Consider the following 56,141-nt stretch of genomic DNA (forward strand, 5'->3'; position numbering starts at 1 on the left):
CAGCTCGTCCCGCAGCCGGACCGTCGCGTCCAACTGGCACAGCACTCCGATGGTGGAGAGCGTCACCCGGTGTATCAGCAGATACGCGGGCGGCAGGTTCAGCTGCTTGCCCAACTGGTGCGCGGGGGAGCGCGGGTCGGCGATCCGGGCGGCCTGCCCGCGCATCCAGGCCCGGGTGAAGGTGAACTCGTCCGCCTGGGCGGGCTCGATGATCGGCAGCAGATAATCCAGGACCGCGTCCGGGTCGAGGTCTATGGACTCCTTCACGAAGCCCTCCTCGCACAGCAGCGCGTAGACCGCCTCGGCGTCGCCTTCGAGCGTCATCCGCAGTGAGTCGCCGATCGTCCGGGGCAGGCCGCCCGGCAGCCGGTCCACCGTCCCGAAGTCCAGCACGCCCAGCCGCCGCGCGCCGCCTTCCTTCTCCGGTGGCAGCAGCCGGAAGTTGCCCGGATGCGGGTCCGCGTGCAGCAGTCCGGTGCGGGCCGGGCCGGAGAAGAGGAACCTCGCGAGGAGCTGGCCCGCCCGGTCGCGCTCCTCCTCCGTGCCGTCGGCGATCACTTCGGACAGCGGGGTCCCGTCGATCCACTCGGTCACCAGGACCTGGTCGCGCTGGTGCACCACATCAGGGACCACCACGTCCGGATCGTCCGCGAACTCCGCCGCGTGCTGCCGCTGGGCAGATGCCTCCAGCTCGTAGTCCAGTTCCTCCGAGACCCGGTCGCGCAGCTCCGAGATGAGCGGTTTGATGTCCATGCCCGGGATCAGCGGCCCAAGCAGCCGGGCGAACCGGCTCAGCTGGGTCAGGTCGGAGAGCAGCGCCTCCCCGGCGCCCGGGTACTGCACCTTGACCGCGACTTCGCGCCCGTCGTGCCAGACCGCCCGGTGCACCTGCCCGATCGAGGCGGCCGCGGCGGGCTTCTCGTCGAACTCCAGGAAGAGGTCGCGCCACTGGTCGCCGAGCCGCTCCGCGAGCACCGCGTGGACGGTACGGGTCGGCATGGGCGGTGCCGCTTCCTGCAACTTGGTCAGTGCGGCCCGGTAGGGACCGGCGACCTCCTCGGGCAGCGCCGACTCGAAGACGGACATGGCCTGCCCGAACTTCATCGCTCCGCCCTTGAGTTCGCCCAGGACCTTGAAGAGCTGCTCGGCGGTGCGCTGCTGGAGCTCGCGGCCGACTATCTCCGCGGACTTGCCTCCGATCCGCTTGCCCAGGCCCCACGTGGCACGCCCGGCGAAGCCCAGGGGCAGCGCGGCCAACTTGGCGGTCCGGGTGACCGCCTTCCGGGGAAGATCAGACATGCGCCCCTCCAATTCCCAGCCGGCGGTGCCGCGCGCCTCGCGGCAGTGCGTCGTTGACAGCGGTTACCGGGGCCATTGTGTCCTGAGGCCGTACGTCCCCCGAGGTGTCCTCCCCTTCACTGTTCCCACCAGCGCCGCAGGGACAGTCGAGCCGGGCGCCGAGGCGCCGCGGCCGCCAGCCGAGCAGGGGCAGCGAGGCCTCCCACCGTGTGCCCGTGCTCGCCGGGAGGTCGCCGTCCAGGAAGGCCAGGGCGTGGGCCGCGGCCAGCCCCGCCACGGCGGTGGCGAGCGCGAGATCACAGGCCGGTACGGCGCCCTGGCGGCGGCCCGAGCGCCACTGCGCCAGCATCCGGGGCCAGCCGGGGTCGCGCTCTGCCCGCTCCAGCGCCAGACAGCCCGCGCACCCGGTGCCCCCGGGCAGGACCAGTGGCCCCACGAGCCCGGTCGTCTCCACGACTCCCGCGTAGAGGTGGGGGATGCCGGCCGCCACCCACTCGCCGCCGGTGACCGGATCCGGTGCGTACACATCGAGGCCGTCCCTGGGGGCCACCACGATCAGTGCCAGCCCGGCCTGCCCGTCGCTCTCGCCGGACCGCGGCGGACGGCTCGGCGCCGCGCCCCGCACGAGCTGCTGGGCGGCCGGGACCCGGCGCTCGCCGACTGTGTGCTCGGGCAGTCCGCCGGGCGCCACGTCCCACGGCTGCACCGTCCCGCCGTCCAGCACCTCCACGCGTCCCACTCCCGACGCGGCCAGGACCGAGGCGATCGTCGCCCCCACCCGCCCCGCGCCCCGCACCTGTACCCGCAGGGACCGGCGGGCCGCCAACCGGCGCGCCCCGCCGCCCGGTTCGGGATCGACCAGGGAGAGCGAGGCCAGGTCGGATCTGGTCCGGTCGAACGCCTCGGTCCGCCCGCGCGTCGCCTGCGTCGCCGGGCCGCCGGCCGTCGGGTCGTCGACCACCCCGGCCGCGGTCAACCGCTCCACCAGCGCGTCGACTTGGCCGGGCGACAGGTCCAGGGCCCTGGCCTCCTCGTACAGCAGCGGCAGGCCGCGGGTGCCGTCCAGGAGCTCCAGGAAGCTCCCGGTCGCCGTGTCCACCGGCGAGAGCACCACCGCCCGTGCCGGTGTCACCCCGAACTGCACGGTCTGCCGGTCCCGCCATGCCCGGCGCAGTGCCGGTTTCAGCATCGGATGCATTTCCACCCCCGTTGTGCGATCCCGTTGTCAGAATGCCGGGTGCGGCGAAGTCGTGCGGAAAGTTGTCCACAGGCGGCGGCATTAGTCGTTCAAATGGTGCACGGCCTGAATGGATCATGGGTGAACCGTCCCGGAGGCGGGACTTCCCCCACTGACAGCGGGTAACGTCGGGGCGTGCCCGCCGACCCACTGCAGAGTGCCGGAAGCCCGCCCCGCAGTCCGACAAGTCCGCCGCCCCGCGGTCATGCGACGAGCGCGGTCGAGGTGCGCAGGAGCGCCCGGCGCAGCAGGACGGTCTCCGCGTACCGCGAGGGCGACCGCACCATCGTGCTGATCCCGGCCCGGATGTCCGAGGCCGAGGAGCAGCGCTGGGTGAACGTGATGCTCGACAAGCTCGCCGCCCAGGAGAGCAAGCGGATGCTGGGCGACGCGGAACTGACCGAGCGCGCGGAGCGGTTGTCCGACCTGTATTTCGAGGGTCGTGCGCGTCCCGCCTCGGTGCGCTGGGTGACCAACCAGAACACCCGCTGGGGCTCGTGCACCCCCGCCGAGGGCAGCATCCGCCTCTCGCACCGGCTCCAGGGCATGCCCGAGTACGTCGTCGACTATGTGCTCGTCCACGAGCTGGCCCACCTTCTGGTGCCGGGCCACGGGCCGCGCTTCTGGCGGCTGCTCGAGGCCTACCCCCGTACGGAACGCGCGCGTGGATACCTCGAAGGGGTGGTGGCGGCCGACCGGCTGCCCCATCTGCCCGCCGCACGCGGAGAGTGATCTCGGCGATCGTGTACCGAATGCGTACCGGCTTGGCCGATTGTCGTGGCCAGCCGTTAGCCTGGCGCGACCAATCACACTCGGGATGGGGGACGGTCGTTACGCATGGCCAGGGAATTCCAGCGCGGCCACAAGGCCAAGATCAGTGACCTGACAGCGGGGACCGATCTGTATGTAGGCGTGCAGATCGGCGCCCCCGGGCTGTCCTTCGACATCAGCTGCTTCGGTCTCGACGCGAATGAGCAGCTGTCCGACGACCGGTATTTCATCTTCTTCAACCAGCCCAAGTCGCCCGAGGAGTCGATTCAGCTCCTGGGTGCCCAGGCCGGTGACACCGAGTCGTTCCGGGTCACCCTGGACCGCCTCCCGGCCCACGTCCACAAGCTGTCGTTCACCGCGGCGCTCGACGGCGCCGGCCAGATGTCGCAGATCGGCCCCGGCTACATCAGAGTCGTGGCCGGCGGCGAAGAGGTCGTCAGATACGCGTTCACGGGCGCCGAGTTCAGCACCGAGCGCGCGGTGATGCTGGGCGACTTCTACCTCAAGGACGTCTGGCGCTTCGCGGCCGTCGGCCAGGGCTTCGACGGCGGCCTGGAGGCGCTGCTGAAGAACTTCGGCGGCGAGGTCGCCGAGGAGGAGCCCGCGGCGCCGCAGCAGCCGCAGGGCGCCGCCCCGGGCTTCGCACCGCCCGCCCAGACCGGCCCCGCGCCCCAGTTCGGCGCCCCGGCCGCGCCGCAGCAGCCCCAGCCCCCGCAGCCGGCCCCGCAGTTCGGCACGCCCGCGCCCGCCCCGGCTCCCGCGCAGCACTACGCACCGCCGCCGCCGGGATCCACGCCGCCCCCGGCTCCCGCGCCCAGCCCGCAGATCCACGCGGCGCCCACCATCGCCGCGCCCATGACCCTGCCGCCGGGCACCGTCCCGCCCCCGGCCGCTCCGGCCCCGTACGGACAGCCGCCGCAGCAGCCCTCGTACGGCCAGGTCCCTGGCCAGTACCCCGGCCAGGCCCCGCCGCCCGGCGCGCCCGCCCCGTACGGGCAGCCCGCGCCCTACGGTCAGCCGGCTCCTTACGGACAGCCCGCCCCGTACGGTCAGCAGCCCGGTGTCCCGCAAGGGATGCCGCAGCCCGGCGGCGGCCTCGCGGGTGCCATCCAGCAGTACAAGGAGCTGCCCACCGGACAGCGCTGGACACCGCAGAACAAGCAGCTCGTCCGGGTCGACCTCGGCGCCGGGGGCTCCCCGGTGCTGGCCCGCCAGGGCAGCATGGTGATGTACCAGGGCAAGGTCGACTTCGGCTACAAGGGCGCCGGATTCGCCGGGCGGATCGTCGGCAACGCCACCGGCCAGGAGATGCAGCTGATGCGCTGCAGCGGCCGCGGCCAGGTCTTCCTCGCCGAGAACAGCGCCCATCTGCACCCCATCGAGCTCCAGGGCGACGGCATCTGCGTCTCCGCCGAGCACGTCCTGGCGTTCGACGAGTCCCTCCAGTACGAGGTCCGCCGCATCGAGGGCCACGGGATCCCCGGCGGGGCGCTGTTCACCATGCAGTTCCAGGGCACCGGCACGCTCGTGGTGATGACCCACGGCACCCCGGTGGTCCTGCCGGTCACCCCGACCACGTTCGCCGACAGCGACGCGATCGTGGCCTGGTCGGCCGCCTCGCAGGTGATCGTCTCCAGCCAGGTCCGGCTGCGCCGCAACGCCTACCCCGGCCACAGCGGCGAGTCCGTCAACCTGCAGTTCCGCGGCGCGCCCGGGAACTTCATCGTCGTCCAGCCGTACGAGGTCTGAGGGAGCCCGGACAATGAACCAGCAGCTCGCGGGCTATGCCCCCACCCCCGTCGCGGCCCGGATGGAGAACCACGGCAGCGCCATGCTCAAGGTGGCCATGACCACCGGACAGGACCTCTTCGCGCGCGTGGGCTCGATGGTCGCCTACGAAGGCTTCATCCAGTACGAGCCGAACCCGCCGGCCGTGCGCCAGATCGCCCGTGACTGGATCACCGGTGAGGGCGCCCCGCTGATGAAGTGCACCGGCGACGGACTGCTCTACCTCGCCGACTACGGCGCCAATGTGGTCGTCGTCCAGCTCAACAACGACGCGCTGTCCGTCAACGGCACCAATGTGCTGGCCTTCGACGCGAGCCTCCAGTGGGGCGTCGAGCGGGTCAAGGGCCTCGCCAAGTTCGCGGGCCAGGGCCTGTTCAACGTGAAGATCTCCGGCACCGGCTGGGTCGCCCTGACCTCGCGCGGCACCCCGGTCGTCGTCGACTGCGGAAGCGGCGAGGACGAGACGTACGTCGACCCGGACGCCCTGGTGGCCTGGTCCCCGAACCTCAAGGTGAAGGGCAAGCGCAGCTTCAAGGCGTCCTCGCTGATCGGCCGGGGCAGCGGAGAGGCCTACCAGATGGCCTTCTCGGGCCAGGGGATCGTCGTCGTACAGCCGAGTGAGGACAGCACCGACCGCCTGCGGGCCCGGGGCTGAGGGGAGCGAGAACACCATGCAGAGCCCGCTTTTCAGCTACACCGAGCAGCAGTCCCAGGAGCGCTACAGCGCGCAGAACTCCCAGATGCTGCGGGTGGTGCTCACCGGCCACGACGACATCCTCGCCCGCAAGGGCTCGATGGTCGCCTACCAGGGGCTGATGGAGTTCGACGGCGAGTACCAGTCGAACGGCCACCAGCGCGCCCGCGCCCACACCGGCGAGGGCCTGGACCTGATGCGCGTCTCCGGCCAGGGCACCGTCTACCTCGCCAACCTCGCGCAGTACGTCCACGTAGTGGACGTGGACCGGGACGGCCTGACCGTGGACAGCGGCTATGTGCTGGCCATGGACTCCTCGCTGCACTACGAGGTCATCGCCGTGGACAGCCAGTACGGCATCTCCGGCACCGGCAAGTTCCAGCTCAACATCACCGGCACCGGCAAGGTCGTCCTCATGACCTCCGGCCAGCCGCTGATGCTCCAGGTCACCCCGGACAAGTACGTCAACGCCGACGCCGACGCGATCGTGGCCTGGTCCACCTCGCTCAGGGTGCAGATGCAGGCGCAGACGCACTCCACGGGCGTGTGGCGGCGCCGCGGCAACACGGGCGAGGGCTGGGAGCTCAGCTTCCTCGGACAGGGCTTCGCGCTCGTCCAGCCCAGCGAGGTGCTGCCGCCGCAGAGCGCGGTGATCGGCCAGGGCCTGCGGGCCCAGTACGGCATGGGCCAGCAGGGCGCCCACGCCCAGAACCAGGGCAACGCCTGGAGCTGACCGGGCGTCGGTGAGCGGTCATCGGTAAGGGGCGGTCGCCATTGGCGACCGCCCCTTACCCGTCGGCCTGTTACGGCCCGTCAGTCCGTCGGCCCGTCACAGACGGGCCCGCGCGGCCTCCATCAGCCGCACCACCGAGTCGTCGGCGACCTCGGCCACCTCGTCGTAGCCGAACCAGCGCAGGTCCAGCGACTCGTCGCTGATCGCCTCGACCGCTCCGGCCGGGGCCAGCGCCGCGTACTGGACGTCCAGGTGCCAGTTGCAGGGCGAGGGGATCGGGTGCCGGTCGAGCCGGACGGGCCCGCCCGGCAGCAGGGTGAGACCGGACACACCGGACTCCTCGGTGGCCTCGCGCAGGGCGGCGGCCGTCAGCGAGACGTCCTGGGGCTCGCAGTGGCCGCCCATCTGCAGCCACATGTTCAGCTTGCGGTGCAGCGTCAGCAGCACCTGGCCGCGCCCCGGGGCGATGACCAGCGCGCTCGCCGTGAGATGGCCGGCCTGGCAGGCCTTCCACATCCCGTCCGGGTGCGCCGACAGATGGTCGAGGTAGGTCCGGCGCAGCTCGGGCTGGTCCTCGTACGCCTTCAGGACGAGGACCGCGTCTTCGTACAGGCTCACTTGCTGTCGTCGTCCTTGTCGTCGCCGCTGTTCTGGGGCTTGTCCTTGGGCTCGTCCTTGCCGGAAGCCGCCTCGCCGAGCATCTTGTCGAGCTCCGAGAAGTCCAGCTGCTCGTGGTGGACAAAGCCGTCCGGGTCGTCGAGGTCGGAGGCGGTCGGCAGCATGTCCGGGTGCTCCCACAGGCCGTCGCGGCCGTCGACCCCGCGCGCGTCCGTGAGCGAGGCCCACAGGCGCGAGGCGTCCCGCAGCCGGCGCGGACGCAGCTGGAGACCGATCAGGGTGGCGAAGGTCTGCTCGGCGGGACCACCGCTCGCCCGGCGCCTGCGCAGCGTCTCACGCAGCGCGTCGGCCGAGGTGAGGCGCGGCTTGGCGGCCTCGTGGACCACCGCGTCCACCCAGCCCTCGACCAGCGCCAGGGCCGTCTCCAGACGGGCCAGCGCGGCCTTCTGCTCCGGGGTGTCCTCCGGCTGGAACATGCCCTGCTGAAGGGCTTCCTGAAGCTGCTCGGGGTTGGACACGTCGAGCTGGCCGACCGCGTCCTCCAGCTTCGCCGTGTCGACCTTGATCCCGCGCGCGTAGCCCTCGACCGCACCGAACAGGTGCGAGCGCAGCCACGGCACATGGGCGAAGAGGCGCTGGTGGGCCGCCTCGCGCAGGGCCAGGTAGAGCCTCACCTCGTCCTTCGGGACGCCCAGGTCCTTGCCGAGTGCCTCGATGTTCAGCGGCAGCAGCGCGGCCTTGCCGGCCGGGCCGAGCGGCAGGCCGATGTCGGTCGAGCCGACGACCTCACCCGCGAGGACGCCCACCGCCTGCCCGATCTGCTGGCCGAACATGGCGCCCCCCATCGAGCGCATCATGCCGATCAGCGGGCCCGCCATGGCCTGCATCTCCTCGGGCAGCACGCCGCCCATGGCCGCGCCGACCCGCTCGGCGACCGGGTCGACGAGCTCCTTCCAGGCCGGCTGGGTCGCCTCGACCCACTCCGCGCGGCTCCACGCCACGGCCGTCGACGCGCCCGAGGGCAGCGACGTCACCCCGTCCAGCCACAGGTCGGCCAGGCGGACGGCCTCCTCGACGGCGGCGCGCTCGGCCGGGCCGACGCTCTCGTCCTTGGTGCCGTCGGCGGTGCCCTGGGCCACCGTCTGGCGCGCGATCTGCTTGGCCATGTCCCAGTTCACGGGACCGCCCTCGTAGCTGAGCATCTGGCCGAGCTGCTGGAAGGCCGCTCCCAGGTCGTTCGGGTTCAGCGAACCGAACATCGCCGCGAACGGATTGTCCGCGCCACCGGCCCCGCCGCCGAACCCGAACGGATTCGCCGGGCCGCCCTGGTTGCCCTTGCCCTTCTCCTTGCCCTCGTCGCCGTTCTCCGGCTCCTCCGGCGGAAGGCCGAATCCGAATGGGTTGTCACTCACGGGTTTCCTCGGTCCCTAGGGCCGCCGGCTCCTGCCGACGGCGACTGCGCACCAACACCACCAGCGTAGACATCCGGGCCGGATAAGGGCTCGGTGCTCCGTCGACTCCTGGCCTGCGGCAGGATGGACGTCACCTGGTCCGTACGCGTCATTCGTGTACGTACTGAAGACAACCGCTGGAGACGCCCGGTGAGTTCCCCAGATCCGCAGGTTCGCGCAGCGCGAAACCCTTCCCCCTCAGCCGCGCGGGGGCCCGTCGTCGCGGTCACCGGTGCCGCGGCCGGAATCGGCGCGCTGCTCACCGCGCGGCTCGCCGCATCCGAAGAGATCAAACAGGTCATCGCCATCGACGAGCGCCGGGGCGAGGTGTCCGAGGCCACCTGGCACATCCTGGACGTACGCGACCCGGCGATCGCCGAGAAGCTGCGCGGCGCCGACGTCGTCGTCCACCTGGCGCTCGACCTCGACCTGGAGACGGACGCGGCCGCCCGTACGGCGTACAACGTACGCGGTACGCAGACCGTGCTGACCGCGGCCGCGGCGGCCGGGGTCCACCGGGTCGTGCTGTGCACCTCGGCCATGGTCTACGGCGCGCTGCCCGACAACGACATCCCGCTCTCCGAGGACGCCGAGCTGCGGGCCACGGCCGAGGCGACCGGCGTCGGCGACCTCCTGGAGATCGAGCGCCTGGGCCGGCGCGCCCCGCGCGCCCACCCTGGCCTCAACGTCACGGTGGTAAGGCCCGCCGTCCTGGTCGGCGGTACTGACACCGCGCTCACCCGGTACTTCGAGTCGCCGCGCCTCCTGGTGGTCGCCGGATCCCGTCCGACCTGGCAGTTCTGCCACGTCGACGACCTGTGCAGCGCGCTGGAGTACGCGGCTCTGGAGAAGGTCGACGGCGAGTTCGCGGTCGGCTGCGACGGGTGGCTCGAACAGGAGGAGGTCGAGGAGCTCAGCGGCATCCGCCGGATGGAGCTGCCCTCGGCGGTCGCGCTGGGCGCGGCGGCCCGGCTGCACCGGATCGGGCTCACCCCCTCCCCGGCGGGCGACCTGGCGTACACGATGCACCCCTGGGTGGTCAGCGTCGGGCGGCTGCACGACGCGGGCTGGCGGCCGCAGTGGACCAACGAGGAGGTCCTCGCGGAGCTCCTGGAGGAGGCCGCGGGACGACACACCGTGGCGGGGCGCCGGCTGGGCCGCAAGGACGCCACCGCCGCCGGTGCCGCCGGAGCGACGGTCGCCCTGTTGGGCGCGGCCGCGGTGGTCCGCAGGGCCCGCAAGCGCCGGGGCCTGTAGGACCCTCCTACGGAGGGTGCCGGCGACCGGGTGAAAGAGCTATACCGCGATGTCAGTGCGGTACGGCACGATGGGGCCATGGCACAGACGCACCCCGGCCACCCCGGCGAGCAGGCGGCGGACGACCCGATCCGGCTGCTGGAGATCCGTGACACCCCGCTCTCCCTGGACGAGGTGTTCCGCGCCGTGGGAGACCCCTCGGCGGGCGGCACCGCGCTCTTCGTCGGCACCGTGCGCGATCACGACGGCGGCGCCGACGTGGCCGCGCTCGGGTACTCGTGCCATCCGACGGCCGAGGCGGAGATGCGCCGAGTGGCCGACAAGGTCGTCGCCGAGTTCCCGGTCCGCGCGCTGGCGGCCGTCCACCGGGTGGGCGAACTGGCCGTGGGCGATCTGGCGGTCGTCGTGGCGGTCTCCTGCGCGCACCGCGGCGAGGCGTTCGCGGCGTGCCGCAAGCTGATCGACGACCTGAAACACGAGGTCCCGATCTGGAAGCACCAGCGGTTCTCGGACGGTACGGACGAGTGGGTCGGCGCCTGCTGATCCTCCCGGGTGCCTCCAACGGGTGAACGGGCCGCCCCGCCAGGGTGTCTGAAACCCTGTCGGGGGGATCCGCCCCGATTTGCGTAACCGCACCCCTGCCCCGAGCGTTGATCTAGCAGATGGTTAATCTGCTGATCTGTCAGTGGTGGTCGCTCATTTGGGGACGGGAGGACGGAATGGCTGCACTCACGTGGCTGCTGATTCCGCTTTTCGCTGCTGTCGGCGCGGCGATATGGGCGAGCTGGGCCGCCCGCAATCGCACGACCGGCGACGTCGCGGAGCTCGCCGGCTACAGCCGGTTCCGAGAGGCGATGGAGAAGTCCCAAGCCGGAACCGAGCCCGCCTGACCCCCTCCGGCGCGCTCCTCGCGCCCCTTCTCGTACGCGGCCGGCGACCCTCCCCGTACGGACCGGCCCCGGCGGTGCACTGACAGGCACGTCCCGTACTGTCGTTCCATGCCACGCCGCACCGCGACGATGCTCGCCTCCACCTTGATCCTGATCGCGCTGCTCTGCGCAGGCGTCCTCATCAAAGTGCCGTACTCGGAGATGTCGCCCGGCCCCACGGTGAACACCCTCGGCGAGGCGCGTGGCGAGCCCGTGCTGCAGATCTCCGGGCACAAGACCTACCCGACGACCGGTCACCTCAACATGACGACGGTCAGGGTCACCGGTGCGGACTACAACATGAACCTGGTCGAGGCCGTCTACGGCTGGCTGGCTCATGACAACAAGGTCGTGCCGCACGACACGCTCTACCCGGACGGCAAGACCGAGGAGCAGTCCTCGCAGGAGAACGCCGAGGAGTTCAGCCAGTCCCAGGAGAGCGCCAAGGTCGCCGCGCTCAACGAGCTGAAGATCCCGGTGAAGTCCCGGGTCGTCGTGGCGTCCGTGGTCAAGGGCAGCCCGGCCGAGAACAAGCTGCACGCGGGCGATGTGATCAAGTCCGTCGACGGCTCGCCCGTCAAGGAGCCGGGCGACGTGGCGAAGCTGGTCACCAAGCACCGCCCGGGCCAGAACGTGGTCTTCGCCGTCGTCCCCGCCAAGGAGGCGGCCGCCGCGGAGAAGGCGGGCAAGGAGCCCGAGGGCGGCGAGAACGTCACGATCACCACGGAGAAGGCCAAGGACGGCGACCGGGCGATCGTGGGGATCCAGGCCGGGACCGACCACACCTTCCCGTTCTCCATCGACATCAAGCTCGCCGACGTCGGCGGCCCGAGCGCGGGGCTGATGTTCGCCCTCGGCATCGTCGACAAGCTCACCCCCGGCGATCTGACCGGCGGCAAGTTCATCGCCGGTACGGGGACGATCGACGACGCGGGCAAGGTCGGCCCGATCGGCGGCATCGAGATGAAGCTGATCGGCGCGCGCGGCGCGGGCGCCCGCTACTTCCTGACGCCCGCCGAGAACTGCGCGGCGGCCGCCTCGGACACGCCCGGCGGGCTGACCCTGGTGAAGGTCTCCACCATCGACGACGCGACCAAGGCGCTGGAGAAGATCCGCAAGGGCGACACGGCAGGTCTGCCGAGCTGCTCGGCGAAGTAACGGGCCGGCCGCGCCACGCGCGCGTGAACGTGTCCCACCTCACGCGCGCGCAGGCGCACCCGACCCGTGGCGCCGGTGACGCGCGTTACTCGGCGAACGTCGCGGCCAGCGCCTCGGCGAGGCCCGGGACCAGGCCGGCGCCGGTGAGCACCTCGGTCGGCGAGTCCTTCTCGCGCAGCCGTACCGCCGACTCGCGGGCGCCGTCGCGCAGCACCGCCACGGTCATCCGGACCTCCTGGCGGTCCGGGTGCTTGGCCACCCACTTCGCCAGCTGCTTGTCGTTCAGGCCCTCGGGCACGGACGTCTCGGCCGACGGCGGAAGCATCAGGCGCTCCACGGTCAGCGCGCAGCCGACCACCGCGTCGGGCCAGGCGATGGTGCCCAGGAACTGGTCGAGGGCCTGGCCGGCCGGGATCTCGTCCTGCTCGATGGGGGTCAGCGGGGCGGCCGCGTCGCCCTGGTCGAGGCCGAGCTGGGCGGCGAGCCCTGGCTCCTGGCTGCGGAGCTTGGCGGTGTCGACGAGGGCGAACAGGCGGGCCGGCTGGTCCCAGCCGAGGCCGGACGCGTACTCGTCGATTTCCAGCACTGCGCGGGTGAGGGGGCTCGCGGCCATCGGGGGCCGGAGGGGGAAACGTTGGACATGAACAACATCCTGCCCTCTTTCACCCCGGGATCGGGAACTGAGTAAAGCCTCAGTAAGTTGCATGAGTGGGCCCTACGATCGCGGGGCCTGCTCAATCGACAGCGAACTTCGAGGTGCGCACCTTGGCTTTCCAGATGCCGGACCGCGGCGGAGGCCCGTCCGGGCCACGGATCAGAGTCGGCCGGCCGTCCCGCCGGGTCCGGACCCTGCTCATGACACTGGGCATCCTGGCCGTGCTGGCCATGGTGTTCGTCATGTTCGCCGGGTTCTGGACGGACTGGCTCTGGTACCGCTCGGTGCACTATTCGTCCGTCTTCACCACCACCCTGTGGACCAAGATCGGTTTGTTCTCGGTCTTCGGTCTCCTGATGGCCGTGGCCGTCGGCCTGAACATCTGGCTGGCGCACCGCCTGCGGCCGCCGCTCAGCGCGATGTCGCTGGAGCAGCAGAGCCTGGACCGCTACCGGATGGGCATCGCCCCGTTCAAGAAGTGGCTGCTCCTGGGCATCACCGCGCTCGTCGGCCTGATCGCCGGCGCCTCCGCCTCCGGGCAGTGGCGCACCTGGCTGCTGTGGGTCAACGGCGTGCCGTTCGGGCAGAAGGACCCCCAGTTCCACCTGGACGTGTCCTTCTACGCCTTCGACCTGCCCTGGTACCGGTTCCTGGTCGGCTTCGGCTTCGCGGCCACCGTGCTGTCCCTGATCGCCGCCGCCCTGACGCACTACCTGTACGGCGGGCTGCGGATCACCAGCCCCGGCGCGCGCGCCACCGGCGCGGCCACCGGCCATCTGTCGGTGCTGCTCGGCGTCTTCGTCGCCCTGAAGGCCGTGGCGTACTGGCTGGACCGGTACGGGCTGGCGGTGAAGTCCAGCGACTTCAAGGCCAGCAGCAACTGGACCGGCCTGCGGTACGTGGACGCCAACGCCTATCTGCCGGCGAAGACGATCCTCTTCTGCATCGCCGTCATCTGCGCGGTGCTCTTCTTCGCGACGCTGTGGCGCCGCACCTGGCAGCTCCCGGTGATCGGCTTCGGCCTGATGGTCCTGTCGGCGATCCTGATCGGCGGGCTCTACCCGGCGATCGTCCAGAAGTTCCAGGTCCAGCCGAACGAGCAGGCCAAGGAAGCGCCGTACATCCAGAAGAACATCGACGCCACACGCAAGGCGTACGGCATCGACGCCACCGAGGTGAAGGACTACAAGGGGACGACCGCGGCGGAGGACAACGCCAAGCTGCGCGCGGACGCCGACACGGCGGCCAGCTACCGGCTGATCGACCCCAACGTCGTCACCCCCGCCTTCCAGCAGCTCCAGCAGGAGCGCAAGTACTACCAGTTCGCCGTACCGCTGGACGTGGACCGCTACACGGACAAGGACGGCAAGGAGCAGGACACGGTCGTCGGTCTGCGTGAGCTGAACCTCAACGGCATCGACAAGCGCAACTGGATCAACGACCACTTCACCTACACCCACGGCTACGGAGTGATCGCGGCCAAGGGCACCAGCGTGGACTCCACCGGCTCCCCGGACTTCACCGAGTCCGGTCTGCCGACCAAGGGCCAGCTCGGTGAGTACGAGCAGCGGATCTACTACGGCGAGAAGACCGAGCAGTACTCGATCGTCGGCGGTCCGCAGAAGGAGCTCGACTACGAGGCCGAGGGCAAGGGCCAGGAGACGACGAGCTTCAAGGGCAAGGGCGGCGTCAGCCTCTCCAACCCCTTCAACCGCGCCGCGTACGCGGTGGCCTTCAGCGAGCCGCAGATCCTGTACTCGGGGGCGATCGGCGAGGGCTCGAAGATCCTCTACAACCGCACCCCGAAGCAGCGCGTGGAGGCGGTCGCCCCGTGGCTGACCATCGACGGCGACCCGTACCCGGCCAAGATCGGCAAGCGGATCCAGTGGGTCGTCGACGCGTACACCACGACCAACGGCTATCCCTACGCTTCGCGTACGACGCTCGGTGAGACGACGGCGGACTCGCTGACCACCCGCCAGCGCGCGGTGGTGGCCCAGCAGAACCAGGTCAACTACATCCGCAACTCGGTGAAGGCCACCGTCGACGCGTACGACGGCACGGTCACGCTGTACCAGTGGGACACCAAGGACCCGGTCCTGAAGACCTGGATGAAGGCGTTCCCGGGCACGGTGAAGCCGAAGACCGACATCTCCCCGGAGCTGATGGCCCACCTGCGGTACCCGCAGGACATGTTCAAGGTCCAGCGCGAGCTGCTCACCCGCTACCACGTCACCAACCCCGCGCAGTTCTACAGCGGCAGCGACGCCTGGCAGGTGCCGGACGACCCGACCAACAAGGACGGGGTGGCGGTTCCGCCGTACTACCTGTCGATGAAGATGCCGGGCGCCGAGGACCAGGGGAAGAAGTTCTCCCTGACCACGACGTTCACGCCGAACGGACGGCCCAACCTCGGCGGGTTCATGGCGATCGACGCGGACGCGGCCAGCAAGGACTTCGGCAAGATCAGACTGCTCAGGGTCACGGACAACGTCCAGGGCCCGCAACAGGTGCAGAGCAAGCTGAACGGTCTGCCCGAGGTCGCCGAGTTCGTACGGAACCTGCGCGGCAGCGACTCCGAGATCGACTACGGCAATCTGCTGACCGTGCCGCTGGGCGGCGGGTTCCTGTACATCGAGCCGGTGTACGCGCGCGGTGGCTCCGCCAACTACCCGCTCCTGAAGAAGGTCGGCGTCTCCTACGGGGACAAGACCGTCTTCAAGGACACCCTGGCCCAGGCGCTGAACGCGGTGTTCGGGGTGGACGGCTCCGAGCCGCCGCCCGCGACCAAACCGCCGACGGACACCACCAAGCCGCCGTCCACCGGGACGAACGCCACGGTGGAACAGGCCATCAAGGACGCCCAGAAGGCCTGGGACGACGGCCAGAAGGCGCTGCAGAAGGGCGACTTCGCGGCGTACGGCAAGGCCCAGCAGGAGCTCCAGGCGGCGCTCCAGCGGGCCGCCGACGCCGAGGCCAAGGCCAAGGGGTCGACCGGGGGGTCGGGCAGCGGCGGGTAAACCGGTCAAGGCTCCGTTCCGCGTCGTGATACGTTGTATTCACCGACGCGGGGTGGAGCAGCTCGGTAGCTCGCTGGGCTCATAACCCAGAGGTCGCAGGTTCAAATCCTGTCCCCGCTACTCACGGACGAGGGCCCGGATCCATCAGGATCCGGGCCCTCGTCGATTTGCGTGTCCGGATGTGCCTCTGCTGCGTTTGGCTTATCTCTCTGTGGGCATGTCGACAAAACGCTGTAGTGACCTCACAGGCTGCGGTATACCAGGTGTACGGCGGTTGCGGGTGGTGCGACGATGGTATTTATGGGGGACAGGGCAACTCTGTTGGAGACAGGGCGGTTTGCGCGGATGCGCTCCGATGACGCCGCCGATGCCGAGACCGAGGCACGGCACCGGCGTGCTGCCGACAGCGGCGACGCCGCGTCCATGAGCGTTCTCGGATCCCTGCTGCTGCGCCGCGGCGACCTCGACAGCGCCGAGCCCTATCTGCGCGGCGCCACCGCCGAGGGCGACCGTGCCGCGGCCAACAACCTGGGCGTGCTGCTGCACCAGCGCGGATACGCGGACGAGGCGGCCGGGTGGTGGCGCATCGCCGCCGTCGCGGGCTCCGCCGCCGCGGCGCACGCGCTGGGCCGCCACTACCGCGAGCGCGGCGACGAGCCGGCGGCCGAGTACTGGCTGCGCCAGTCCGCCGAGCAGGGCCACGCGCTGGGGGCGTACGCCCTGGCGGACCTGCTGGAACACCGCAGCGACGTGGGCGCCGAGCGCTGGCTGCGCGCCGCCGCCGAGCAAGGCCACCGGGAGGCCGCGTACCGCCTCGCCCGGCTGATCGACCAGCGCGCCGAGCGGGACAGCGGGGATCCTGACATCGCTGTCGAGGCCGAGGCGGACGCCGAGGCCGGCGGCGTCGAGGCCGAGCAGTGGTACCGCCAGGCCGCCGCGCGCGGCCACCGGCGGGCCGCGCTGCACCTCGGCGCGATCCTGGAGAAGCGCGGCGAGCTGAAGGAGGCCGGGCGCTGGTATCTGACCTCGGCCAAGGACGGCGAGGCCAAGGCGGCCTGCGCGCTCGGGTTCCTGCTGCGGGACGCGGGCGACGAGGAGAGCGCGGCCGTGTGGTGGCTGCGGGCCGCCCAGGACGGCGACGGCAACGCCGCCAACGCGCTGGGCGCGCTGCACGCCGCCCGGGGCGAGCCGCAGACCGCCGAGCGCTGGTACCGGGCGGCGATGGACGCCGGGGACGACAACGGGGCGTACAACCTGGCGCTGCTCTGCGCCGCCCAGGAGCGGACCGCGCAGGCCGAGCAGTGGTACCGGCGCGCCGCGTACGCGGGGCACCGCGAGGCGGCCAACGCGCTCGCCGTCCTGCTGCTCCAGGCCGGCGACGCGACCGGCGCCGAGCCGTGGTTCTCCAAGGCGGCCGAGGCGGGCAGCGTCGACGCCGCCTTCAACCTGGGCATCCTCTTCGCCAGCCGCGACGACGACCGCGCCGCCCTGAAGTGGTACGAGCGGGCGGCGGCGGCCGGGCACACCGAGGCGGCCCTCCAGGTCGGCATGGCGCTGCTCAGGGACGGCGAGGAGGCGGCCGCCGAGCGGCATCTGCGGTGCGCGGCGGGCGGCGGCAGCGCGGAGGCGGCGTTCCGGCTCGCCACCGTGCTCGACGCGCGCCAGCCGCCGCCGGGCGCGCCGGTGCTCGGCGAGCCGGTGGCCGAGAAGACGGAGTGCGAGGAGTGGTACGAGCGGGCGGCCGGGCAGGGGCACCGGCGCGCCCAGGTCCGCGTCGGCATGCTCGCGGCGGCCCGGGGCGACCAGGAGGGCGCCGCGCGCTGGTACCGGGAGGCGGCCGAGGCGGGCAGCCGCAACGGCGCCTTCAACCTCGGGCTGCTGCTCGCCCGCGAGGGGCGGGAGCGGGAGGCCGCGCTGTGGTGGACCCGGGCCGCCAACGCGGGGCACGGGCGCGCGGCGCTGCGGCTCGCGCTGCTGGCCGCGCGGTGCGGGGAGCTGGCGGAGGGGCAGCGCTGGTGCGCCCGGGCCGTGGAGCTGGGGCCGGCGGAGGTGGCGGAGCGGGCGGCCCGGCTGCGAGAGGCTCTGCACCAGGAGCTGACGGCCTAGGACGCCGGGCCCTAGCGGCGTGCGCTCCGGCGTGCACGCGGGGTGGGCCGATCGGGTTTGCGCTGGTCCGTGCGGTGACGTACTGTTGGGTTCACCGACGCGGGGTGGAGCAGCTCGGTAGCTCGCTGGGCTCATAACCCAGAGGTCGCAGGTTCAAATCCTGTCCCCGCTACCAAGTATTCAGGGCCCGGATCCAATGGATCCGGGCCCTGTTTCGTATGCGCGTGCGGCCCGGTGGGCGGTTCGTGCCCACCCGTTCCGCCCTTTGCGGAACGCATGCCCACGAACCATGCGGGACGGAAGGCGCGGTCAGCGTGACCGCCGCCCGTCTCAGGCTTTCGCGCAGTCCGGGCAGACGCCCCGGTACGTGACCTCCACGTCGGACACGGTGAAGCCGAAACGCTCCGCCGCGGGGAGGTCCGCCAGCGGGTTCCCGTTGGGGTGCACGTCCCGGATCGCGCCGCACAGCGCGCAGACCAGGTGCTGGTGCGGCCGGTGCGCGTTCGGGTCGTAGCGCTTGGCGCGGCGGTCCGTGGAGACCTCGATGACCTCACCCAGCGTCACCATCTCGCCCAGCGTGTTGTAGACGGTCGCGCGGGAGATCTCGGGCAGCTTGGCCACCGCACGCGCGTGGACCTCGTCCGCCGTCAGATGCATGTGGTCCCCGTCGAGGACCTCGGCCACGACACGCCGCTGGGCGGTCATGCGCCAGCCGCGTCCGCGAAGTCGTTCCAGCAGGTCACTCATAAGGGCCAGCCTAACAGCCGGGGGAGCGTATCCCGAACGGGTGTGACTTTGGATGGTCACTTGACTTAGACAATGTCCATTGTAGGATCGGAAACGGCTCAGGCCAAGGGACAGGACTCGCAGCAGATGAGGGCGCGGCAACAGCCGCTCCAGTGGAGCCGGTGCTTGCACCGGGGCAGGAGGCGCACGTGACGCAGGGACCGCTCACCACGGAGGCCGGGGCGCCGGTAGGCGACAACCAGAACAGCGAGACCGCCGGCGTCGGCGGTCCGGTGCTCGTCCAGGACCAGCTGCTCCTGGAGAAGCTCGCGCACTTCAACCGGGAGCGCATCCCGGAGCGCATCGTCCACGCGCGCGGTGCGGGCGCGTACGGCACGTTCACGGTGACCCGCGACGTCACGCAGTGGACGCGCGCGAAGTTCCTCTCCGAGGTCGGCAAGCAGACCGAGACGTTCCTGCGCTTCTCCACCGTGGCCGGCAGCCTCGGCTCGGCCGACGCCGTGCGCGACCCGCGCGGCTTCGCGCTGAAGTTCTACACGGAGGAGGGGAACTACGACCTGGTCGGGAACAACACGCCCGTCTTCTTCATCAGGGACGCCATCAAGTTCCCCGACTTCATCCACACCCAGAAGCGCGACCCGTACACGGGCTCCCAGGAGGCCGACAACGTCTGGGACTTCTGGGGTCTGAGCCCCGAGTCGACGCACCAGGTGACCTGGCTCTTCGGCGACCGCGGCATCCCGGCCACGCTGCGCCACATGAACGGGTACGGCTCGCACACGTACCAGTGGAACAACGAGGCGGGCGAGGTCTTCTGGGTCAAGTACCACTTCAAGACCGACCAGGGCATCAAGAACCTCACCCAGGCCGAGGCCAACAAGCTCGCCGGTGAGGACCCCGACAGCCACCAGCGCGACCTGCGCGAGGCCATCGAGCGCGGCGAGTTCCCGAGCTGGACGGTCCAGGTGCAGATCATGCCCGCGGCCGACGCGGCGACGTACCGCTTCAACCCGTTCGACCTCACCAAGGTGTGGCCGCACGAGGACTACCCGCCGATCGAGATCGGCAAGCTGGAGCTCAACCGCAACCCGGAGAACATCTTCGCCGAGGTCGAGCAGTCGATCTTCAGCCCGGCGCACTTCGTGCCCGGTATCGGCCCCTCGCCGGACAAGATGCTCCAGGGCCGCCTGTTCGCGTACGGCGACGCGCACCGCTACCGCGTCGGCATCAACGCCGACCACCTGCCGGTGAACCGCCCGCACGCCACCGAGGCGCGCACCCACTCCCGCGACGGCTACCTGTACGACGGCCGCCACAAGGGCGCGAAGAACTACGAGCCGAACAGCTTCGGCGGCCCGCACCAGACGGACCGTCCGCTGTGGCAGCCGGTTCCGGTCGCCGACGCGACGGGCAACCACGCGGCCCCCCTGCACGCCGAGGACGACGACTTCGTCCAGGCGGGGAACCTGTACCGGATGTTCTCCGAGGACGAGAAGGCCCGTCTGATCGAGAACCTCTCCGGGTTCATCGCCAAGGTCTCGCGCGACGACATCGCCGAGCGCGCCATCGAGAACTTCCGCAAGGCGGACGGAGACTTCGGCAAGCGGCTGGAGGCCGCGGTCCAGGCCCTGCGCGGCTGAACAGCACTGGATCGCTTGTCGTAGGCAGTCAGAGGGCCGGATCCCCGCGGGGGCCGGCCCTCTGCGCGTGCCCGGGTGCCGGACGGTTCAGCCGACCAGTTCGGCCGGGTGGCGCCGGGTCGGGGCCCAGCAGCGGATGATGTCCCGGACCGAGACCACGCCGACCGGGCCGTCCCCGTCGAGGACGATCAGGTGCCGGAAGCCGCCGTGCGACATCGCGTCGGCGGCCTCGTCCAGGGTCCAGCCCGGCGCCGCGAACACGACGTCGGTGGTGGTGTGCGTGCTCGCGGTCTCGCGGTCCGGGTCCTGGCCCTGGCCCACGGAGTTGAGGATGTCGCGCTCGGTGAGGATGCCGAGCCCGCTGGTGTCGGGGTCGAGGACGACGGCCGCTCCGACGCGGCGCGCGGCCATCAGCCGGGCCGCCTGGCGGAGGGTGTGAGTGGGTCCGATGGTGAGGACCACCGTGCTCATGGCGTCACGGACGAGCATGGATGGAGCCACCTCCTTGGTGAACCCCCGTGGCCCGTACGGAAGTACGGGAACGAGAACGGATTCACAAGTTCACAAGTGGGGGGACTCCTAGAGTCGCATCAGGGATGCGCGTCAACAAGAGGGTGGTAGAGGTCAGTTGAGGGGCGCGTAAAAGTACGACCCACGCCCCTCTCGCGCCCCAGCGGCGCGACCGCGCCGGGGCCGCGCCGCGGTGAGCCCGGCCCGGCGCCTCAGTCCGCCGTGCCCACGTAGTTCAGCAGCTCGTCGTGGAGCAGGCCGTTGGAGGCCGCCGCGTTGCCGCTGTGCGGGCCCTCCTGGCCGTCCAGACCGGTGAAGACGCCGCCCGCCTCCTGCACCACGATCACGTTCGCCGCCATGTCCCACAGCGACAGCTCCGGCTCGGCGCAGATGTCCACCGACCCCTCGGCGACCATCATGTACGGCCAGAAGTCGCCGTACGCGCGCGTGCGCCAGCACGCCCGGGTCAGATCCAGGAAGTCGTCCAGCTTGCCGCGCTCCTCCCACCCGCTCAGCGAGGAGTACGCGAACGACGCGTCCGCCAGCTTCGACACGCTGGAGACCTTCAGCCGGGTCGCCTGCGACAGACTGCGGCCGGTGTACGCGCCGTGCCCCTTCGCCGCCCACCAGCGCCGGTTCAGGGCGGGCGCCGACACCACGCCGACCACCGGCCGGTAGCCGCCCTCGCCCGCCTCCATCAGCGCGATCAGCGTCGCCCAGACCGGCACCCCGCGCACGTAGTTCTTGGTGCCGTCGATCGGGTCGATCACCCAGCGGCGCGGACCCGTGCCCTCCAGGCCGTACTCCTCGCCCAGGATCGCGTCCCGTGGCCGTGCCCGCTGGAGATGGCCGCGGATCAGCTCCTCGGCGGCCTTGTCGGCCTCGCTCACCGGCGTCATGTCCGGCTTGGTCTCGACCTTGAGGTCGAGCGCCTTGAACCGGTCCATCGTGGCGGCGTCGGCGGCGTCCGCGAGGACGTGGGCGAGACGCAGATCATCGTGGTAGTCGGGCATGGCCACCAACCTATCGACCAGCACCTCCGGCGACCACATGGCCCGGAATGCGGACACCGGCCTTCCGGGGCTATTGACAGTGCGGGGGCGCGCGTCAACTCTGAGGACCAGCCGGCTCGCACGGCTCGGGGAGGCGCGATGCCCACAGCGCGAGAAGCCTTACTGGACGCCGCCGTCTCGGCGCTCTCCGCACGGCCCTGGTCGGCGGTGCGCATGGTGGACGTGGCCTCGGCGGCTGGGGTGTCCCGGCAGACGCTCTACAACGAGTTCGGCAGCAAGGAAGGCCTCGCCCGCGCCCTGGTGCGGCGCGAGGCCGACGTCTATCTGCGCGGGGTCGACCGGGTCCTCGCCGAGCGGGCGGTCCCGGCCGACCGGCTGGTCGCGCTCGCCGAGTGGACCGTGCGCTCGGCCCGCACCAGCGCCCTGATCCGGGCGCTGCTCACCGGCTGCTGGAGCGAGCGGCTGCCCGCCCCGCGCGCCCACCGCACGCTCGGCGCGCACTCTCCCGTACCGGCGCAGCGGCGCGCGGACGCCGGGGTTCCGGGTCCGTCCGAGCTGGTGGCGACGGTACGGGACCGCTCGCTCGCGGTGCTGGAGAAGGACCTGCCCGCGGTGGAGCCGGTGGAGCTGGCGCGCTGCTGCGAGACGGTGGTGCGGCTCGCCCTGTCGTATGTGCTGGCGCCGGATCCGGGACCGCCCGGGCCGCACGGCGGGGGCGGGCACGCGGCCCAGGTGCGCGCGGTGCTCGCCCGCACGCCGATGCGGCCGGCGCCGTGACGACCACAGTGCGGCGGCAGTGACGACGAGAGCGCGGCCTCAGTGCGCCGAGCCGGAGATCTGGAGGCCGATCACGCCCACGATCACCAGGGAGATCGACACCAGTTTCAGCGTGGAGACCACGTCGTCGAGGAAGACCATGCCGTAGATCGCGGTGCCCGCGGCCCCGATGCCGGTCCACACCGCGTACGCCGGACCCACGTCCAGCTTCTTCAGGGAGAGGGTCAGCAGACCGAAGGAGCCGAGCGCGAAGGCCGCGAAGGCGATGGTGGGAGCGAGCCGGGTGAAGCCGTGCGACAGCTTGAGACAGACGGCGAACCCCGTCTCCAGGATTCCGGCGACCACCACCAGCAGCCACGCCATGTCCAAGCCCTCCCGCAACGCATAGGTGACTGCTCGTCATTGCTGGATGCGATTATGCACGGGCGCCGGTCAGTCGCCCTCGTGGCGCTCCCGGGTGGCGAGGAGGCGGCGCAGCGAGTAGAGCCGGGCCGGGTCGGCGTGGCCCTCCGCCACCCAGGCGTCCAGCGCGCACTCCGCCTCGTCGTGGCTGCACGCGCGCGGGCAGTCCTCGGTGCCGGGCACCAGGTCCGGGAAGGCGAGGATGACCCGGGACGGGTCGACGTGGTGCAGGCCGAACGACCGTACGCCCGGGGTGTCGATCACCCAGCCGCCGTGCTCGCTGGCCAGCGGCAGCGCCAGCGCGGAGGTGGTGGTGTGCCGGCCGCGGCCGGTGACCGCGTTGACGTGGCCGGTGATCCGTCGCTGGTCCTCCGGGACCAGCGCGTTGACCAGGGTCGTCTTGCCGACGCCGGAGTGGCCGACGAAGGCGGTGGCCTTGCCGTCGAGCTGCTCGCGCACCCGGTCCGCCGCGTCGCCGTTGTAGAGCTCCTCGCGGGAGGTGACGACGTGGGGGACGCCCAGCGTCCCGTACATCTCCAGGAGTTCGTCCGCCGGGGCGAGGTCCGACTTGGTGAGCACGAGCAGCGGCGAGAGGCCCGCGTCGTACGCCGCGACCAGACAGCGGTCGATCATGCGCGGGCGCGGCTCGGGGTCGGCGAGCGCGGTGACGATGGCCAGCTGGTCGGCGTTGGCGACGATCACCCGCTCGAACGGGTCGTCGTCGTCGGCCGTGCGGCGCAGCACCGAGGTGCGCTCCGAGATGCGCACGATGCGCGCCAGGGTGTCCTTCTCGCCCGAGAGATCGCCGACGATCATGACGCGGTCGCCCACCACCGCGGCCTTGCGGCCCAGCTCGCGGGCCTTCATCGCGGTGACCGTACGGTCCTCGACGAGACAGGTCAGACGGCCCCGGTCGACGGTGAGGACCATCCCCTCCGAGGCGTCCTCGTGCTTGGGGCGGATGTTGGTGCGGGGACGGTTGCCCTTGCGGTTCGGGCGGACCCGGATGTCGTCCTCGTCGGGGTTCTTGCCGTAGCGGCGCATCTGCTCAGGCCCCGCTCAGTTTCCGGCCCCGGTCAGCATGTCGGTCCACATCCGCGGGAAGTCCGGCAGGGTCTTGGCGGTCGTCGCCACGTTCTCGATCCGGACGCCCTCCACGGCGAGGCCGATGATCGAGCCGGCTGTGGCCATCCGGTGGTCGTCGTACGTGTGGAAGATGCCGCCGTGCAGCCCGCGCGGGCGGATGTGCAGACCGTCGGCGGTCTCGGTGACGTCGCCGCCGAGCTCGTTGATCTCCTTGGTGAGGGCCGCCAGGCGGTCCGTCTCGTGGAGGCGCAGATGGGCCACGCCGCGCAGCGTCGAGGGCGAGTCGGCGAGCGCCGCGACCGCCGCGATGCCCGGGGTGAGCTCGCCGACCTCGCTCAGGTCCACGTCGATGCCGTGGATCGAGCCGGAGCCGGTGAAGACCAGGCCGCGCTCGGTGAGCTCGCAGGAACCGCCCATCTCGGTGAAGATCCGGCGCAGCTGGTCGCCCGGCTGGGTGGTGCGCTCCGGCCAGTCCGGGATCGTCACCTTGCCGCCGGTGATCAGGGCGGCCGCCAGGAACGGCTGGGCGTTGGAGAGGTCCGGCTCGACGGTCAGGTCGCGGCCGAGCAGCGCCGACGGCGAGACCCGCCACACGTTCGGCTCACCGCCGGTCTCCGGCTCGTCCACCTGCGCGCCGACCGAGCGCAGCATGTCGACGGTCATCCGGATGTGCGGCATGGACGGCAGCGAGGCGCCGGTGTGCCGCACCTCCACGCCCTGGTTGAAGCGCGGCGCGGAGAGCAGCAGGGCGGAGACGAACTGCGACGAGGAGGACGCGTCGATCCGGACCCGGCCGCCGTCGAGGGCGCCGCCGCCGTGCACGGTGAGCGGGAGCGCGCCCCGGCCGTCGTCGTCGATCCGGGCGCCGAGCGTACGCAGCGCGTCGATCACGCCGTTCAGCGGGCGCTCGTACGAACGGGGGTCGCCGTCGAAGCGGACCGGGCCGTCGGCGAGGGCGGCGACGGGGGGCAGGAAGCGCATGACCGTACCGGCGTTGCCGACGTCGATTGCGGCGGGGCCGTGCAGACCCGCCGGGATCACGCGCCAGGCCTCGCCGGAGCCGTCGGGGCCGACGCCTTCCTCGATGCCGACGCCGAGGGCCCGCAGCGCCTCGGCCATCAGCAGGGTGTCGCGGGAGCGCAGGGGGCGGCGCAGCCAGCCGGGCTCGGCGGCGAGCGAGGCCAGCACCAGCGCACGGTTGGTGACCGATTTGGATCCGGGCACGGTGACCGTCGCGTCGACGGCTCCGCTTGCGACGGGGGCGGGCCAGAGGGCGGGGTGCACGGGCGTTTCGGTCATGGCTCTCACTTTAGTGGGGGGAGAACCTAGAGTCCGAGCAGCCACCGTCCGCCGCCGATGAGCGAGCAGATCGAGACGGCGTGGAAGAGGAAGAGCCAGAGCGCCGGTGGTACGGCCGTGAGCCGCGCCAGCTGATCGGCGTCGGAGTCGCCGCTGTTGTGCCGCCGCCGCTTGGCCTGGAGCTCGAAGGCCGGGCGTACGCCGCCGAGCAGCAGGAACCACACCACCGCGTACGCGAACGCCGACTGCACATCGGGCGAGGTCAGCCAGGACACCAGCAGGAAGGCGGCGCCGCTGAGGACCACGGTGAGCACGCCGTACGCGTTGCGGATCATCACCAGCATCGCCAGCAGCAGGGCGGTGGCAAGCCAGAGCAGCAGGGTGACGTGGTGGGCCGCGAGCAGAGCGGCACCGCCGAGGCCGAGCAGCGGGGGAGCGGTGTAGCCGGCGGCGGCGGTCAGGATCATGCCGAGGCCGGTAGGGCGGCCCCGGCTCACGGTGAGGCCGCTGGTGTCGGAGTGCAGCCGGATGCCGTCCAGGCGGCGGCCCGTGAGCAGCGCGACCAGGCCGTGGCCGCCCTCGTGGGCGATGGTGATCGCGTTGCGCGAGACGCGCCAGACGCCGTGCGGCAGGACCACGGCGAGGGCGGCTATCCCGGTGACGACAACCAGCCACTGGGCGGGGGCGGCCTGGGTGCCGAAGAGGTGCAGGTCGGGCATTTCGTCGGCCATTTCCGGGACGGCTCCTTCTGGTGGACTGCCGCGTGGCAGGGTGACGGTCATGTGTGGGAGGTATGCAGCGAGTCGTAGGCCCGAGGATCTCGCGGAAGTCTTCGAGATAGAGAAGTGGGACCCGGATCCGCAGGAGACGCTGGCGCCCGACTGGAACGTGGCCCCGACCAAAGAGGTGTACGCGGTCCTGGAGCGTCCACTGAAAGACGCGGACGACCGCCGTCCGGTTCGCCAGCTGCGCAAGCTTCGATGGGGCCTGGTGCCGTCCTGGGCGAGCTCGCCCGACGGGGCGGCGCGGATGATCAACGCGCGGTCGGAGACGGTGCACGAGAAGCCGTCGTTCCGCCGGCCCTTCGCGGCCCGCCGGTGCATCATCCCGGCGGACGGCTACTACGAGTGGGTCACCGGGGCGGACGAGCGGGAGCTGGAGGTCGAGGGGAAGAAGAAGCGGCCGCGCAAGCAGCCGTACTTCATCTCGCCGGTGGACGGGTCGGTGTTCGCCATGGCGGGGCTGTACGAGTTCTGGCGCGACCGGTCGCTGCCGGACGACCATCCGGGGGCGTGGTGGGCGACGTGTTCGGTGATCACGTTGGCGGCGGAGACGGGGCCGCTGGGGGTGGCTCCGGCCGAGGGGCCGTCGTCGCTTGCGGCGATCCATCCTCGGATGCCGCTGATGCTGCCGCCGTCCCGGTGGTCTTCTTGGCTGGATCCTTCTCTCACCTCGGTGGAGGAGGTGCGGGGGTTGTTGTCTGCGCCGCCGGAGGGGTTGATGCGGGCGTACGCCGTCTCGACGGCGGTCAGTAATGTGCGGAACAACGGGCCGGAGCTGGTGGAGGAGTGGGCGGCGCCGGAGGAGCCCACGCTGTTTTAGCCCCACCCCGCCCCGTTCCCTTAACCCTCCGGGGGTGGTGGGTGGCGGAGGCCCGTCTCCCGGGGGCTGCGCCCCCGGACCCCTTGTTGCGGGGCCTGCGGCCCCTGCACCCCGCTTCGTTCGTCTGCGGACCGTGGAGGGCTGGTCGCGCAGTTCCCCGCGCCCCTAAATGCGCGATGCGGCGCAGCGGCACCTAAGGGGCGCGGGGAACTGGGCGAGCAACCGGCCACGGTCCGCAGCCGAAGGAGGGTTTAGGGGCGCGGGGAACTGCGCGAGCAACCGGCCACCGGCCCGCAGACGAAGACCGGGCCAATCAGGGGCGCGGGGAACTGCGCGAGCAACCGGCCACCACCCGCAGACGAACACCGCGCCCCACCCCCGTCCCTCCGGCACCATGGACCCGTGACCCCCACCCAGCTCATCCACACCCCCGCCGGAGACGCCCGCATCACCTGGCATCGGGCCGCTCGGGCCCGGATCGTGCTCGCGGTCGGGCACGGGGCCGGGGGCGGCGTCGAAGCGCGGGATCTTCAGGCCATCGCCGCCGCCCTGCCGGCGCACCGCGTCACCGTGGCCCTCGTCGAGCAGCCCTGGCGTGTCGCCGGGAAGAAGGTGGCGCCCGCGCCGAAGACGCTCGACGTGGGGTGGCGGGGCGTGTGGCCCGCCCTGGCCGAGGCGGGGCTGCCCGTCGTCGCGGGCGGGCGCTCCGCCGGGGCCCGCGTCGCCTGCCGCACCGCCGCCGAGCTCGGCGCGCACGGCGTCCTCGCGCTGAGCTTCCCGCTGCACCCGCCCGGCCGCCCCGAGAAGTCCCGTGCCGACGAGCTGCTCGGCGCGGGCGTGCCCACCCTCGTCGTACAGGGCGGAAACGATCCCTTCGGGCGGCCCGAGGAGTTTCCGGACGGTAATGACGGTAATTACGCGCTCATCGAAGTGCCCTTCGGGGACCACGGGTTCGCCGTTCCAAAGCGGGCCTCGCTGGGGCAGGAGGACGCCCTCGGGATCATCACCGAGGGGGTCGAGCAGTGGGTTGCCGGGCTCTAGGGAATGCCGCGTACCGGGCCACTGTTGTGACGGACGTAAACATCCGCAGGCCTGGTATTTCGTGGAGAGGGAGTCCGTCGCATGGGTTCGACCATCTGCCCCAGCCGCTCGCGCGCCGCTGACCTGGAGTGGACGGTGCTGTCGGCGGCCAAGACCGCTCCTATTCGAGCGGCGGGCGGACCGGATCGTCGTCTATCCTCCGATTCGAGCGGGTCCAGCTTCGGACTCGCAACAGCGTTCGAGGAGGTGGGTCCGGTCACAGGGACCGACGACGGCCACGTGGAAGAGTCGACCGCCGAGCGGAACGCGCGCTTCGAGCGGGATGCCCTCGGCTACCTCGACCAGATGTACTCGGCCGCGCTGCGCATGACGCGCAACCCGGCCGATGCCGAGGACCTGGTGCAGGAGACCTACGCGAAGGCGTACGGATCCTTCCACCAGTTCCGGGAGGGGACGAACCTCAAGGCTTGGCTCTACCGGATTCTCACCAACACCTTCATCAACTCGTACCGGAAGAAGCAGCGCGAACCCCAGCGCAGCGCCGCCGAGGAGATCGAGGACTGGCAGCTCGCGCGCGCGGAGTCGCACATGTCGACCGGACTGCGGTCGGCCGAGTCGCAGGCGCTGGACCACCTGCCCGACTCCGACGTGAAGGAAGCGCTCCAGGCGATCCCCGAGGAGTTCCGTATCGCCGTGTATCTGGCGGACGTAGAGGGCTTTGCGTACAAGGAGATCGCGGACATCATGGGTACACCCATCGGTACGGTGATGTCCCGGCTGCACCGGGGCCGCCGCCAACTGCGCGGAATGCTGGAGGACTACGCCCGTGACCGCGGGCTCGTCCCGGCCGGCGCCGGCGAGTCGGACGAAGCGAAAGGCTCGGGCTCATGAGCTGCGGAGAGCCGCACGAGACGGACTGCTCTGAGGTCCTGGACCATCTCTACGAGTTCCTCGACCACGAGATGCCCGACAGCGACTGCAACAAGTTCGAAGTGCATTTTGAGGAATGCTCGCCGTGCTTGGAGAAGTACGGGCTCGAGCAGGCCGTGAAGAAGCTGGTCAAGCGGTGCTGCGGGTCGGACGACGTACCCGCCGACCTCCGCTCCAAGGTCATGGGCCGCATCGACCTGATCCGCTCCGGACAGGCCGTGCCCGACCAGGACATCGTCGCCGAGGGCTGAGCCGCCGGCGGAGCAGTTCCACGGAAGGGTCGCGACTTCGGTCGCGGCCCTTTTTCCGTCACTCGAAGGTGCTAATCCGGTGGCACCTAAACGGTTCAATCCGACAATGCGCCTACTCGCCGTCCCGCGCGGGCCTATCCTCCCGATCCGGAGCAGGAGGGAGGCGTGCCATGGACGGACCGAGGAGGCGGAGCCTGCCCTGGGGGGCGCGCGCCGTGCTGGCAGGCGCCGTCGTGGCCGCCGGGGCGTGCGCGTTACCCGTGGCGCGCGCAAGCGTCCCCTGGGGCGCGTTCGGGCTGCTCGCCGGTCTGTACGCGCTCTGCGAATGGCCCGCGCGCTGCCCCTTTCTCGTCGGCCGGGTCACCGTCCCGACCGGCTCCGGCTCCTTCTTCCCCGTCCTGCTCGCCGCCGCGTTCCTGCTGCCGCCCGCCGCCGCCGCGCTGGCCGCCGTCCCGGGGGCGCTCCTCGGCCCGGTCGAGCAGCCGCCCCGGTCCATACGCCGCCTGTGGCGCGCCGCCCAGCTGACGCTCGCCGTGGGCGCCGCCGCCGAGGTGCACCAGCGGCTCGGCGGGCGCTCCGCCCTCGGGGGCCCGGCCCTCGCCCCCGACTTCCCGTACGTCCTGCTGCCCGCCGGGGCCGCCGCGCTGGTCTTCTGCGCGGTCCTGGCCACCCTCGACGGGCTGATCCTGTGGACCGCCGAGCGGCTGCCCGCCCGGACCGCCTGGCGCGGGCTGTTCCTGCGCTCGCTGGCCCCGTACTGCGTCCACGGGCTCGCCGGGCTGATGATGGCCGTGCTCTGGCGCAGCCCGTACGGCCCGCCCGCCGCCCTCCTGGTGCTGCTGCCGATGTACATCTCGTGCTGGGTCTTCGCCCAGTACCACCGCGAGCACGCCGCCCACCAGGCCACCATCCGGGCCCTGGTGCAGGCCGTCGACATCAAGGACACCTACACGCGCGGCCACAGCGAGCGCGTCGGCCTCGCCTCCGTGCTGATCGCCCGGGAACTCGGCATGGACGAGAGCCGGTTGGAGGTGCTGCGGTTCGCCGGGATCCTGCACGACGTGGGCAAGCTGGGGGTGCCGACCCGGCTGCTGCGCAAGGACGGGCCGCTCACCCCGCAGGAGCGCGCGGTGATCGAGCTGCACCCCGAGTACGGCCACGAGATGGTGCGCGGCATCGGCTTCCTCGGCGAGGCGCGCGCCGCGATCCTGCACCACCACGAACGGCTCGACGGCAGCGGCTATCCGTACGGCCTGGCGGGCCCCCAGATCCCCGAGTTCGCCCGGGTGGTCGCCGTCGCCGACGCGTTCGACGCGATGACCTCGACCCGCTCCTACCGCCGCGCCCGGCCCGTCGGGGCGGCGCTCCAGGAGCTGGAGCGGTGCGCCGGGCGCCAGTTCGACCCGGCGATGGTGCGGGCGCTGGTGCGCGCGCTCGACCGGCACGGCTGGCACCCGGCGGTGACGGCGGACGAGCCGGACCGGGGCGCCGCCACCGGCAGCGGAAACGTCCCGGCCTGCGACGCCGCCCCGGCCGGGCACGCATGAGACGGGCCGCGCCGCGCCCGCTGCCGCTCACCGTCGCCGGGGTGTACGGGGCCGCCGCCGCGCTCACCGCCTGGGCGCTTGCCCGGACCCTCTGGTACGGGGTCGACGAGCCCGGGGTCGCCCTCGCCTTCGGGGCCCTCGTCGCGGTCGGGGAGCTGGCGCGCCGGGGCTCCCCGGGCGAGGAGCGCGAATCCGCGCCGCTCGGCTCGGCGGGCGCCCTCGCGTACGCCCTGCTGGGCCAGAACGCCGGGCACGCCACCCACCACGGCGTCCTCCAGGCCGTCGCCGTCGTCCTCGCCGCCGCCCTGGTCGGCGCCGTCCCGCACGTGGCGCTCGGCCGGGGCCCGACCCTGGACCAGGTGGCCCGGCGGGTGCTCACCGTCGCCTTCGCCGCCGCCTGCTTCCAGCCGCTCTACAACTCCGGCACCCTGGAGCGCTGGGTCGGGCACGGCCCGTACTACGCGCTCTTCCTGCTCCTGGTGCTGGTGCTCACCGCGCTGTGCGACGCGGTCGTCGCCGCCGCGCTGGTGCGGGCCCGCACCTCCTTCCCGTACGGCCCGCTGCTCCGCGACGAGCTGCGCGCGCTGGCCGGCGTCGGCTCGGCGGTCTGCGCCACCGGGGCCGTCATCGCGCTCGCGGTGGCCGTCGCGGGGCTGTGGGCGCTGCCGCTGTTCTGCGTGCCGCTGCTCCTCACCCAGCTGGCCTTCCGGCGGTACGCGGCGGCGCGCACCACCTACCGGCAGACCATCACCTCGCTCGCCCGGGCCACCGAGATCGCCGGGTACACCCAGCCGGGCCACGCCCGCCGGGTCGCCGTGCTCAGCCGGGCCGTGGGGCGCGAGCTGGGGCTCTCCGAGTCCGAGCTGACCGTCCTGGAGTACGCGGCCCTGATGCACGACATCGGGCAGCTCTCGCTCATCGACCCGGTGCCCGCCGGGGCCACCGCGCCGCTGCCCGCCGCCGAGCAGCGCCGGATAGCCCTGCTCGGCGGGGCCGTGGTGCGCCAGACCGGGGGGAGCGCCGAGGTCGCGGTGATCGTGGAGCGGCAGGCCGACCCGTACCGCGAGCAGCCGCTGCCCGCCCGGATCGTGCGCGCGGTCAACGCCTACGACGATCTGGCGGGCTCCCCGGGCGGCCCGGGGAGCTCGCTGAGCGCCCTGGAGCAGCTGCGGCTCGGCACCGGCCGGGACTACCAGCCCGAGGTCGTCGAATCACTCGCACGCGTCCTGGCCAGGGGCTGTCTGACCCTGGTGGCACCTGGGTAACCCAGGAGTAATGAGCGGCCTTCCGGCCGGGCATGGTTGGATGCGAAAGAACCCAGAAAACTGGGAGACCGAAAGACCGGCCCGGAGGCAGGCCGGTCTGGGCAGGCGGGAATCGTGAGGATCTTCGGCAAGGGACGGCACCGGCCCTCCGCCTCGTGGCGGCAGGCCACGGACCGTGCGTTCACGCTGATCGGCGACGGCAGGTACGAGGACGCCGGCGCGCTGCTGACGCGCGCCGCGGACCTGGAACCGTGGCTCTCCGAGTCCTGGTTCAACCTGGCGCTGCTCCACAAGTTCCGGCACGACTGGGAACAGGCGCGGGCCGCGGGCCTGCGCGCCGTCGCGCTGCTCGACAAGGAGACCGGGGCCCCCGACTGGTGGAACGTGGGGATCGCCGCCACCGCGCTCCAGGACTGGCCGCTGGCCCGCCGCGCCTGGCAGGCGTACGGCCTCAAGGTGCGCGGCTACCAGGAGACCGCCACCGGCACCGGTGAGCCGTCCGGGATGGAGCTGGGCAGCGCGGCCGTGCGGCTCTCGCCCGAGGGCGAGGCCGAGGTGGTGTGGGGCCGCAGGCTCGACCCGGCGCGGATCGAGGTCCTGTCGATCCCGCTGCCGTCCTCCGGGCGGCGCTGGGGCGAGGTGGTCCTGCACGACGGGGTGCCGCACGGTGAGCGGACGGTCGCGGCCGGGCCCTCCTTCCCGGTCTTCGACGAGATCGAGCTGTGGGCGCCCTCGCCGGTGCCCACCTGGGTGGTGCTCCTGGAGGCCGCCACCGAGGCCGACCGGGACGCGCTCGAGCGGCTCGCGGCCGACGCGGGCTTCGCCGCCGAGGACTGGTCCTCGTCGGTGCGGCTGCTGTGCCGGTCCTGCTCGGAGTCGCGGATGCCCAGCGACGAGGGCGACGGCGAGCACCTGGACCCGCACGACCACAGCGAGCCGGGCCATCCGGGCCCGCTGGGCCACCGCACCGCCGGCGACCTGTGGGTGCCCGAGCGCGAGTGCGGGATCGCGGCGCCGCCCGGCCTGGTGCGCGGCCTGCTCGACGGCTGGGTCGCGGACAGCCCCGACAGCCGCGAGTGGCGGGATCTAGAGGAAGTCTGCTGACCGTGCCCGTAGGCTGTACGGGTTCGGAATCGGGTTTTCAGGAAGGCGTACGGCGGACATGTCGCAGCAGGAGACGGACCAGCAGGTCGAGAACGACGGGTTCGTCGTCGACACGGAGGACTGCGAGGAGCGCGAGCAGGCGTACCGCGCGCGGGGCACGTCCCGGCCGATCACGGTCGTCGGCAACCCGGTGCTGCACAAGGAGTGCAAGGACGTCACCGAGTTCGACGACAAGCTGGCCGCGCTGATCGACGACATGTTCGCCAGCCAGCGCACCGCCGAGGGCGTGGGCCTGGCCGCCAACCAGATCGGCGTCGACCTCAAGGTCTTCGTCTACGACTGCATGGACGACGAGGGCGTGCGCCACGTCGGCGTTGTGTGCAACCCGGTCCTCCAGGAGCTGCCGGCCGACCGCCGCGTCCTGGACGAGTCCAACGAGGGCTGCCTGTCCGTCCCGACGGCCTACGCCGAGCTGGCCCGCCCCGACTACGCCGAGGTCAGCGGCCAGGACGCCGAGGGCAACCCGATCAAGGTCCGCGGCACCGGCTACTTCGCGCGCTGCCTCCAGCACGAGACGGACCACCTGTACGGGTACCTGTACATCGACCGGCTCTCCAAGCGGGACCGCAAGGACGCGCTGAAGCAGATGGCGGAGGGCACGCCGCGGTACGAGGTGGTCCCGAACGCCTAGTCGCGCGTACGCACGCGAGGGGCCCCGCACCTAAATGGTGCGGGGCCCTTTTGTGCGCTTTTGTCTGCGGACCGTGCGTGGCTGGTCGCGCAGTTCCCCGCGCCCCTAAAAGCTAGAACTCCTCGTCGAAGCCCACCGAGCCCTCGACCGCGACCTGGTACGCGGACGGGCGGCGCTCGAAGAAGTTCGTGAGCTCCTGGACGCCCTGCAGCTCCATGAAGGAGAACGGGTTCGACGAGCCGTACACCGGGGCGAAGCCGAGGCGCTGCAGGCGCTGGTCGGCGACGCACTGGAGGTACTCGCGCATCGACTCGGTGTTCATGCCCGGCAGGCCCTCGCCGCACAGGTCGCGGCCGAACTGGAGCTCGGCCTCCACCGCTTCCTTGATCATGTCGGTGACCTGCTGCTGGAGCAGGTCGTCGAAGAGCTCCGGCTCCTCCTTGCGGACGGTGTCCACGACCTCGAAGGCGAAGTTCATGTGCATCGTCTCGTCGCGGAACACCCAGTTGGTGCCGGTCGCGAGACCGTGCAGCAGGCCGCGGCTGCGGAACCAGTACACGTACGCGAAGGCGCCGTAGAAGAACAGGCCCTCGATGCAGGCCGCGAAGCAGATCAGGTTGAGCAGGAAGCGGCGGCGGTCGGCCTGCGTCTCCAGGCGCTCAAGCTTCTCGACCTCGTTGATCCACTTGAAGCAGAACTGCGCCTTCTCGCGGATCGAGGGGATGTTCTCCACCGCGTCGAAGGCCGCCGCGCGGTCGTCCGGGTCGGGCAGATAGGTGTCGAGCAGCGTCAGATAGAACTGGACGTGCACGGCCTCCTCGAAGAGCTGACGGCTCAGGTAGAGCCGCGCCTCGGGGGAGTTGATGTGCTTGTACAGCGTCAGCACCAGGTTGTTCGCCACGATCGAGTCGCCGGTCGCGAAGAACGCGACCAGACGGCCGATCATGTGCTGCTCGCCCGGCGACAGCTTGGCGAGGTCGGCGACGTCGGAGTGGAGGTCGACCTCCTCCACCGTCCAGGTGTTCTTGATGGCGTCGCGGTAGCGCTCGTAGAAGTCCGGGTAGCGCATCGGACGCAGGGTCAGTTCGAAGCCCGGGTCGAGCAGGTTCTTGTCGGTGGAGCTCATTACTGGCAGGCCTCGCAGGACTCGGGGTTCTCAAGGGAGCAGGCGATCGCGTCGGCGTCGGGGGCCGCCTGCTGGACGGGGATCGGGGCGGTGGCCTGGGCGGCGCGGGCGATCCGGGTCGCCGGGCGCGAACGCAGGTAGTACGTCGTCTTCAGACCCTGCTTCCAGGCGTACGCGTACATCGACGACAGCTTGCCGATGGTGGGCGTCTCCAGGAACAGGTTCAGCGACTGCGACTGGTCAAGGAAGGGGGTGCGGGCCGCCGCCATGTCGATCAGGCCGCGCTGCGGGATCTCCCACGCCGTGCGGTAGAGCGCCCGCACGTCGGCGGGGATCCAGCTGAAGTCCTGGACCGAGCCGCTGGCCTCGCGCAGCGCCTCGCGGGACTGCGCGTCCCACACGCCGAGCTTCTTCAGGTCCTCCACCAGGTAGCCGTTGACCTGGAGGAACTCACCCGACAGCGTCTCGCGCTTGAACAGGTTGGAGACCTGCGGCTCGATGCACTCGTAGACACCGGCGATGGAGGCGATGGTCGCGGTCGGGGCGATCGCGAGCAGCAGCGAGTTGCGCATGCCCACCGAGGCGATCCGCTCGCGCAGCGCCGCCCAGCGCTCCGGCCAGTTCAGCTCGACGTCGTAGTGGTCGGGGTGCAGCACACCGCGCGCGGCACGGGTCTTGTCCCACGCGGGCAGCGGGCCCGAGCGCTCGGCGAGGTCGCAGGACGCCTCGTACGCCGTGAGCATGATGCGCTCGGCCAGCTTGGTCGACAGGGCCTTCGCCTCGGGGGAGTCGAAGGGCAGGCGCAGCTTGAAGAAGACGTCCTGGAGGCCCATCGCGCCCAGGCCCACCGGACGCCACTTGGCGTTGGAGCGGCCGGCCTGCTCGGTCGGGTAGAAGTTGATGTCGACGACCCGGTCCAGGAACGTCACGGCGGTGCGGACGGTCGAGTCCAGGCGCTCCCAGTCGATCTCGCCCGAGGCGAGGACGAAGGCGCCGAGGTTGACCGAGCCGAGGTTGCAGACGGCCGTCTCGCCGTCGTCCGTGACCTCCAGGATCTCCGTGCAGAGATTCGAGGAGTGGACGGTGTGGCCGGGCTCCGCCGTCTGGTTGGCGGTGCGGTTGGAGGCGTCCTTGAAGGTCATCCAGCCGTTGCCGGTCTGCGCCAGGGTGCGCATCATCCGGCCGTACAGGTCCCGCGCCGGGATCGTCTTCTGGGCCAGACCGGCCGCCTCGGCCTTGCGGTAGGCGGCGTCGAACTCGTCGCCCCACAGGTCGACCAGCTCGGGCACGTCGGCGGGGGAGAACAGCGACCAGCTGCCGTCCGCGTCCACGCGGCGCATGAACTCGTCCGGGATCCAGTGCGCCAGGTTCAGGTTGTGCGTACGCCGGGCGTCCTCACCGGTGTTGTCGCGCAGCTCCAGGAACTCCTCGATGTCGGAGTGCCAGGTCTCCAGGTAGACCGCCGCCGCGCCCTTGCGCCGCCCGCCCTGGTTGACGGCCGCGACCGAGGCGTCCAGCGTCTTCAGGAACGGGACGATGCCGTTGGAGTGGCCGTTGGTGCCCCGGATGAGCGAGCCGCGCGAGCGGATGCGGGAGTACGAGAGGCCGATGCCGCCCGCGTGCTTGGACAGGCGCGCCACCTGGTGGTAGCGGTCGTAGATCGAGTCCAGCTCGTCCTGCGGGGAGTCCAGCAGGTAGCAGCTGGACATCTGCGGATGGCGGGTGCCGGAGTTGAAGAGCGTGGGGGAGGACGGCAGGTAGTCCAGCCGGCTCATCAGGCCGTACAGCGAGGCGACCTCGTCGAGCGCGCGCACCGAGTCGTCCTCGGCCAGGCCCGCCGCGACCCGGAGCATGAAGTGCTGCGGGGTCTCGATGACCTGGCGGGTGATCGGGTGCCGCAGCAGGTAGCGCGAGTAGAGCGTGCGCAGGCCGAAGTAGCCGAAGCGGTCGTCGGCGCCGGCCGCGAGGGAGTCCGCCACCAGCGCGTCGAGGCGGGCCGCGTGCAGCCGTACGAAGTCGGCGGTGCGGTCCGCGATCAGGCCCTCGCGGTGGCCGACCTCGACCGACTCGGAGAACGAGACCGAGCCCTGGGTCGCGGCCTCCTCGGCGATCGTGAGCGTCAGCAGCCGGGCGGCGAGGCGGGAGTACGCCGGGTCCTCGGAGATCAGACCGGCGGCGGCCTCGGTGGCGAGCCCCCGCAGCTCCGCCTCGTCCGAGCGCGCGTTGCGGCCGCGCAGCGCGGCGGCGGCGACACGGCCGGGGTCGGTGTCCGGCAGATCGGCGGTGAGGTCGGTCAGGGTCCGCAGCAGCGCGGTCCCGGGGGCATCGGCCGGCTCTTCGGCGATCGCTGAGGCGGGATCCGCAGGGGCGATGGTCACGTGGGGGCACTCCTCGCTCGGCACGGGGCCTTGGGGAGGTGCGGGCACACGGACACACCCCCTCGGGGGTACGCCGCGTCCACTGCCCATTCCGCGAGGCCCGGACGTCTGGCACCCGGACCGGACGGCCAGGGCGCGCTGTCGGCAGGTCCTCGGACTGACCAAGTACGCAAATGCGTACGAGTACACCGTTGCGGGACAGTTCCGGATTTGCACCGGATTCCCCTGCGGCGACAGCGAGCACGAGCATACATCTTGTGCCGGGCTGTCGTGTTGCCCCCACATGTTGTGTCGCGGTGAAACCGTGGAGTGGCAGAGCGTCAACTCGTCCTCCATGAAAGCGACAACGGGCCGCCGGGATTCCCGGCGGCCCGTGTGCATACGGTGAAGGGTCGGCTCAGTGCGTCGAGCCCGCCGTCGCCGGGGGCAGTTCCGTCTGTACGCCCGGGTCGCCCGCGTCCGCCGTGTAGTCCTCCGGGGACGTCTCGTCGACGCCGTCGGGGGCCTTCAGGGCCCGCAGGACGACCGTGAGGACGACGGTGACCGCGACGTTCAGGAGGAACGCGGTGAGGCCGATGTAGCCGATCTCACCGATGCCGGGGATCTCCTTGGAGCTGCCGCCGAAGTGCTTCTGGGTGGGCGAGGCGACCCCGTACGCGGCGAGCGTGCCGTACGCCATGCCCACCGCCCAGCCCGCCAGCAGCGCCCAGCGGTGGAACCAGCGGGTGAAGAGACCGCCCACCAGGGACGGGAAGGTCTGCAGGATCCAGATGCCGCCGAGCAGCTGGAAGTTGATCGCGACCGTCTTGTCCATCGTCAGGACGAAGACCAGCGCGCCCACCTTCACCAGCAGCGAGACCAGCTTGGAGACCTTGGTCTCCTGCTCCGGCGTGGCGTCCGGCTTGAGGAAGTCCTTGTAGATGTTGCGGGTGAAAAGGTTCGCGGCCGCGATCGACATGATCGCCGCCGGGACGAGCGCGCCGATGCCGATGGCGGCGAACGCCACGCCCGCGAACCAGTCCGGGAACATGTCCTCGAACAGCTGCGGGATCGCCAGCTGGCCGTTCTTGACCTTGACCCCGGCCGCGATCGCCATGAAGCCGAGCAGCGCGAGCAGGCCCAGCATCAGCGAGTACAGCGGCAGGATCGTGGTGTTGCGGCGGATGACGTTGCGGCTGCGGGAGGAGAGGGTCGCCGTGATCGAGTGCGGGTACATGAAGAGCGCCAGCGCCGAGCCGAGGGCGAGCGTCGCGTACGTCCACTGCCCCGCCTCGGGGGGCACGAGCGCGCCCGTGGGCTTCCCGGCCGCGTTGGGCGTCTCGAACTTGTGCCGGGCCGCCGCGAAGATGTCGTCGAAGCCGCCGAGCTTGATCGGGATGTAGATGATCGCCACCAGGATGACGATGTAGATCAGCGTGTCCTTCACGAACGCGATCAGTGCGGGGGCGCGCAGACCCGAGGAGTAGGTGTACGCGGCGAGCACCGCGAACGCGATCAGCAGCGGCAGGTCCTTGACGAACCAGTTGCTGGACCCGCCGATGCCCATCACGTCCAGCACCGCCTGGATGCCGACCAGCTGGAGCGCGATGTACGGCATCGTGGCGAGGATGCCGGTGACCGCGACCGCGAGCGAGAGGCCCTTGGAGCCGAACCGGCCGCGCACGAAGTCGGACGTCGTCACATAGCCGTGCTTGTGCGAGACCGACCAGAGCCGGGGGAGGAACGTGAAGATCAGCGGGTAGACCAGGATCGTGTACGGCACCGCGAAGAAACCGGCCGCGCCCGCCGCGTACACCGCCGCCGGAACCGCGACGAACGTGTACGCGGTGTAGAGGTCGCCGCCGAGCAGGAACCAGGTGACCCAGGTGCCGAACGAGCGCCCGCCCAGGCCCCATTCGTCCAGGCTCTGCTCGTTCTCGGCGCGGCGCCAGCGGGCGGCCAGGAAGCCGATGACCGTGACGGCCAGGAAGAAGAAGATGAAGACGCCGAGCGCGACGCCGTTCACCCCGTCGGCGGCTGCGAGAGTCACTCGCGACGAGGAGGTCACTTGCCCTCACCCGCCTTGCGGCCCTGCTGGTCGTGCTGCCACAGCTTGTACGCGAGCATGGTGAGCGCGGTCGAGATGACCACCCAGAGCATCTGGTACCAGTAGAAGAACGGGATCCCGGCGAGGGCCGGGTCGGTCTTCGCGTACGAACCGACCCAGAGCATCGCCACGAAGGGCGCGATCAGGCAGAGGGCGATGACCACGCGCGCGGGCGTGATCACCGGTCTCCGCTCTTGCGTTGATTCCGGCATACGTTGGCTCCGTCCCCTCACTTCACCTGTGTAATGCGCAGGAAATCTAGGGGACGGATAACCGTCGCGAAACCCCCGTCCGGATAGCGGACGTGGCGAAAGAGTGCGGGGTCGGTGCAGGCCGGAGGCTATTTCCGGCTATGTCAGTCTGTCGGCCGCTTCAGCCGCGCGACGAACTTGTAGCGGTCGCCCCGGTACACCGAGCGCACCCACTCCACCGGTTCGCCGTTCCCGTCCAGTGAGTGGCGGGAGAGCATCAGCATTGGCAGGCCCACGTCCGTGCCGAGCAGGCCGGCCTCGCGCGGGGTGGCGAGCGACGTCTCGATCGTCTCCTCGGCCTCGGCGAGCCGCACCCCGTACACCTCCGCGAGGGCGGTGTAGAGGGAGGTGTACTTGACCAGCGAGCGGCGCAGCGCGGGGAAGCGCTTGGCCGACAGATGGGTCGTCTCGATCGCCATCGGCTCGCCGCTGGCCAGCCGCAGCCGCTCGATGCGCAGCACCCTGCCGCCCGCCGCGATGTCGAGCAGCCCCGCCAGCGTGTCGTCGGCGGTGACGTAGCCGATGTCCAGGAGCTGGGAGGTCGGCTCCAGGCCCTGGGCGCGCATGTCCTCGGTGTACGAGGTGAGTTGCAGCGCCTGGGAGACCTTGGGCTTGGCGACGAACGTGCCCTTGCCCTGGATGCGCTCCAGGCGCCCCTCGACCACCAGCTCCTGGAGGGCCTGGCGCACGGTGGTGCGGGAGGTGTCGAACTCGGCGGCCAGGGTGCGCTCGGGCGGCACCGGGGTGCCCGGCGGAAGGGTCTCCGTCATGTCGAGGAGATGCTTCTTGAGGCGGTAGTACTTGGGCACGCGAGCGGTACGGGCGCCGGGGCCCGCCTCTGTCTCCGTACCGCTCCCGTCGGTGGCCATGGCCCGCCTTCCCGAGTGCTGCGCTGCTGCCGTCACCGGCTCCTCCGTCTGTCGCGGCTCACATGGTGGCACGGACCGGTCACGGGTCGTCGCCCTCCCTCAGGTGTCGGTCCGATAACGGACGCGACAGCCCTTCTTATACACCCTTGACACCCCTAAAGGTCTAGGCCAAGCTCCGGGTACTGGTCTAAACCATTAAAGACCAGGTCCCAGCCCCACAGGCAGTACACGGCGTATGTCTTCGCGGTGGGCGGGGGGTTGCAGCATCCCTGAGGAGGGTGGCGTGAAGCGCAAGCTCATCGCGGCGATCGGCGTCGCGGGCATGTTGGTCAGCATCGCGGCGTGCGGCGACGACGACAAGAAGGACGACGGTGCCAAGGGCGGCGACGCCAAGTCGCTGACCGTCTGGCTGACGGTCGACGCGCAGAAGAACTGGCCGGACCTGGTGAAGGCGGCCGACGACGCCATCGTCGCCAAGCACCCGGGTCTGAAGATCAGCCACGAGTACTACGGCTGGCCGGACAAGAACGCCAAGCTCGACGCGGTGCTCGCCACCGACAAGGCCCCCGACGTGGTCGAGATGGGCAACACCGAGATGCTCGCCTACTCGGTCAAGGGCGCCTTCGCCGAGATCGACCCGTCGAAGTTCGACAACTCCTCCGCCTGGCTCGACGGCCTCAAGGCCTCCGTCACGTACGACGGCAAGACCTACGGCGTCCCCTACTACGCCGGTGGCCGCGTGGCGACCTGGCGCAAGGACATCGCCGCCGAGGCGGGCGTGAGCGCCGCCCCGAAGACGTACACCGAGCTGACCGCCGACCTGGACAAGATCCAGGAGAAGAAGGGCGACAAGTTCAGCGCCTGGTACCAGCCGTCCCGCGACTGGTACGCGGCCATGTCGTACGTGTACGACGCCGACGGCTCCATCGCCAAGGAGGACGGCGGCAAGTTCAAGGCGAACCTGTCCTCGCCGGAGTCCCTCAAGGGGCTGAACGAGTACAAGAACATCCTCGGCAAGTACATGCACGGCGACAAGACGAAGGACGAGTCCGACCGTCCGATCGTCTACGGCCAGGGCAAGTCCGCGCTGATCTTCGGCGCCGGCTGGGAGGGCGGCACCGCCGCGACCCCGGAGAACGACAAGGTCGGCAAGCTCGCCGACAAGATCGAGAACTTTGTGATGCCCGGCCCGTCCGGCAAGGCCATGCCGGTCTTCCTCGGCGGCTCCGACCTGGCCGTCCCGGTCAAGTCCAAGGCGCAGGCGCTCGCGGCCGAGTGGATCAACGCGTTCACCGGCACCCAGGGCCAGAAGGGCCTGATCGCCAAGCAGAACCTGCCCAACAACAAGACGGCCCTCGCGCCGCTGAAGTCGGACCCGAAGACGGCCGTCCCGGCCACCGCGGCCGAGTCCAGCTGGTTCGTGCCCATGGCGCCGGGCTGGGGCCAGGTCGAGAAGGCCAAGGTCCTCCAGGACATGCTGCAGGCCATCGGCACCGGCAAGAAGTCGGTCGAGCAGGCGGCGAAGGACGCGGACGCCGCGATCGACAAGGTCATCAACACCAAGTGACCTGTGGGCGAGGGCCCCGTCGGACAGCGACGGGGCCCTCGCCCGGCCAGTACCGGAGAGGGACCGCTAGGAGCGCGCGATGAGTGCCGCAGAGACAACCACCGCCAAGGTGCCGCCGGCGCGGCGCGACCCACGACCGGGTGGGGAATCCGGGAAGCCCCCGAAGGGGCCGGGCAGAAAGCGCAGTGCGGGACAGGCGGCGGTGCCCTGGGCGCTGCTCGCCCCCTGCCTCCTGGCGCTCGCCCTCGTACTGGGCTATCCGCTGGTACGCCTGGTCACCCTGTCCTTCCAGAAGTTCGGCCAGCCGCAGCTCTGGGGGTTCAAGGACCCGGAGTCGGTCGGCTTCGACAACTTCACCAACGTCCTGAGCGACAGCGAGTTCTGGACCGTCGTCGTCCGTACGGTCCTGTTCGCCTTCACCGCGGTCGTGCTGACCATGGTTCTGGGCATGCTGATCGCCCTGCTGCTCCAGCGGGTCTCCGGCTGGGTGAAGACCCTGGTCAACATCGCTCTGGTGGCGAGCTGGGGCATGCCGATCGTCGTCGCCATCACCATCTTCAAGTGGATGTTCGACAGTGACTTCGGCGTACTGAACTGGCTGCTCAGCCAGTTGCCGGGGGTCGACATGATCGGCCACAACTGGTTCGCCAGCGGCACCCAGGGCCTCGCCGTGATCATGCTGCTCGTCGTCTGGGGCGCGGTGCCGTTCGTCGTCATCACGCTGAGCGCGGGCCTGACCCAGGTCCCCAAGGAGCTCGAAGAGGCCGCCCGGCTCGACGGCGCCGGCGCCTGGGGCGTCTTCCGCCACGTCACCCTGCCGATCCTCAAGCCGATCATCGTGATGCTGGCGACCCTCTCGGTCATCTGGGACATGGGTGTCTTCCCGCAGGTCTTCGTGATGCGCGGCAACCACCCCGAGCCCGAGTTCCAGCTCCTCACCACGTACTCGTACGACAAGGCGTTCGTGGTCAACGACTACTCGCAGGGCTCCGCGATCGCGCTGCTCACCGTGCTCCTGCTGCTCGGTGTGATCGCCGTGTACATGCGCCAGATGCTGAAGATCGGGGACGTCGAGTGAGCGCAGTGAACGAAAGGCAAGGCGTACCGATGGCTACCTCGACCCCGGCGCTCGCGCGCCCCCGCAAGAAGAAGTCCAAGCTCGGCTGGAACCTCCTCGGCCTGCTGGTCTTCGCCACCGCGGGCTTCCCGGTCTACTGGATGCTCAACACGGCGCTCAAGCCGTCCAAGGACGCGATCGACCCGAGCCCGCACTTCTTCCCCCGGTCCTTCACCCTGGAGAACTTCCGCCGGGCGCTGGACATCGGTGACTTCTGGGGCTCGATCGGCCGCTCGCTGATCGTCTCCGTCGTCGTGGTGGTGATCGGCATCGCGGTCGGCCTGCTCGCCGCGCTCGCCATCTCGCGGTTCGCCTTCCGCGGCCGCAAGATCGTGATCATCGGCATCCTGGCGGTCCAGATGGTCCCGCTGGTCGCGATGATCATCCCGGTCTTCCTGCTCCTCAACGACCTCGGCCAGTACGACAAGTTGTCCGGCCTGGTCCTCACCTACCTCACCTTCATCCTCCCCTTCACGGTCTGGACGCTGCGCGGCTTCATCGTCAACGTCCCCAAGGAGCTGGAGGAGGCGGCGATGGTCGACGGGTGCAGCCGCACCGGCGCCTTCATGCGCGTGGTCTTCCCGCTGCTGGCCCCGGGCATGGTGGCCACCTCGGTCTACGGCTTCATCCAGGCCTGGAACGAATACCTCTACGCCCTCATGCTGATGAGCCAGAACCATCAGACCGCCACCGTGTGGCTGTCCAACTTCACCACCCAGCACGGCACCGAGTTCGCCCCCATGATGGCCGGCTCCACCATGATGGCCGTCCCCATCGTGGCTCTGTTCCTCCTCGTCCAGCGCAAGATGGCCGCGGGTCTGACGGCCGGCGCAGTGAAGGGATAACGCCGCCCCATGACGACGATCGCACGCAGCACCGACACACTCACGCGCGACGCCCTGACCGTCCTTCAGCCCGGTTTCGTCGGCACCACCGCCCCCGACTGGCTGCTGCGCCGGATCGGTGAAGGCCTCACCTCGGTGGGCCTGTTCGGCCGCAACATCGCCACGGCGGACCAACTGGCCTCGCTGACCGCCCAGTTGCGGTCCGAGCGGGACGACGTCCTGGTGGCCATCGACGAGGAGGGCGGGGACGTCACCCGTCTGGAGGTCCGTACGGGCTCGTCCTTCCCGGGCAACCTGGCGCTGGGTTCGGTGGACGACACGGACCTGACCCGGGCGGTGGCGCACGAGCTGGGCCGCCGCCTGGCGGCCTGCGGGGTGGACCTGAACTGGGCCCCGTCGGCGGATGTGAACTCCAACCCGGACAACCCGGTCATCGGTGTACGGTCCTTCGGCGCCGACCCGCAGCTCGTGGCGCGGCACACCGCCGCGTACATCGAGGGCTTGCAGTCCGCCGGGGTCGCCGCCTGCACCAAGCACTTCCCGGGCCACGGCGACACGGCGGTCGACTCGCACCACGCGCTGCCGCGCATCGACGTGGACCTCGACACGCTGCACGCCCGTGAACTGGTGCCCTTCCGCGCCGCGATCGCCGCGGGCTCCAAGTCGGTCATGAGCGCGCACATCCTGCTGCCCGCGCTCGACCCGACCCGCCCGGCGACGCTGAGCCCGCGCGTCCTGACCGGACTGCTGCGCGAGGAACTCGGCTACGACGGGCTGATCGTCACCGACGCCGTGGAGATGCAGGCCATCGCCTCGACGTACGGGATCGAGCGCGGCTCGGTCCTCGCGATCGCGGCCGGGGCGGACGCGCTGTGCGTCGGCGGCGGGCTCGCGGACGAGGACACCGTGCTGCGGCTGCGGGACGCGCTGGTCGCGGCGGTACGGGCCGGGGAACTGCCCGAGTCGCGCCTCGCCGACGCGGCGGCCCGGGTGCGCGCGCTGGCGTCCTGGACGCGGCAGGCCAGGGGGAGCGGTGTGGCGGGGCCGGGCGCGGCGGAGGGGGCCGCGCCGGGTTCCGACATCGGCCTGGTGGCGGCGCGGCGGGCCCTGCGGGTGACGGGTTCGGCGGCGCCTCTTTCGTCCCCGCCGTACGTGGCGTCCTTCACCCCCGTGGCGAACATCGCGGTCGGGGACGAGACGCCGTGGGGGGTGGGGGCCGAGCTGTCGGCGCTGCTGCCGGGGACGGTGACGGGCACGTACGGTCCGGCGGCGGATCCTGCCGCGGTCCTGGCCGCGGCCGGGCCCCGCCGGATCGTCGCGGTGGTCCGCGACGAGCACCGCCATCCGTGGATGTCGTCGGCGCTGGACGCGCTGCTCGCGGCGCGGCCGGACACGGTGGTGATCGAGATGGGGGTGCCGCAGGCCGCGGCGCGGGGTTCTGCGCACCTCGCCACGCACGGGGCGGCGAGGGTCTGCGGCCGGGCGGCCGCGGAGGCCTTGACCCCCACCCCGCCCCTTCCCTAAAGCCCTCTGGCGGGCGGCCGGTCACTTCGTCTGCGGACCGTGGGTGGCTGGTCGCGCAGTTCCCCGCGCCCCTAACTACCTAGGGGCGCGGGGAACTGCGCGAGCAACCCAGCACGGTCCGCAGACGAAACGGGGTCCGGGGGCGCAGCCCTCGGGCAGCACCCCCGGGGGTGGGGTCCTACAGGCCCTGCCACGTCGGCTTGTTCGCGTACGTGTGCCGGAAGTAGTGCGCAAGCTTCAGCTTCGACGCCGCAGCCTCATCCACCACCACCGTGGCGTGCGGGTGCAGCTGGAGCGCCGAGGCCGGGACCACGGAGGCCACCGGGCCCTCCACCGTCGCCGCCACCGCCTCCGCCTTGCCCTCACCCGTCGCCAGCAGCACCAGATGCCGCGCCTCCAGGATCGTCCCGATCCCCTGGGTGATCACGTGGTGCGGCACCTGCTCGATGTCGTCGTCGAAGAAGCGCGCGTTGTCCACCCGCGTCTGCTCCGTCAGCGTCTTGATCCGGGTACGGGACGCCAGCGACGAGCACGGCTCGTTGAAGCCGATGTGCCCGTCGGTGCCGATCCCCAGGATCTGGAGGTCCACGCCGCCGGCCGCCGACAGCGCCCGGTCGTACGCCTCGCACGCCGCCTGGACGTCTTCCGCCGAGCCGTCCGGCCCGATGAACGAGTCCGCGCCGAGCCCGAGCGGCTCCACGACCTGGCGGATCACCGTGGCGCGGTAGGACTCGGGGTGCCCCACCGGCAGCCCGACGTACTCGTCGAGCTGACAGACCCGGGCCCGCGACACATCCACCGCACCCGCCGCGACCTTCGCCGTCAGCGCGTCGTAGATGGGCAGCGGGGTCGAGCCGGTGGCCACGCCGAGCAGGGCGTCGGGCTTGCGGCGCCACAGTGCCGCGATGGACTCCGCGATGAGCTCGCCGCCCGCCTTGGCGTCCGGGACGATGACAACTTCCACGTGGGCCTGCCGATCTGGAGACGTAGAGACGTAAACCAACCAGGGTGGTATAGACCAATCTAGCAGAGTGACCGGCCCGTCCGCTGGCGGTCGCGCCTTCTGTCATGGTCGACTGGAGGGGTTTCGGCAACGCGTACACAGACCGCCATTTGGAGGCATCGCGCATGTCGTCGACGCACAGTGAGGCGCACAGCGAGCAGCCCGGCCGGATCATGCGCGGCGAGATGGCGGAGCAGCCCGCCGTACTGCGCCGGATCCTCGCCGACGGCGCCCCGCGCATCCGCGAGGTCGCGGCCGCGATCGCCGCCCGCAGACCCCGCTTCGTCCTGCTGACCGCCCGCGGCACCTCCGACAACGCCGCCCTGTACGCGAAGTACCTGATCGAGATCCGGCTCGGGATCCCGTGCGGGCTGACCTCGATGTCGACGATCACCGCGTACGGCGCCCGGCCCGACCTCACGGACGTCCTCGCCATCACCGTCAGCCAGTCCGGCGGCTCACCCGACCTCGTCGACTCCACCCGGGCGGCCCGCGCCGCGGGCGCGATCACGCTGGCCGTCACCAACAACGCCGACTCGCCGCTCGCGGCCGTCTCCGAGCACCACGTCGACATCCTGGCCGGGCCGGAGAAGGCGCTGCCCGCGACCAAGACGTACACCGCCTCGCTGCTCGCCCTCTACCTCTTCGTCGAGGGCCTGCGCGACGGCGACGTCTCGGCCGCCGGGGCGCTGCCCGAGCTCGCGGACCGGATCCTGGCGCGGCAGGACGAGGTGCGGGCGCTGGCCTCCCGCTACCGGTTCGCCGAGCGGATGGTGATCACCTCGCGGGGGTACGGCTACCCCACGGCCAAGGAGGCCGCCCTCAAGCTGATGGAGACGAGCTACATCCCCGCCCTCTCCTACTCCGGCGCCGACCTGCTGCACGGCCCGCTGGCCATGGTCGACAACATCTCGCCGGTGATCGCGGTGGTCACCGACGGCCGGGGCGGCCAGGCGCTCCAGCCGGTGCTCGACCGGTTGCGCGGCCGGGGCGCCGACCTCTTCGTCGTCGGCCCCAAGCCGCAGGTCGACGCGGCTTCGGCGGGTTTCGTGCTGCCGGTCGAGGGCGTCCCCGAGGAGCTCCAGCCGATCCTGGAGATCCTCCCGCTCCAGCTCCTCGCGTACGAGGTGACCATCGCCCGCGGCCAGGACCCGGACGCCCCGCGCGCCCTGGCGAAGGTGACCGAGACCCGCTGAACCCGGGCCGGGCCTACGCCAGCGAGCCGCCCGTCGCGTCCACCCACTGCCCCGTCACCCAGCGCCCGTCCGCCGAGGCGAGGAACGCCACCACGTCCGCGATGTCGGAGGGCTCGCCCACCCGGCCGAGCGCCGACATCGCCGCGGCGCCCTGCCACGCCTCCTCGCTCGCGCGCAGCCAGTCCGCGTTGACGTCGGTGTCGACGATGCCCGGGGCCACCGAGTTCACGGTGATGCCCCGACTGCCCACGATCTTGGACAGGTCGCGGGTGAAGACGTCGAGCGCGCCCTTGGTCATGGCGTACGCGATCAGGTCCGGCAGCACCGCCGACTTCGAGACGCCGGAGGAGATGTTGACGATCCGGCCGCCGTCGCGCATCCGCTCCAGGCCGAGCCGGGCCAGGAAGAACGGCGCCTTCGCGTTCACCGCGAACAGCCGCTCGTACTCGGCCTCGTCGATCTCCCCGAAGGTGCGGGCCGTACCGATGCCCGCGTTGTTGACCAGGATGTCCACCCCGTCCGCGTGCCGGTCGAAGGCCGCCCACAGGGCCTCCGCGTCGCCGGGGACGCCCAGCTCCTGGCCCAGCGCGAAGGCCGAGCCGCCGGCCGCCTCGATCGCGGCGACCGTCTCCTTGGCGGCCGTCTCGTTGCTGCCGTAGTGGACGGCGACCCGCGCCCCGTCCCGGCCGAGCCGTTCCGCGATGCCCCGGCCGATGCCCCGGCTGCCGCCGGTGACCAGTGCGGTCCTGCCCGTGAGTGCGCCCATGACGTGGGTCCTCCCCGTGAAGTGAAATCTGTAGCGCTCGCTACAGAACGAGAACGTAGCACATTCTCTAGTGGTCGCTATAGAATTCGTCCATGACCACCGGACAGCGCGGCCGCCCCCGCTCCTTCGACCGTGCCCGCGCGCTCGACCAGGCCACGCTGACCTTCTGGGAGCACGGCTACGAGGCGACCTCGGTGGCCGGGCTGACCCGGGCGATGGGCATCGGGGCGCCCAGCCTGTATGCCGCCTTCGGCGACAAGAAAGCCCTGTTCGACGAGGTCGTGGCGGCGTACGGGCAGACGTACGGGGCGTTCATCGGCCGGGCCGTCGCCGAGGAGCCCGGTGCGCGGGCGACGATCGGGCGGATCCTGCGCGAGGCCGCCACCGAGTTCACCCGGCCCGGCCGCCCGCGCGGCTGCCTGGTGCTCAGCGCCGCCGTCAACTGCACCAGCAGGGAGGTCGAGGAGGCCCTGCGCGAGGTGCGCAACGGCAACCTCGCGGAGTTCGAGCGCCTGATCGCCGCCGATGTCGCGACCGGGGCGCTCCCTGCCGGAACGGATGCCCGAGCGCTCGCCCGCTTCAGCGCGGCCGCCTTCCAGGGCATGTCCCAGCAGGCCAGGGACGGGGCCTCCGAGGAGGAGCTGACGGCGGTCGCCGAGCTCGCCATGCGCGGCTGGCCGGAGGAACGGGGCTAGGGCGGAGGAACGGGACTAGGCCTGGGCCGCCGGACGTGGCAGGCTCGGCACCGGCTGGAGCGGGGCCGTCAAATGGATGGACAGTGAGGAATGGTCTAGTCCACAATGGCCCGAGCAGGCCTCCGGCCTCCCCGCACAGGAGGCCGGACAGAGGTACGCGGCGCTCTCTGCCCTGACAGCGCCGAGCACCTCCCGTAAGGCCGAGGGGCACCGCACACCCGTCGGCCGGCAGTTCCGGGCTGCGGTGCCGGACGGGCCGAGGGTCCCGACCCGGCGCCGTAGCCCGCGCGGGTACCCTCGCTGACGTGCCCTCCATGAACGACCTCGTACGTCAGCACACCGCTCTCAGTGAATCCGACCTGGAGTGGCTCCATCTGCTGGTCTCGGAGTGGCAGCTGCTCTCCGACCTCTCCTTCGCCGACCTCGTGCTGTGGGTGCCCACCCTGGACGGCACCCGGTACGTCTCGGTCGCGCAGATGCGGCCCAACACCGGCCCCACCTCCTACCAGGACGACATGGTCGGCCACCTGGTGCCGCGCGGCCGCCGCCCGCTGCTCGACGCCGCGCTCGACGAGGGCCGGATCGTGCGCGAGGGCGACCCGGAGTGGCGCGAGGAGGTGCCGGTGCGGGTCGAGTCCATCCCCGTACGCAGGGAAGGCCGTGTCCTCGGGGTCATCGCGCGCAACACCAACCTGCTCACTGTGCGTACACCCTCGCGCCTGGAGCTCACCTATCTCCAGTCCGCCTCCGACCTGGCGCAGATGATCGCCGCCGGGTCCTTCCCCTTCCCGGGGCAGCAGGTCGACATGGACGCCTCGCCGCGCGCCGGCGACGGGCTGATCAGGCTGGACGCGGACGGCATCGTCCAGTACGCCTCGCCGAACGCCCTCTCCGCGTACCACCACCTCGGGCTCGCCTCCGACCTGGTCGGCCAGCACCTCGGCGAGCTCACCGCCCAACTCGCGCCCTCGCGCGGCCCGGTGGACGAGGCCATCGCCAAGCTGGCCAGCGGCTACGCCCCGCGCGAGACCGAGGTCGAGGGCAGCGGCGGGGTCATCCAGCTGCGGGCCATCCCGCTCAAGCCCAAGGGCACCCGCATCGGTTCGCTGGTCCTGCTCCGGGACGTCACCGAACTGCGCCGCCGCGAGCGCGAGTTGATCACCAAGGACGCCACCATCCGGGAGATCCACCACCGGGTGAAGAACAACCTCCAGACGGTCGCGGCCCTGCTGCGCCTCCAGGCCCGGCGGATCGACTCCGAGCAGGGGCGCGAGGCGCTGAACGAGGCGGTGCGGCGGGTCGGCTCGATCGCGATCGTGCACGAGACGCTCTCGCAGAACCTGGACGAGCGCGTCGAGTTCGACGAGATCGCCGACCGGGTGCTGGCGATGGTGGCGGAGATCTCCCCGGGCAAGGTCAGCTGCCGCCGTACGGGCCGGTTCGGCATCCTGGACGCCGAGGTCGCCACCCCGCTCGCGATGGTGCTGACCGAGATCCTCCAGAACGCCCTTGAGCACGCCTTCGCCCAGGGGGAGCAGGGCACGGTGGAGGTCTCGGCGGTGCGCGGCGGCCCCCGCGACGACGCCCGGCTGCTGATCACCGTGCGCGACGACGGCCGGGGGCTGCCCGAGGGCTTCGACCCGCAGAAGGCCGGGAACCTCGGCCTCCAGATCGTCCGCACCCTGGTCGAGGGCGAGCTGGGCGGCGCCTTCGACATGGTGGCGGCGGCGGAGCGGGGCACCCAGGTGGTGCTCGACGTGCCGGTACGGGCCGACAAGTAACCCGTACGCCCCGACCATAGGGGCACAAACAGCAGCGAGCCCCGGACCGCGAACGGTCCGGGGCTCGAATGCTGTGGGTTACTTCTGCGCGCTGCGGCTCGGGGGGCGGTGAGTGCGTACTCGCTGTACGCGCCGCGCGGGCCTAGGCAGGAGGGGGGATCAGGCGGTCGCGTTGCGCGCCCGGTTGCGAGCGGCACGGCGCTTCATCGCGCGGCGCTCGTCCTCGCTGAGGCCACCCCAGACACCCGAGTCCTGGCCGGACTCGAGCGCCCACTGCAGGCACTGCTCCATGACGGGGCAGCGGCGGCAGACGGCCTTGGCTTCCTCGATCTGCAGCAGCGCAGGACCGGTGTTGCCGATGGGGAAGAACAGCTCGGGGTCTTCCTCACGACAAACGGCGTTGTGACGCCAGTCCATGGCTGCTACCTCTCTTGGTATTACATGCGGGTTGCTTGTGAATGTGAACGCTTTCACGAATCCCCCCGCAAGGGAAGGGCCGACTTCCAGTTGGACTGGTTGTGGTCCTGAGTTGAGGAGGGGTTCTGGCTCTCAAGGAGGCCGGTGTTGCGGGCCGTCCCGATCGCCATGTAGAGATTCGCAAACCTCGGCGGCGGATACAACCCCTTCAGGAAAGTTTTTTTTGATTCCTCGGTGTCGACTGGGTCACAGTCGTACTTCTATGGGGTGGGGCCCAGCCCAAACGTTCGAGTTAAAGGACTTTCGGCCCTTCCACTCACACAATCACACGCAGTGCACGGCGTACGCCTGTGAACGTCACGCTCGTACGCAGACCCAGGTGGTCGCCGTCCATCTGGAAGGGCAGCGGGGCCTTGGAATGCAAGGTGAAGTCCGTGAGGTCGTGCAGTGAAACCGCGTGCTTGCCGTGTGGACCCTTCTCGGGGGTCGAGGTCAGCAGCTGGGTCGCGTAGCGGGCCGCCGACGTGGTCGAGAGCCGGGAGAGCGAGAGCACGTCCAGGGCCGTCTCGAAGGACGCCTCCGGGGCCGCGTACACCGGGCGATTGCCCAGGTAGGTCCAGGGGGAGGTGTTGCAGACTATCGACATCACCAGGTCCTCGACCGGGTCCTGGCCGGGGCGCTCCAGGGTGATCGTCCCGTGCCGCCGGTGCTGCTCGGCGAAGAACTGGCGGGCCACCTGGCGGATGTAGAGGCTGTGGGTGGAGCGTCTGCCGCGCTCCCGCTGCTGTTCGACCCGGCCGACGACGCCCGCGTCGAACCCCAGTCCGGCGCAGAACGTGAACCAGCGGTCCGGGACGCCCTCGTCCTCGCTGCCCGGGGTGCCGGCCGCCAGGCCCAGGCTCACCGTGCGGCCGCGCCCCTCGCGCAGGGCGTCCAGCAGTATGCCGGTCGCCTCGACGGGCTCGTTGGGCAGTCCGACCGCGCGCGCGAAGACATTGGTGGAGCCGCCGGGGACCACCGCGAAGTTCGGCAGGTTCTCCGGGTCGGGGCCGTTGTGCAGCAGACCGTTGACGACCTCGTTGACCGTGCCGTCGCCGCCGAGCGCCACGACCAGGTCGATGTCGCTGCTCTCCGCCGCCCGCCGCCCGAGGTCGCGGGCGTGCCCCCGGTACTCCGTCGTCACGGCCTCCAGCTTCATCTCGCTGGCCAGCGCGTGGATGAGGACATCACGGGTGCGGGCACTGGTGGTGGTAGCCGCCGGGTTGACCACGAGAAGTGCACGCATGGGCGCCAGAGTACCTACCGGGCGGTACCGGGCACAGTCCAGCCCCCTCTCCCCGGCCCCGGAGCGGGCTCCCGCCGAGGGCTACCCTGCTGGGGTGAGTACTGAGCAGCACCCTGACAGCGAGAGCGGCACCGGCACCCCCGAGGGGCCGCGCCCGGGCCGGCTGACCGCGGCCGCCGCGATCGCCGCGATCGAGGGCCTGGCCCTGGTCGGCGGCGGTCTCTTCATGCTCGTGATGGGCCTGATGGGCAAGCCCGACCAGCCCCGGCAGGCCGAGACGGGCGGCGTGACGCTGATCGTCCTCGGGATCATCCCGCTGGTCGCGGCGCGCGGGCTGCTGCTGCGGCGCCGCTGGAGCCGGGGGCCCGCGCTGATCACCCAGATCCTGGCGCTGCCGGTCGCCTGGATGTTCCTGAACGCGGACGGGGCCGCGATCCCGGTGGGGATCGCCACGGCCGCGGTCGCGGTGACCGGTCTGGTCCTGCTGGTCAACCCGGCGACGGCCGAGGCGCTCGGCGTACGCGGGGCGGGCGGTCCGCAGGCCCCGTAGGCCCGTGGGGGCGCCGCGGGCTCGTGGCCCTCGGACGCCCGCACCTCATGGGGCCGCGTCCTACTCCTCCACCAGCAGCTTCTCCCGCAGCTGGGCCAGGGTCCTGGCCAGCAGGCGGGAGACGTGCATCTGGGAGATGCCGACCTCCTGCGCGATCTGCGACTGGGTCATGTTCCCGAAGAAGCGCAGCAGCAGGATCCGCTTCTCGCGCGGCGGCAGGTCCTCCAGGAGCGGCTTGAGCGACTCCCGGTACTCGACGCCCTCCAGCGCCTCGTCCTCCGCGCCCAGCGTGTCCGCGACCGCCGGCGACTCGTCGTCGGTGTCCGGGACGTCGAGCGAGAGCGTGGAGTACGCGTTCGCCGACTCCAAGCCCTCCAGTACCTCCTCCTCGGAGATGCCCAGGCGCTCCGCCAGCTCGTGCACCGTGGGCGAGCGGCCGTGCTGCTGGGAGAGCTCGGCCGTGGCCGTGGTGAGGGCCAGGCGCAGCTCCTGGAGGCGCCGCGGCACCCGGACCGCCCAGCCCTTGTCGCGGAAGTGCCGCTTGATCTCGCCGACGACCGTCGGGGTCGCGTACGTCGAGAACTCGACGCCGCGCTCCGGGTCGAACCGGTCGACCGACTTGATCAGGCCGATGGTGGCGACCTGGGTCAGGTCGTCCAGCGGCTCGCCGCGGTTGCGGAACCGCCGGGCCAGGTGCTCGACCAGCGGCAGGTGCATCCGGACCAGCTTGTTGCGCAGCTCGGCCTTCTCCGGCGAGCCGTCCGCGAGCTTGCGCAGCTCGATGAACATCGCCCGCGCCCCGCTGCGGTCCTGCGGATCGTGCTGGTGGTGCGTGTGCTCGATGTGCTCGCTCATGTGGGCCGCCCGCTCTGCCTGCCGCGTCTGCTCCGCCACGGCCTGAAGGCCGTCAAGTCCGTCCACCGGGTGCGGCCGGGCCTGCTGCTCCGGAATACCGACGGAGCGCGGCACCTCCGGGTGCGTCTCGGGAATGCGCCTGTCGTCCCGCACCGGACCGTCCCCGCTCACGCCGGTCCGGGTCCCGCGCCGCGCTGTTTGTACAGGCTGATGGAGACCGTACGGTCGTCGGCGACCGAGGAGTCGACCTTGCCGGCGAGCGCGGAGAGCACCGTCCAGGCGAAGGTGTCGCGCTCGGGAGCCCGGCCGTCCGTGGTCGGGGCCGAGACCGTGACCTCCAGGGAGTCGTCGACGAGCCGGAAGACACAGCTGAGTACGGAGCCGGGGACGGCCTGCTGGAGCAGGATCGCGCAGGCCTCGTCGACCGCGATACGCAGATCCTCGATCTCGTCGAGGGTGAAGTCCAAACGTGCCGCGAGGCCGGCCGTGGCCGTACGCAGCACCGACAGGTAGGCACCCGCGGCCGGCAGCCGGACTTCCACGAAGTCCTGATTCCCGGGCTCGCCTGCGATCTGGGACACCCTCACCTCCAAGGTGCACAAGCTCTCTCGGGCCCCGGCGGAGGGGACGCCTCCGGGGCCATGCGGTACGTAATGCGGTGATCGTGCGTCGTCCACGCGATCGTGGTGCTCGGAAGGGCGACGCTATCGCGATCCATGGTGCCGTGTCGCCGGGACCCCTCCCGGCAGGTGTCACTCATGGTAAGCATATGAGCACGGACAGTGGCTAGAGGTGTGCGGTGCCCAATTGCTGTGAACCGACGCCGGGTTGACGTACCCAGGCCGCAGGCCCTCGAACCGTCCGGATCCTCCTGACCTCCCGCGTCACACCAGTACGTTGTCCACAAAGCACCAGCGCCAGTCCTCGCCCGGCTCCAGGGTGCGCATCACCGGGTGCCCGGTCTCCTGGTGATGGGCGCTCGCGTGGCGCATCGGCGAGGAGTCGCAGCAGCCCACATAGCCGCAGACCAGGCACTGCCGCAGCTGTACGTGGTGGGTGCCCGCGGCCAGGCACTGCGGGCACGTCCCGGTCAGCGGCGCGGGCTCGGGGCGCGGCAGTTCGGCAACGTGCGGGCACTCGCTCATGATTGCCAGGTTACGACGGTCGGTCGGGGTGTGAGGTGGCTGGGATGGACGCGTTGCCGCTGGTGGCACTGGTCGCGGGAAGCGCCGTGGTGGCCGGTGCCGCCCGCCGCACCCCGGTCCCGGCCCCGCTGCTCCTGGTCGCGGCGGGCCTCGCCGCCGCCTATGTGCCGGGCGTGCCGGACTACACGCTCGACCCGCACATCGTGCTGCCCCTGCTGCTGCCGCCGCTGCTGTACACGGCCGCCGTCGACAGCTCGTACCTCGATCTGCGGGCCAATCTGCGGCCCGTCGCGCTGCTCTCGGTCGGTTACGTCCTGTTCGCGACCGTGGCCGTGGGCTGGCTCGCCTATCTGGTGGTGCCCGATCTGCCGCTCACCGCCGCGCTGGTGCTCGGCGCGGTGGTCGCGCCGCCGGACGCGGTCGCGGCCACCGCGATCGCCCGCCGCCTCGGGCTGCCGGGCCGGATCACCACGATCCTGCAGGGCGAGTCGCTGGTGAACGACGCGACCGCGATCACCGCGTACAAGGTGGCGCTCGCGGCCGCGGTCGGGGAGGGGGCGACCTGGGCGGGCGGGGCCGGGGAGTTCGCCCTCGCCTCCCTCGGCGGGATCGGCGTCGGGCTCGTCCTGATGGTGCCGATCCAGTGGCTGCGCACGCATCTGACGGAGGCGCTGCTCCAGAACACCCTCTCGCTGCTCATCCCGTTCGTGGCGTACGCGGCCGCCGAGCAGGTCGGGGCGTCCGGGGTGCTGGCGGTGGTGGTCGTCGCGCTGCACCTGGGCCACCGCTCCTGGCAGGTGGACTTCGCGACCCGGCTCCAGGAGGCGGCGGTCTGGAAGATGGTCGCCTTCGTCCTGGAGTCGTCGGTGTTCGCGCTGATCGGGCTGCAACTGCCGGTGGTGCTCAAGGGGCTGGGCGAGTACCGGGTGGGGGAGGCGGTGCTGTACGCCACCGGGGTCTTCGCCGCGGTCGTCGCGATGCGGTTCGTCTGGGTCTTCCCGGCGACGTTCCTGCCCAGGGCGCTCTCGGAGCGGATCCGCACGCGCGAGCCGGACACGGACTGG

The 56,141-nt window shown here is 71.2% G+C and carries 52 protein-coding genes, 2 tRNA genes, 1 pseudogene and 1 riboswitch (2 of these 56 only partly in view); of the genes and pseudogenes, 31 read left to right on the forward strand and 24 right to left on the reverse strand.

Features of this window, described 5'->3' with window-relative positions:
• On the reverse strand, positions 1-1,299 hold the 5' portion of the coding sequence (locus tag BX283_RS26390; RefSeq protein ID WP_101389969.1) for an AarF/ABC1/UbiB kinase family protein. Its footprint begins 126 nt before the window's first position; only the first 1,299 of its 1,425 coding nucleotides appear in the window; its start codon is at positions 1,297-1,299; its stop codon lies off the left edge, out of view.
• Positions 1,292-2,497 (reverse strand): ThiF family adenylyltransferase, encoded by a 1,206-nt coding sequence (locus BX283_RS26395; protein ID WP_101389970.1) that lies wholly within the window; start codon positions 2,495-2,497, stop codon positions 1,292-1,294. The genes BX283_RS26390 and BX283_RS26395 overlap by 8 nt, the downstream gene beginning before the upstream one ends.
• 174 nt (positions 2,498-2,671) lie before the next feature.
• Between BX283_RS26395 and BX283_RS26400 the strand changes: the two genes are divergently transcribed.
• From BX283_RS26400 to BX283_RS26415, 4 genes are all read left to right on the forward strand, one after another.
• Positions 2,672-3,268 (forward strand): M48 family metallopeptidase, encoded by a 597-nt coding sequence (locus BX283_RS26400; RefSeq protein WP_101389971.1) that lies wholly within the window; start codon positions 2,672-2,674, stop codon positions 3,266-3,268.
• A 105-nt stretch (positions 3,269-3,373) separates the two neighbouring features.
• A complete protein-coding gene (locus BX283_RS26405) occupies positions 3,374-5,056 on the forward strand; it encodes a TerD family protein (protein ID WP_101389972.1) in 1,683 nt (560 codons plus the stop codon).
• A 13-nt stretch (positions 5,057-5,069) separates the two neighbouring features.
• Positions 5,070-5,750, forward strand: a complete 681-nt coding sequence (locus BX283_RS26410) for an AIM24 family protein (RefSeq protein ID WP_101389973.1) — start codon at positions 5,070-5,072, stop codon at positions 5,748-5,750.
• Positions 5,751-5,766: 16 nt separating this feature from the next.
• Positions 5,767-6,522 carry an AIM24 family protein gene (locus tag BX283_RS26415; RefSeq protein ID WP_101389974.1) on the forward strand — a complete coding sequence of 252 codons (756 nt, stop codon included), beginning with the start codon at positions 5,767-5,769 and terminating at the stop codon, positions 6,520-6,522.
• Between the two features lie 96 nt (positions 6,523-6,618).
• On the opposite strand, the gene BX283_RS26420 is transcribed toward BX283_RS26415, so the two are convergent.
• Both BX283_RS26420 and BX283_RS26425 read right to left on the reverse strand, forming a co-directional pair.
• Positions 6,619-7,140: an NUDIX hydrolase gene (locus BX283_RS26420; protein WP_101389975.1), complete on the reverse strand. Its 522-nt coding sequence runs from the start codon at positions 7,138-7,140 to the stop codon at positions 6,619-6,621.
• Positions 7,137-8,552 (reverse strand): zinc-dependent metalloprotease, encoded by a 1,416-nt coding sequence (locus tag BX283_RS26425; RefSeq protein WP_101389976.1) that lies wholly within the window; start codon positions 8,550-8,552, stop codon positions 7,137-7,139. The genes BX283_RS26420 and BX283_RS26425 overlap by 4 nt, the downstream gene beginning before the upstream one ends.
• A gap of 189 nt (positions 8,553-8,741) precedes the next feature.
• Here BX283_RS26425 and BX283_RS26430 point away from each other — a divergent pair, with 189 nt between their 5' ends.
• The 4 genes from BX283_RS26430 (at position 8,742) to BX283_RS26445 (ending at position 11,935) form a co-directional block, all read left to right on the forward strand.
• A complete protein-coding gene (locus tag BX283_RS26430) occupies positions 8,742-9,848 on the forward strand; it encodes an SDR family oxidoreductase (protein WP_101389977.1) in 1,107 nt (368 codons plus the stop codon).
• Between the two features lie 78 nt (positions 9,849-9,926).
• Positions 9,927-10,391 carry a molybdenum cofactor biosynthesis protein MoaE gene (locus BX283_RS26435; RefSeq protein WP_101389978.1) on the forward strand — a complete coding sequence of 155 codons (465 nt, stop codon included), beginning with the start codon at positions 9,927-9,929 and terminating at the stop codon, positions 10,389-10,391.
• A gap of 176 nt (positions 10,392-10,567) precedes the next feature.
• Positions 10,568-10,738, forward strand: a complete 171-nt coding sequence (locus BX283_RS40750; protein WP_180357258.1) for a hypothetical protein — start codon at positions 10,568-10,570, stop codon at positions 10,736-10,738.
• Positions 10,739-10,846: 108 nt separating this feature from the next.
• Positions 10,847-11,935, forward strand: a complete 1,089-nt coding sequence (locus tag BX283_RS26445; RefSeq protein ID WP_101389980.1) for a PDZ domain-containing protein — start codon at positions 10,847-10,849, stop codon at positions 11,933-11,935.
• Positions 11,936-12,020: 85 nt separating this feature from the next.
• On the opposite strand, the pseudogene BX283_RS26450 reads toward BX283_RS26445, so the two are convergent.
• Positions 12,021-12,586 (reverse strand): annotated as a pseudogene (locus tag BX283_RS26450) (PPA1309 family protein).
• A 126-nt stretch (positions 12,587-12,712) separates the two neighbouring features.
• On the opposite strand from BX283_RS26450, the gene BX283_RS26455 reads away from it, so the two are divergent.
• From BX283_RS26455 to BX283_RS26470, 4 genes are all read left to right on the forward strand, one after another.
• Complete coding sequence (locus BX283_RS26455) at positions 12,713-15,610, forward strand: UPF0182 family protein (protein WP_101389982.1); 2,898 nt, start codon at positions 12,713-12,715, stop codon at positions 15,608-15,610.
• A gap of 46 nt (positions 15,611-15,656) precedes the next feature.
• Positions 15,657-15,730: transfer RNA gene (locus BX283_RS26460), tRNA-Met, on the forward strand.
• Positions 15,731-15,901: 171 nt separating this feature from the next.
• The gene (locus BX283_RS26465; RefSeq protein ID WP_101389983.1) at positions 15,902-17,716 is read left to right on the forward strand and encodes an SEL1-like repeat protein; all 1,815 of its coding nucleotides are present in this window, start codon (positions 15,902-15,904) and stop codon (positions 17,714-17,716) included.
• Positions 17,717-17,814: 98 nt separating this feature from the next.
• Positions 17,815-17,891: transfer RNA gene (locus BX283_RS26470), tRNA-Met, on the forward strand.
• A 155-nt stretch (positions 17,892-18,046) separates the two neighbouring features.
• Here BX283_RS26470 and BX283_RS26475 read toward each other — a convergent pair.
• A complete protein-coding gene (locus BX283_RS26475) occupies positions 18,047-18,463 on the reverse strand; it encodes a Fur family transcriptional regulator (protein ID WP_101389984.1) in 417 nt (138 codons plus the stop codon).
• 188 nt (positions 18,464-18,651) lie between these two features.
• Between BX283_RS26475 and BX283_RS26480 the strand changes: the two genes are divergently transcribed.
• Positions 18,652-20,103 carry a catalase gene (locus tag BX283_RS26480; protein WP_101389985.1) on the forward strand — a complete coding sequence of 484 codons (1,452 nt, stop codon included), beginning with the start codon at positions 18,652-18,654 and terminating at the stop codon, positions 20,101-20,103.
• An 87-nt stretch (positions 20,104-20,190) separates the two neighbouring features.
• On the opposite strand, the gene BX283_RS26485 is transcribed toward BX283_RS26480, so the two are convergent.
• Positions 20,191-20,592, reverse strand: a complete 402-nt coding sequence (locus BX283_RS26485; protein ID WP_101389986.1) for a cyclic nucleotide-binding/CBS domain-containing protein — start codon at positions 20,590-20,592, stop codon at positions 20,191-20,193.
• A gap of 233 nt (positions 20,593-20,825) precedes the next feature.
• Positions 20,826-21,626: a histidinol-phosphatase gene (gene hisN, locus BX283_RS26490; RefSeq protein ID WP_101389987.1), complete on the reverse strand. Its 801-nt coding sequence runs from the start codon at positions 21,624-21,626 to the stop codon at positions 20,826-20,828.
• A 138-nt stretch (positions 21,627-21,764) separates the two neighbouring features.
• Here hisN and BX283_RS26495 point away from each other — a divergent pair, with 138 nt between their 5' ends.
• Positions 21,765-22,403, forward strand: a complete 639-nt coding sequence (locus tag BX283_RS26495) for a TetR/AcrR family transcriptional regulator (RefSeq protein ID WP_101389988.1) — start codon at positions 21,765-21,767, stop codon at positions 22,401-22,403.
• Between the two features lie 39 nt (positions 22,404-22,442).
• Here the strand turns inward: BX283_RS26495 and BX283_RS26500 are convergent, their stop codons facing one another.
• The 4 genes from BX283_RS26500 to BX283_RS26515 form a co-directional block, all read right to left on the reverse strand.
• Positions 22,443-22,766, reverse strand: a complete 324-nt coding sequence (locus BX283_RS26500; protein ID WP_101389989.1) for a multidrug efflux SMR transporter — start codon at positions 22,764-22,766, stop codon at positions 22,443-22,445.
• A 69-nt stretch (positions 22,767-22,835) separates the two neighbouring features.
• A complete protein-coding gene (rsgA, locus tag BX283_RS26505; RefSeq protein WP_101389990.1) occupies positions 22,836-23,849 on the reverse strand; it encodes a ribosome small subunit-dependent GTPase A in 1,014 nt (337 codons plus the stop codon).
• 15 nt (positions 23,850-23,864) lie between these two features.
• Positions 23,865-25,190: a 3-phosphoshikimate 1-carboxyvinyltransferase gene (gene aroA / locus BX283_RS26510; protein WP_101389991.1), complete on the reverse strand. Its 1,326-nt coding sequence runs from the start codon at positions 25,188-25,190 to the stop codon at positions 23,865-23,867.
• Between the two features lie 26 nt (positions 25,191-25,216).
• Positions 25,217-25,921, reverse strand: a complete 705-nt coding sequence (locus BX283_RS26515; protein ID WP_101389992.1) for a M50 family metallopeptidase — start codon at positions 25,919-25,921, stop codon at positions 25,217-25,219.
• A 49-nt stretch (positions 25,922-25,970) separates the two neighbouring features.
• Here BX283_RS26515 and BX283_RS26520 point away from each other — a divergent pair, with 49 nt between their 5' ends.
• The 8 genes from BX283_RS26520 (at position 25,971) to def (ending at position 33,621) form a co-directional block, all read left to right on the forward strand.
• Complete coding sequence (locus BX283_RS26520) at positions 25,971-26,792, forward strand: SOS response-associated peptidase (protein WP_101389993.1); 822 nt, start codon at positions 25,971-25,973, stop codon at positions 26,790-26,792.
• A gap of 402 nt (positions 26,793-27,194) precedes the next feature.
• On the forward strand, positions 27,195-27,833 hold the full coding sequence (locus BX283_RS26525) for an alpha/beta family hydrolase (protein ID WP_101389994.1): 639 nt from the start codon (positions 27,195-27,197) through the stop codon (positions 27,831-27,833).
• Positions 27,834-28,079: 246 nt separating this feature from the next.
• Entirely contained in the window at positions 28,080-28,724 is a 645-nt protein-coding gene (locus BX283_RS26530) for a sigma-70 family RNA polymerase sigma factor (protein WP_180357259.1), read from the forward strand.
• On the forward strand, positions 28,721-29,014 hold the full coding sequence (gene rsrA / locus BX283_RS26535) for a mycothiol system anti-sigma-R factor (protein WP_101389996.1): 294 nt from the start codon (positions 28,721-28,723) through the stop codon (positions 29,012-29,014). The genes BX283_RS26530 and rsrA overlap by 4 nt, the downstream gene beginning before the upstream one ends.
• Before the next feature lie 170 nt (positions 29,015-29,184).
• Positions 29,185-30,561: an HD-GYP domain-containing protein gene (locus tag BX283_RS26540; protein WP_101389997.1), complete on the forward strand. Its 1,377-nt coding sequence runs from the start codon at positions 29,185-29,187 to the stop codon at positions 30,559-30,561.
• A complete protein-coding gene (locus tag BX283_RS26545; protein WP_101389998.1) occupies positions 30,558-31,826 on the forward strand; it encodes an HD-GYP domain-containing protein in 1,269 nt (422 codons plus the stop codon). Before BX283_RS26540 ends, BX283_RS26545 begins: the two co-directional genes overlap by 4 nt.
• Positions 31,827-31,940: 114 nt before the next feature.
• Positions 31,941-32,930: a hypothetical protein gene (locus tag BX283_RS26550; protein ID WP_101389999.1), complete on the forward strand. Its 990-nt coding sequence runs from the start codon at positions 31,941-31,943 to the stop codon at positions 32,928-32,930.
• Positions 32,931-32,988: 58 nt separating this feature from the next.
• On the forward strand, positions 32,989-33,621 hold the full coding sequence (gene def, locus BX283_RS26555; RefSeq protein WP_101390000.1) for a peptide deformylase: 633 nt from the start codon (positions 32,989-32,991) through the stop codon (positions 33,619-33,621).
• Positions 33,622-33,733: 112 nt separating this feature from the next.
• On the opposite strand, the gene BX283_RS26560 is transcribed toward def, so the two are convergent.
• From BX283_RS26560 to BX283_RS26580, 5 genes are all read right to left on the reverse strand, one after another.
• On the reverse strand, positions 33,734-34,747 hold the full coding sequence (locus BX283_RS26560; protein WP_101390001.1) for a ribonucleotide-diphosphate reductase subunit beta: 1,014 nt from the start codon (positions 34,745-34,747) through the stop codon (positions 33,734-33,736).
• Positions 34,747-37,125 (reverse strand): ribonucleoside-diphosphate reductase subunit alpha, encoded by a 2,379-nt coding sequence (locus tag BX283_RS26565; protein ID WP_101390002.1) that lies wholly within the window; start codon positions 37,123-37,125, stop codon positions 34,747-34,749. Before BX283_RS26565 ends, BX283_RS26560 begins: the two co-directional genes overlap by 1 nt.
• Positions 37,126-37,250: 125 nt before the next feature.
• Positions 37,251-37,392, reverse strand: a riboswitch (cobalamin riboswitch).
• Positions 37,393-37,522: 130 nt separating this feature from the next.
• A complete protein-coding gene (mctP, locus tag BX283_RS26570) occupies positions 37,523-39,154 on the reverse strand; it encodes a monocarboxylate uptake permease MctP (RefSeq protein WP_101392588.1) in 1,632 nt (543 codons plus the stop codon).
• Positions 39,155-39,168: 14 nt separating this feature from the next.
• Positions 39,169-39,423 (reverse strand): DUF3311 domain-containing protein, encoded by a 255-nt coding sequence (locus BX283_RS26575; RefSeq protein WP_101390016.1) that lies wholly within the window; start codon positions 39,421-39,423, stop codon positions 39,169-39,171.
• Positions 39,424-39,566: 143 nt separating this feature from the next.
• Positions 39,567-40,331, reverse strand: coding sequence for a GntR family transcriptional regulator (locus BX283_RS26580; RefSeq protein ID WP_101390027.1), 765 nt, complete (start codon positions 40,329-40,331; stop codon positions 39,567-39,569).
• A 283-nt stretch (positions 40,332-40,614) separates the two neighbouring features.
• Here BX283_RS26580 and BX283_RS26585 point away from each other — a divergent pair, with 283 nt between their 5' ends.
• From BX283_RS26585 to BX283_RS26600, 4 genes are all read left to right on the forward strand, one after another.
• Entirely contained in the window at positions 40,615-41,898 is a 1,284-nt protein-coding gene (locus tag BX283_RS26585; RefSeq protein ID WP_101390028.1) for an extracellular solute-binding protein, read from the forward strand.
• Between the two features lie 79 nt (positions 41,899-41,977).
• Entirely contained in the window at positions 41,978-42,976 is a 999-nt protein-coding gene (locus BX283_RS26590) for a carbohydrate ABC transporter permease (RefSeq protein ID WP_101390029.1), read from the forward strand.
• A gap of 29 nt (positions 42,977-43,005) precedes the next feature.
• The gene (locus tag BX283_RS26595) at positions 43,006-43,860 is read left to right on the forward strand and encodes a carbohydrate ABC transporter permease (RefSeq protein WP_101390030.1); all 855 of its coding nucleotides are present in this window, start codon (positions 43,006-43,008) and stop codon (positions 43,858-43,860) included.
• 9 nt (positions 43,861-43,869) lie between these two features.
• The gene (locus tag BX283_RS26600) at positions 43,870-45,384 is read left to right on the forward strand and encodes a glycoside hydrolase family 3 protein (protein WP_101390031.1); all 1,515 of its coding nucleotides are present in this window, start codon (positions 43,870-43,872) and stop codon (positions 45,382-45,384) included.
• A gap of 178 nt (positions 45,385-45,562) precedes the next feature.
• On the opposite strand, the gene nagB is transcribed toward BX283_RS26600, so the two are convergent.
• A complete protein-coding gene (nagB, locus tag BX283_RS26605) occupies positions 45,563-46,348 on the reverse strand; it encodes a glucosamine-6-phosphate deaminase (RefSeq protein ID WP_101390032.1) in 786 nt (261 codons plus the stop codon).
• A 164-nt stretch (positions 46,349-46,512) separates the two neighbouring features.
• On the opposite strand from nagB, the gene BX283_RS26610 reads away from it, so the two are divergent.
• Positions 46,513-47,583, forward strand: a complete 1,071-nt coding sequence (locus BX283_RS26610) for an SIS domain-containing protein (RefSeq protein ID WP_101390033.1) — start codon at positions 46,513-46,515, stop codon at positions 47,581-47,583.
• 13 nt (positions 47,584-47,596) lie between these two features.
• Here the strand turns inward: BX283_RS26610 and BX283_RS26615 are convergent, their stop codons facing one another.
• The gene (locus tag BX283_RS26615) at positions 47,597-48,349 is read right to left on the reverse strand and encodes an SDR family oxidoreductase (protein ID WP_101390034.1); all 753 of its coding nucleotides are present in this window, start codon (positions 48,347-48,349) and stop codon (positions 47,597-47,599) included.
• A 92-nt stretch (positions 48,350-48,441) separates the two neighbouring features.
• On the opposite strand from BX283_RS26615, the gene BX283_RS26620 reads away from it, so the two are divergent.
• Together BX283_RS26620 and BX283_RS26625 are read left to right on the forward strand one after the other, a co-directional pair.
• Entirely contained in the window at positions 48,442-49,044 is a 603-nt protein-coding gene (locus BX283_RS26620) for a TetR/AcrR family transcriptional regulator (RefSeq protein ID WP_101390035.1), read from the forward strand.
• Positions 49,045-49,358: 314 nt separating this feature from the next.
• On the forward strand, positions 49,359-50,825 hold the full coding sequence (locus tag BX283_RS26625; protein WP_101390036.1) for a sensor histidine kinase: 1,467 nt from the start codon (positions 49,359-49,361) through the stop codon (positions 50,823-50,825).
• A gap of 159 nt (positions 50,826-50,984) precedes the next feature.
• Here the strand turns inward: BX283_RS26625 and BX283_RS26630 are convergent, their stop codons facing one another.
• Positions 50,985-51,242 (reverse strand): WhiB family transcriptional regulator, encoded by a 258-nt coding sequence (locus BX283_RS26630; protein WP_004937597.1) that lies wholly within the window; start codon positions 51,240-51,242, stop codon positions 50,985-50,987.
• A 316-nt stretch (positions 51,243-51,558) separates the two neighbouring features.
• Positions 51,559-52,527 (reverse strand): diacylglycerol kinase family protein, encoded by a 969-nt coding sequence (locus BX283_RS26635; protein ID WP_101390037.1) that lies wholly within the window; start codon positions 52,525-52,527, stop codon positions 51,559-51,561.
• 94 nt (positions 52,528-52,621) lie between these two features.
• Between BX283_RS26635 and BX283_RS26640 the strand changes: the two genes are divergently transcribed.
• On the forward strand, positions 52,622-53,077 hold the full coding sequence (locus BX283_RS26640; RefSeq protein WP_101390038.1) for a hypothetical protein: 456 nt from the start codon (positions 52,622-52,624) through the stop codon (positions 53,075-53,077).
• 60 nt (positions 53,078-53,137) lie between these two features.
• On the opposite strand, the gene BX283_RS26645 is transcribed toward BX283_RS26640, so the two are convergent.
• The 3 genes from BX283_RS26645 to BX283_RS26655 all read right to left on the reverse strand — a co-directional run bounded on the left by BX283_RS26645 (position 53,138) and on the right by BX283_RS26655 (position 55,077).
• Positions 53,138-54,085, reverse strand: coding sequence for an RNA polymerase sigma factor SigF (locus BX283_RS26645; RefSeq protein ID WP_257583881.1), 948 nt, complete (start codon positions 54,083-54,085; stop codon positions 53,138-53,140).
• A 14-nt stretch (positions 54,086-54,099) separates the two neighbouring features.
• The gene (locus BX283_RS26650) at positions 54,100-54,513 is read right to left on the reverse strand and encodes an anti-sigma regulatory factor (protein ID WP_067163834.1); all 414 of its coding nucleotides are present in this window, start codon (positions 54,511-54,513) and stop codon (positions 54,100-54,102) included.
• Positions 54,514-54,816: 303 nt separating this feature from the next.
• Positions 54,817-55,077 carry a UBP-type zinc finger domain-containing protein gene (locus tag BX283_RS26655; RefSeq protein WP_101390039.1) on the reverse strand — a complete coding sequence of 87 codons (261 nt, stop codon included), beginning with the start codon at positions 55,075-55,077 and terminating at the stop codon, positions 54,817-54,819.
• Positions 55,078-55,121: 44 nt separating this feature from the next.
• Between BX283_RS26655 and BX283_RS26660 the strand changes: the two genes are divergently transcribed.
• Positions 55,122-56,141 carry the 5' portion of a Na+/H+ antiporter gene (locus BX283_RS26660; RefSeq protein WP_101390040.1) on the forward strand. It continues 579 nt past the right edge of the window, so 1,020 of the gene's 1,599 nt are visible here — the first part of the coding sequence; its start codon is at positions 55,122-55,124; the stop codon falls past the right edge of the window.

The sequence above is a fragment of the Streptomyces sp. TLI_146 genome (assembly GCF_002846415.1).
GTDB lineage: Bacteria > Actinomycetota > Actinomycetes > Streptomycetales > Streptomycetaceae > Streptomyces.

Coding starts and splice junctions, on each gene's coding strand:
- BX283_RS26575 (WP_101390016.1), bottom strand. CDS start 39,423: ATGCCGGAATCAACGCAAGAGCGGAGACCGGTGATCACGCCCGCGCGC.
- BX283_RS26415 (WP_101389974.1), top strand. CDS start 5,767: ATGCAGAGCCCGCTTTTCAGCTACACCGAGCAGCAGTCCCAGGAGCGC.
- BX283_RS40750 (WP_180357258.1), top strand. CDS start 10,568: ATGGCTGCACTCACGTGGCTGCTGATTCCGCTTTTCGCTGCTGTCGGC.
- BX283_RS26500 (WP_101389989.1), bottom strand. CDS start 22,766: ATGGCGTGGCTGCTGGTGGTGGTCGCCGGAATCCTGGAGACGGGGTTC.
- BX283_RS26495 (WP_101389988.1), top strand. CDS start 21,765: ATGCCCACAGCGCGAGAAGCCTTACTGGACGCCGCCGTCTCGGCGCTC.
- BX283_RS26445 (WP_101389980.1), top strand. CDS start 10,847: ATGCCACGCCGCACCGCGACGATGCTCGCCTCCACCTTGATCCTGATC.
- def (WP_101390000.1), top strand. CDS start 32,989: ATGTCGCAGCAGGAGACGGACCAGCAGGTCGAGAACGACGGGTTCGTC.
- BX283_RS26620 (WP_101390035.1), top strand. CDS start 48,442: ATGACCACCGGACAGCGCGGCCGCCCCCGCTCCTTCGACCGTGCCCGC.
- BX283_RS26545 (WP_101389998.1), top strand. CDS start 30,558: ATGAGACGGGCCGCGCCGCGCCCGCTGCCGCTCACCGTCGCCGGGGTG.
- BX283_RS26560 (WP_101390001.1), bottom strand. CDS start 34,747: ATGAGCTCCACCGACAAGAACCTGCTCGACCCGGGCTTCGAACTGACC.
- BX283_RS26405 (WP_101389972.1), top strand. CDS start 3,374: ATGGCCAGGGAATTCCAGCGCGGCCACAAGGCCAAGATCAGTGACCTG.
- BX283_RS26625 (WP_101390036.1), top strand. CDS start 49,359: ATGAACGACCTCGTACGTCAGCACACCGCTCTCAGTGAATCCGACCTG.
- BX283_RS26485 (WP_101389986.1), bottom strand. CDS start 20,592: ATGCTCGTCCGTGACGCCATGAGCACGGTGGTCCTCACCATCGGACCC.
- BX283_RS26515 (WP_101389992.1), bottom strand. CDS start 25,921: ATGGCCGACGAAATGCCCGACCTGCACCTCTTCGGCACCCAGGCCGCC.
- BX283_RS26595 (WP_101390030.1), top strand. CDS start 43,006: ATGGCTACCTCGACCCCGGCGCTCGCGCGCCCCCGCAAGAAGAAGTCC.
- BX283_RS26630 (WP_004937597.1), bottom strand. CDS start 51,242: ATGGACTGGCGTCACAACGCCGTTTGTCGTGAGGAAGACCCCGAGCTG.
- BX283_RS26395 (WP_101389970.1), bottom strand. CDS start 2,497: ATGCATCCGATGCTGAAACCGGCACTGCGCCGGGCATGGCGGGACCGG.
- BX283_RS26580 (WP_101390027.1), bottom strand. CDS start 40,331: ATGGCCACCGACGGGAGCGGTACGGAGACAGAGGCGGGCCCCGGCGCC.
- hisN (WP_101389987.1), bottom strand. CDS start 21,626: ATGCCCGACTACCACGATGATCTGCGTCTCGCCCACGTCCTCGCGGAC.
- BX283_RS26615 (WP_101390034.1), bottom strand. CDS start 48,349: ATGGGCGCACTCACGGGCAGGACCGCACTGGTCACCGGCGGCAGCCGG.
- BX283_RS26590 (WP_101390029.1), top strand. CDS start 41,978: ATGAGTGCCGCAGAGACAACCACCGCCAAGGTGCCGCCGGCGCGGCGC.
- rsgA (WP_101389990.1), bottom strand. CDS start 23,849: ATGCGCCGCTACGGCAAGAACCCCGACGAGGACGACATCCGGGTCCGC.
- aroA (WP_101389991.1), bottom strand. CDS start 25,190: ATGACCGAAACGCCCGTGCACCCCGCCCTCTGGCCCGCCCCCGTCGCA.
- BX283_RS26435 (WP_101389978.1), top strand. CDS start 9,927: ATGGCACAGACGCACCCCGGCCACCCCGGCGAGCAGGCGGCGGACGAC.
- BX283_RS26465 (WP_101389983.1), top strand. CDS start 15,902: ATGGTATTTATGGGGGACAGGGCAACTCTGTTGGAGACAGGGCGGTTT.
- rsrA (WP_101389996.1), top strand. CDS start 28,721: ATGAGCTGCGGAGAGCCGCACGAGACGGACTGCTCTGAGGTCCTGGAC.
- BX283_RS26520 (WP_101389993.1), top strand. CDS start 25,971: ATGTGTGGGAGGTATGCAGCGAGTCGTAGGCCCGAGGATCTCGCGGAA.
- BX283_RS26635 (WP_101390037.1), bottom strand. CDS start 52,527: ATGCGTGCACTTCTCGTGGTCAACCCGGCGGCTACCACCACCAGTGCC.
- BX283_RS26475 (WP_101389984.1), bottom strand. CDS start 18,463: ATGAGTGACCTGCTGGAACGACTTCGCGGACGCGGCTGGCGCATGACC.
- BX283_RS26655 (WP_101390039.1), bottom strand. CDS start 55,077: ATGAGCGAGTGCCCGCACGTTGCCGAACTGCCGCGCCCCGAGCCCGCG.
- BX283_RS26610 (WP_101390033.1), top strand. CDS start 46,513: ATGTCGTCGACGCACAGTGAGGCGCACAGCGAGCAGCCCGGCCGGATC.
- BX283_RS26540 (WP_101389997.1), top strand. CDS start 29,185: ATGGACGGACCGAGGAGGCGGAGCCTGCCCTGGGGGGCGCGCGCCGTG.
- BX283_RS26410 (WP_101389973.1), top strand. CDS start 5,070: ATGAACCAGCAGCTCGCGGGCTATGCCCCCACCCCCGTCGCGGCCCGG.
- BX283_RS26600 (WP_101390031.1), top strand. CDS start 43,870: ATGACGACGATCGCACGCAGCACCGACACACTCACGCGCGACGCCCTG.
- BX283_RS26455 (WP_101389982.1), top strand. CDS start 12,713: ATGCCGGACCGCGGCGGAGGCCCGTCCGGGCCACGGATCAGAGTCGGC.